This window comes from Streptomyces sp. NPDC048751 (genome assembly GCF_043198595.1).
Classification (GTDB): Bacteria; Actinomycetota; Actinomycetes; order Streptomycetales; family Streptomycetaceae; genus Streptomyces.
Genome location: NZ_JBICUX010000011.1, coordinates 228,605 through 286,275 on the forward strand (window position 1 = coordinate 228,605; position 57,671 = coordinate 286,275).

At 70.2% G+C, this 57,671-nt stretch carries 46 protein-coding genes, 2 tRNA genes and 1 pseudogene (2 of these 49 running past the window's edge); 27 read left to right on the plus strand and 22 right to left on the minus strand.

Features of this window, described 5'->3' with window-relative positions:
* The 3 genes from ACGFNV_RS31990 to ACGFNV_RS32000 form a co-directional block, all read right to left on the minus strand.
* Positions 1–35 carry the 5' end (the start) of a hypothetical protein gene (locus ACGFNV_RS31990; RefSeq protein ID WP_393627215.1) on the minus strand. Its footprint begins 334 nt before the window's first position, so only the first 35 of its 369 coding nucleotides appear in the window; the start codon lies at positions 33–35; its stop codon lies off the left edge, out of view.
* 94 nt (positions 36–129) lie between these two features.
* The gene (locus ACGFNV_RS31995; RefSeq protein ID WP_393627216.1) at positions 130–1,110 is read right to left on the minus strand and encodes a LuxR C-terminal-related transcriptional regulator; all 981 of its coding nucleotides are present in this window, start codon (positions 1,108–1,110) and stop codon (positions 130–132) included.
* A gap of 392 nt (positions 1,111–1,502) precedes the next feature.
* Positions 1,503–4,811 (minus strand): S8 family serine peptidase, encoded by a 3,309-nt coding sequence (locus ACGFNV_RS32000; protein ID WP_393627218.1) that lies wholly within the window; start codon positions 4,809–4,811, stop codon positions 1,503–1,505.
* Between the two features lie 192 nt (positions 4,812–5,003).
* Between ACGFNV_RS32000 and ACGFNV_RS32005 the strand changes: the two genes are divergently transcribed.
* The 4 genes from ACGFNV_RS32005 (at position 5,004) to ACGFNV_RS32020 (ending at position 10,103) form a co-directional block, all read left to right on the plus strand.
* Positions 5,004–5,459, plus strand: a complete 456-nt coding sequence (locus ACGFNV_RS32005; protein WP_393627220.1) for an NUDIX hydrolase — start codon at positions 5,004–5,006, stop codon at positions 5,457–5,459.
* Between the two features lie 267 nt (positions 5,460–5,726).
* On the plus strand, positions 5,727–7,496 hold the full coding sequence (locus tag ACGFNV_RS32010) for a TIGR03767 family metallophosphoesterase (RefSeq protein WP_393627221.1): 1,770 nt from the start codon (positions 5,727–5,729) through the stop codon (positions 7,494–7,496).
* Between the two features lie 103 nt (positions 7,497–7,599).
* Positions 7,600–8,754 carry a serine hydrolase domain-containing protein gene (locus ACGFNV_RS32015; RefSeq protein WP_393627222.1) on the plus strand — a complete coding sequence of 385 codons (1,155 nt, stop codon included), beginning with the start codon at positions 7,600–7,602 and terminating at the stop codon, positions 8,752–8,754.
* A 155-nt stretch (positions 8,755–8,909) separates the two neighbouring features.
* Positions 8,910–10,103 (plus strand): glycosyltransferase, encoded by a 1,194-nt coding sequence (locus tag ACGFNV_RS32020; RefSeq protein WP_393627343.1) that lies wholly within the window; start codon positions 8,910–8,912, stop codon positions 10,101–10,103.
* Positions 10,104–10,109: 6 nt separating this feature from the next.
* Here the strand turns inward: ACGFNV_RS32020 and ACGFNV_RS32025 are convergent, their stop codons facing one another.
* Both ACGFNV_RS32025 and pepN read right to left on the minus strand, forming a co-directional pair.
* A complete protein-coding gene (locus ACGFNV_RS32025) occupies positions 10,110–11,180 on the minus strand; it encodes a hypothetical protein (protein ID WP_393627224.1) in 1,071 nt (356 codons plus the stop codon).
* A 223-nt stretch (positions 11,181–11,403) separates the two neighbouring features.
* On the minus strand, positions 11,404–13,998 hold the full coding sequence (pepN, locus tag ACGFNV_RS32030; protein ID WP_393627225.1) for an aminopeptidase N: 2,595 nt from the start codon (positions 13,996–13,998) through the stop codon (positions 11,404–11,406).
* A 137-nt stretch (positions 13,999–14,135) separates the two neighbouring features.
* Here pepN and ACGFNV_RS32035 point away from each other — a divergent pair, with 137 nt between their 5' ends.
* Entirely contained in the window at positions 14,136–14,798 is a 663-nt protein-coding gene (locus ACGFNV_RS32035) for a DsbA family protein (RefSeq protein WP_393627227.1), read from the plus strand.
* Positions 14,799–14,817: 19 nt separating this feature from the next.
* Here ACGFNV_RS32035 and ACGFNV_RS32040 read toward each other — a convergent pair whose 3' ends face one another.
* From ACGFNV_RS32040 to ACGFNV_RS32080, 9 genes and pseudogenes are all read right to left on the minus strand, one after another.
* Positions 14,818–15,045 (minus strand): hypothetical protein, encoded by a 228-nt coding sequence (locus ACGFNV_RS32040; protein WP_393627353.1) that lies wholly within the window; start codon positions 15,043–15,045, stop codon positions 14,818–14,820.
* A 178-nt stretch (positions 15,046–15,223) separates the two neighbouring features.
* Positions 15,224–15,474, minus strand: a pseudogene (locus tag ACGFNV_RS32045) (Fe-Mn family superoxide dismutase); the annotation flags it as partial.
* A gap of 25 nt (positions 15,475–15,499) precedes the next feature.
* A complete protein-coding gene (locus tag ACGFNV_RS32050) occupies positions 15,500–16,876 on the minus strand; it encodes an amino acid permease (RefSeq protein WP_393627228.1) in 1,377 nt (458 codons plus the stop codon).
* Between the two features lie 121 nt (positions 16,877–16,997).
* The gene (locus ACGFNV_RS32055) at positions 16,998–17,891 is read right to left on the minus strand and encodes a TauD/TfdA dioxygenase family protein (protein ID WP_393627230.1); all 894 of its coding nucleotides are present in this window, start codon (positions 17,889–17,891) and stop codon (positions 16,998–17,000) included.
* Positions 17,892–17,903: 12 nt separating this feature from the next.
* Positions 17,904–19,244 (minus strand): LLM class flavin-dependent oxidoreductase, encoded by a 1,341-nt coding sequence (locus ACGFNV_RS32060; RefSeq protein WP_393627231.1) that lies wholly within the window; start codon positions 19,242–19,244, stop codon positions 17,904–17,906.
* A 132-nt stretch (positions 19,245–19,376) separates the two neighbouring features.
* Positions 19,377–20,090, minus strand: coding sequence for an ABC transporter ATP-binding protein (locus ACGFNV_RS32065; protein WP_393627233.1), 714 nt, complete (start codon positions 20,088–20,090; stop codon positions 19,377–19,379).
* Positions 20,066–20,911, minus strand: coding sequence for an ABC transporter permease (locus ACGFNV_RS32070; RefSeq protein WP_393627235.1), 846 nt, complete (start codon positions 20,909–20,911; stop codon positions 20,066–20,068). The genes ACGFNV_RS32065 and ACGFNV_RS32070 overlap by 25 nt, the downstream gene beginning before the upstream one ends.
* A complete protein-coding gene (locus ACGFNV_RS32075) occupies positions 20,908–21,975 on the minus strand; it encodes an ABC transporter substrate-binding protein (RefSeq protein ID WP_393627237.1) in 1,068 nt (355 codons plus the stop codon). The genes ACGFNV_RS32070 and ACGFNV_RS32075 overlap by 4 nt, the downstream gene beginning before the upstream one ends.
* A 196-nt stretch (positions 21,976–22,171) precedes the next feature.
* Positions 22,172–23,434, minus strand: coding sequence for an ROK family protein (locus ACGFNV_RS32080; protein ID WP_393627238.1), 1,263 nt, complete (start codon positions 23,432–23,434; stop codon positions 22,172–22,174).
* 469 nt (positions 23,435–23,903) lie between these two features.
* Here ACGFNV_RS32080 and ACGFNV_RS32085 point away from each other — a divergent pair, with 469 nt between their 5' ends.
* Complete coding sequence (locus tag ACGFNV_RS32085; RefSeq protein ID WP_393627240.1) at positions 23,904–24,485, plus strand: biotin transporter BioY; 582 nt, start codon at positions 23,904–23,906, stop codon at positions 24,483–24,485.
* Here the strand turns inward: ACGFNV_RS32085 and ACGFNV_RS32090 are convergent.
* Positions 24,472–25,821, minus strand: a complete 1,350-nt coding sequence (locus ACGFNV_RS32090; protein WP_393627242.1) for an FAD-binding oxidoreductase — start codon at positions 25,819–25,821, stop codon at positions 24,472–24,474. The genes ACGFNV_RS32085 and ACGFNV_RS32090 overlap by 14 nt on opposite strands.
* Positions 25,822–25,891: 70 nt before the next feature.
* Positions 25,892–26,614 carry a hypothetical protein gene (locus ACGFNV_RS32095; RefSeq protein ID WP_393627345.1) on the minus strand — a complete coding sequence of 241 codons (723 nt, stop codon included), beginning with the start codon at positions 26,612–26,614 and terminating at the stop codon, positions 25,892–25,894.
* Between the two features lie 252 nt (positions 26,615–26,866).
* On the opposite strand from ACGFNV_RS32095, the gene ACGFNV_RS32100 reads away from it, so the two are divergent.
* On the plus strand, positions 26,867–29,398 hold the full coding sequence (locus tag ACGFNV_RS32100) for a protein kinase (protein WP_393627347.1): 2,532 nt from the start codon (positions 26,867–26,869) through the stop codon (positions 29,396–29,398).
* A 67-nt stretch (positions 29,399–29,465) separates the two neighbouring features.
* Here ACGFNV_RS32100 and ACGFNV_RS32105 read toward each other — a convergent pair whose 3' ends face one another.
* Positions 29,466–30,950 (minus strand): amino acid permease, encoded by a 1,485-nt coding sequence (locus ACGFNV_RS32105; RefSeq protein ID WP_393627244.1) that lies wholly within the window; start codon positions 30,948–30,950, stop codon positions 29,466–29,468.
* Positions 30,951–31,156: 206 nt separating this feature from the next.
* Here ACGFNV_RS32105 and ACGFNV_RS32110 point away from each other — a divergent pair, with 206 nt between their 5' ends.
* Both ACGFNV_RS32110 and ACGFNV_RS32115 read left to right on the plus strand, forming a co-directional pair.
* Positions 31,157–31,642, plus strand: coding sequence for a ribose-5-phosphate isomerase (locus tag ACGFNV_RS32110; RefSeq protein ID WP_393627246.1), 486 nt, complete (start codon positions 31,157–31,159; stop codon positions 31,640–31,642).
* Positions 31,643–31,709: 67 nt separating this feature from the next.
* Entirely contained in the window at positions 31,710–32,513 is an 804-nt protein-coding gene (locus ACGFNV_RS32115; RefSeq protein WP_393627248.1) for an Fpg/Nei family DNA glycosylase, read from the plus strand.
* A gap of 16 nt (positions 32,514–32,529) precedes the next feature.
* On the opposite strand, the gene ACGFNV_RS32120 is transcribed toward ACGFNV_RS32115, so the two are convergent.
* Positions 32,530–33,780: a GNAT family N-acetyltransferase gene (locus tag ACGFNV_RS32120; RefSeq protein ID WP_393627249.1), complete on the minus strand. Its 1,251-nt coding sequence runs from the start codon at positions 33,778–33,780 to the stop codon at positions 32,530–32,532.
* Positions 33,781–33,943: 163 nt separating this feature from the next.
* Here ACGFNV_RS32120 and ACGFNV_RS32125 point away from each other — a divergent pair, with 163 nt between their 5' ends.
* Positions 33,944–35,125, plus strand: a complete 1,182-nt coding sequence (locus ACGFNV_RS32125) for a PP2C family protein-serine/threonine phosphatase (RefSeq protein WP_393627250.1) — start codon at positions 33,944–33,946, stop codon at positions 35,123–35,125.
* Between the two features lie 29 nt (positions 35,126–35,154).
* Positions 35,155–35,637: an HD domain-containing protein gene (locus ACGFNV_RS32130; RefSeq protein WP_393627251.1), complete on the plus strand. Its 483-nt coding sequence runs from the start codon at positions 35,155–35,157 to the stop codon at positions 35,635–35,637.
* Between the two features lie 42 nt (positions 35,638–35,679).
* Here the strand turns inward: ACGFNV_RS32130 and bla are convergent, their stop codons facing one another.
* On the minus strand, positions 35,680–36,621 hold the full coding sequence (gene bla, locus ACGFNV_RS32135; protein WP_393627253.1) for a class A beta-lactamase: 942 nt from the start codon (positions 36,619–36,621) through the stop codon (positions 35,680–35,682).
* Positions 36,622–36,768: 147 nt separating this feature from the next.
* Here bla and ACGFNV_RS32140 point away from each other — a divergent pair, with 147 nt between their 5' ends.
* Both ACGFNV_RS32140 and ACGFNV_RS32145 read left to right on the plus strand, forming a co-directional pair.
* Positions 36,769–37,674 carry a LysR family transcriptional regulator gene (locus tag ACGFNV_RS32140; protein ID WP_393627255.1) on the plus strand — a complete coding sequence of 302 codons (906 nt, stop codon included), beginning with the start codon at positions 36,769–36,771 and terminating at the stop codon, positions 37,672–37,674.
* Positions 37,671–38,621 (plus strand): serine hydrolase, encoded by a 951-nt coding sequence (locus ACGFNV_RS32145; RefSeq protein WP_393627257.1) that lies wholly within the window; start codon positions 37,671–37,673, stop codon positions 38,619–38,621. The genes ACGFNV_RS32140 and ACGFNV_RS32145 overlap by 4 nt, the downstream gene beginning before the upstream one ends.
* Before the next feature lie 95 nt (positions 38,622–38,716).
* Here the strand turns inward: ACGFNV_RS32145 and ACGFNV_RS32150 are convergent, their stop codons facing one another.
* On the minus strand, positions 38,717–39,904 hold the full coding sequence (locus tag ACGFNV_RS32150) for an acyltransferase family protein (protein WP_393627259.1): 1,188 nt from the start codon (positions 39,902–39,904) through the stop codon (positions 38,717–38,719).
* A 589-nt stretch (positions 39,905–40,493) separates the two neighbouring features.
* On the opposite strand from ACGFNV_RS32150, the gene ACGFNV_RS32155 reads away from it, so the two are divergent.
* The gene (locus ACGFNV_RS32155; RefSeq protein WP_026178055.1) at positions 40,494–40,688 is read left to right on the plus strand and encodes a hypothetical protein; all 195 of its coding nucleotides are present in this window, start codon (positions 40,494–40,496) and stop codon (positions 40,686–40,688) included.
* A gap of 94 nt (positions 40,689–40,782) precedes the next feature.
* Here ACGFNV_RS32155 and ACGFNV_RS32160 read toward each other — a convergent pair.
* Positions 40,783–40,853: transfer RNA gene (locus ACGFNV_RS32160), tRNA-Gly, on the minus strand.
* A gap of 164 nt (positions 40,854–41,017) precedes the next feature.
* On the opposite strand from ACGFNV_RS32160, the gene ACGFNV_RS32165 reads away from it, so the two are divergent.
* The 5 genes from ACGFNV_RS32165 to clpX all read left to right on the plus strand — a co-directional run bounded on the left by ACGFNV_RS32165 (position 41,018) and on the right by clpX (position 45,909).
* Positions 41,018–41,094 (plus strand) — tRNA-Pro (locus tag ACGFNV_RS32165).
* A gap of 203 nt (positions 41,095–41,297) precedes the next feature.
* Complete coding sequence (tig, locus tag ACGFNV_RS32170; protein ID WP_393627260.1) at positions 41,298–42,710, plus strand: trigger factor; 1,413 nt, start codon at positions 41,298–41,300, stop codon at positions 42,708–42,710.
* 369 nt (positions 42,711–43,079) lie between these two features.
* Positions 43,080–43,685 (plus strand): ATP-dependent Clp protease proteolytic subunit, encoded by a 606-nt coding sequence (locus ACGFNV_RS32175; RefSeq protein WP_369175152.1) that lies wholly within the window; start codon positions 43,080–43,082, stop codon positions 43,683–43,685.
* A gap of 71 nt (positions 43,686–43,756) precedes the next feature.
* Positions 43,757–44,437, plus strand: a complete 681-nt coding sequence (locus tag ACGFNV_RS32180) for an ATP-dependent Clp protease proteolytic subunit (protein WP_393627262.1) — start codon at positions 43,757–43,759, stop codon at positions 44,435–44,437.
* Positions 44,438–44,619: 182 nt separating this feature from the next.
* Complete coding sequence (clpX, locus tag ACGFNV_RS32185) at positions 44,620–45,909, plus strand: ATP-dependent Clp protease ATP-binding subunit ClpX (protein WP_133926274.1); 1,290 nt, start codon at positions 44,620–44,622, stop codon at positions 45,907–45,909.
* 78 nt (positions 45,910–45,987) lie between these two features.
* On the opposite strand, the gene ACGFNV_RS32190 is transcribed toward clpX, so the two are convergent.
* Positions 45,988–46,995 (minus strand): hypothetical protein, encoded by a 1,008-nt coding sequence (locus ACGFNV_RS32190; RefSeq protein ID WP_393627264.1) that lies wholly within the window; start codon positions 46,993–46,995, stop codon positions 45,988–45,990.
* Between the two features lie 136 nt (positions 46,996–47,131).
* On the opposite strand from ACGFNV_RS32190, the gene ACGFNV_RS32195 reads away from it, so the two are divergent.
* From ACGFNV_RS32195 to mrdA, 8 genes are all read left to right on the plus strand, one after another.
* Positions 47,132–49,756 (plus strand): valine--tRNA ligase, encoded by a 2,625-nt coding sequence (locus ACGFNV_RS32195; protein ID WP_393627266.1) that lies wholly within the window; start codon positions 47,132–47,134, stop codon positions 49,754–49,756.
* A 161-nt stretch (positions 49,757–49,917) separates the two neighbouring features.
* Complete coding sequence (locus ACGFNV_RS32200) at positions 49,918–51,441, plus strand: bifunctional folylpolyglutamate synthase/dihydrofolate synthase (protein WP_393627268.1); 1,524 nt, start codon at positions 49,918–49,920, stop codon at positions 51,439–51,441.
* Between the two features lie 9 nt (positions 51,442–51,450).
* Complete coding sequence (locus tag ACGFNV_RS32205; protein ID WP_393627270.1) at positions 51,451–51,807, plus strand: DUF4233 domain-containing protein; 357 nt, start codon at positions 51,451–51,453, stop codon at positions 51,805–51,807.
* Between the two features lie 51 nt (positions 51,808–51,858).
* The gene (gene ndk, locus ACGFNV_RS32210; RefSeq protein WP_186280864.1) at positions 51,859–52,272 is read left to right on the plus strand and encodes a nucleoside-diphosphate kinase; all 414 of its coding nucleotides are present in this window, start codon (positions 51,859–51,861) and stop codon (positions 52,270–52,272) included.
* Between the two features lie 376 nt (positions 52,273–52,648).
* Positions 52,649–53,668 carry a rod shape-determining protein gene (locus ACGFNV_RS32215; RefSeq protein ID WP_037675591.1) on the plus strand — a complete coding sequence of 340 codons (1,020 nt, stop codon included), beginning with the start codon at positions 52,649–52,651 and terminating at the stop codon, positions 53,666–53,668.
* A 142-nt stretch (positions 53,669–53,810) separates the two neighbouring features.
* Positions 53,811–54,758: a rod shape-determining protein MreC gene (gene mreC, locus ACGFNV_RS32220; protein WP_393627272.1), complete on the plus strand. Its 948-nt coding sequence runs from the start codon at positions 53,811–53,813 to the stop codon at positions 54,756–54,758.
* A gap of 13 nt (positions 54,759–54,771) precedes the next feature.
* Positions 54,772–55,443 carry a rod shape-determining protein MreD gene (mreD, locus tag ACGFNV_RS32225; protein WP_393627274.1) on the plus strand — a complete coding sequence of 224 codons (672 nt, stop codon included), beginning with the start codon at positions 54,772–54,774 and terminating at the stop codon, positions 55,441–55,443.
* A gap of 134 nt (positions 55,444–55,577) precedes the next feature.
* Positions 55,578–57,671, plus strand: the 5' portion of a protein-coding gene (gene mrdA / locus ACGFNV_RS32230; protein ID WP_393627276.1) for a penicillin-binding protein 2. Its footprint extends 162 nt past the window's final position; 2,094 of the gene's 2,256 nt are visible here — the first part of the coding sequence; it begins with the start codon at positions 55,578–55,580; the stop codon falls past the right edge of the window.

Here is a 57,671-nt window from a genome sequence, read left to right on the forward strand (position 1 = left end):
GGTAGGGGCAGGAGGAGGACCTTGACTGCGTACACCCGGTCGACCCTAGGCAAGAGACAGGTCCGTACCTCCCCCGTGGATGTGTCAGCCCCTGGTCATGGCAGGGAGCGGCCAACTCCCGAAAGACCGTCACAGCCACCCGCGCCGCACCGCCTCCGCGCCCGCCTGGAACCGGCTCAGCACCCCCAGCCGCTTCTGCAGGTCGGCCGTGTTGCGGCGGACCGTGCGCAGGGAGACCCCCATCTTGCGGGCGATCCCCTCGTCGGTGAGACCCGCGGCCAGCATCTTGAGCAGGGCCGTCTCCCGGTCGCTCGGCGCGTCCTCGGCGGTGCTCTGCGGGGCCGTGCCGAGCGGCACCGCGTTCTCCCAGACCAGGTCGAACAGTTCCTCCAGCGCCTGCACCATGCTGGGGTACCGGATCAGCAGCGCGCCCTGCCTGCTGTCCTCGGCGTCGATGGGGATCACCGCCGTCGTGTGGTCGCAGAGGATCATCCGCATCGGCAGCGTGGGGACCGTACGGGTCTCACCGCCGACGGAGGCGAGCCAGGTGGCGTAGGAGACGGTCGCGGCGTCGTTGCGGACGCTGTCGAGGTAGACGGTTCGCATCCGCACCCCGCGCGCGAGGTTCTGCTCGTCCAGCGGACGGCCCGCCTCGAGTGCCGCAGCGCTGAGCGCCCCGCCGGGGACGAAGGTGCGCACCTCGCTGGTGGCCTGGTGGGCGAGCTCCATCAGCCGTACGCGTACGGCGTGGACGCCCTCCAGCCGCTCCACCCCGCTGTCGCCCCGGTGGGCGGCGAACGTCGCGTACTCGGAGGTGAGCGCGGCCAGCGCGGCCCGCTCCTGGGACAACCGGGCCCGCTGCTCGTCGAGTTCGGCCTCCTTGCGCAGGAGCATGGGGGAGAGGCTGACGTCGGGGCTGACGGGCACGAACTGGTGGTCGGCGGCCTCGTGCAGCAGGGACAGCTGGGTGAGCCGGTCGAGCGCGGCACGGACCTCGGCGCAGGCGAGACCGGTCTCCCGCGCGATGTCCTCCAGGGTCCAGGAGGGGTGCAGGAGCAGCGCCCGGTAGACGTCGTGGGTCGGTCTGTCGATGCCGATGGTCTCCAGCAAGGTTCCCCCACAGAAACGGTGACTGGTCAGGTCGCGTGGCCTGACGGTATCCGATCCTCCGTTCGACACGTCGGGAAACGGAGGCGTCGGAAGCGGATCGATGGCAGCCCCCGGCCATGGCCGCCGGGTGCCAGCCGACAGGCATCCCCCAGGGCGTCGCACGGCTCTAGTGTCGGGTGCACCGGGAAACGGAAGACGGGTTCCGGCCACTTCCCCCGGGTCCATGGCGAGGGGGAACCGCCATGGGCGGGAGGGGGCGGGGGCGGATGCCCCGAAGGAGCATCCGCCCCCGCACACGGAAGTGGTAGGGACGCCACAGGGGAGCGCCCGTGCCGTGACCGTGCCCGGGGTGGGCCGCGCCTGACCAGCGCGGCCCGCCCCGGGGATCACCGTCAGCCGGTGACCTTCTCGATGACGACGGTGCCGAGACCGGCGGCCGTGCCACGGCCGTTGACCAGCCGGACCTCGCCGAAGAACTGCCGGCCGGCCGCACCGGCCGAGCGGACCAGGACCTCGGCGGAGACCTTCGCGGAGCCACCGCTCGCGATCGAGACGGTCTTGCCGGAGTCGACGTTCACCGAGCCCAGCGCGGACGAGAAGTACACGTCCTTGTAGGCGTACGTCGTCGAGCCCGACGGCACGCTGTAGCCGTCGACGCGGACCGTGTACGTGCCGGCGGCGGGCTTGGTGAGGCTGACCGCCTCCTCCGAGTCGCCGTCCGCGGACTGACCGACCGTCACGCCGTCCTTGAGGACGACCAGGTCGAGGTCGGCGGCCGCGTCGGAGACGTCACCGATGGAGATGTCGAGACGCTCGACGCCCTCCGGCACCTCCACGGTCTTCGTCTGGACCTCACGGTGCGCGATGGTCGGCGTCTCCAGCTTCGCCGAGCCCAGCGAGCCGCCCTGCAGCTTGCCCTCGATGGCCGCGAACGCGTTGGTCACGGTCCAGTCGGCGGCGATCGGCGTGCCGATCTTCGCCTCGGGGACCGTCGTCACGGCCGGGTCGAAGGCGGTGCCGAGCACCGACACGTCCAGCTTGTAGGGGTTGTCGAGGTAGGGCGAGGTGCGCCGCGACTCGACCTCGATCTCCCAGACGCCCGGCTGCGGGTCGACGTACGTCCGCAGGTCGGGACGGCAGGTGTTGGGGTCGGTGGGCACCGAATAGTCCGGGTAGCAGTAGATCGTCGCGGTGTCCTCGACGGCCACGCCGTAGGGGTGGATGGAGATGAACCGGGTCTGGCTCTTCTCCTTCAGCCCGCCGAGCGCCACCTCCAGGGTCTTCGCACCCTCCGGCACCGTCACGAAGTACGACGTGGAGCTGTTGCGCTGCACGGAGGAGGAGGCGGACAGGGCGTACGACGGCTTCGCCAGCGGCTGCGAGACGACGACCGTGGTGAGGATCTGCTTGTCCACGCCCTCGGTGCGCTCGTCGTCGGCCTCCAGGATGGCGCTGTGCACGCCCGCCGACTTGGCCTGCGCCTGGACCTTGACGGTGACCGGCTTGTTCAGCGGCAGCACCACGTCGTCGTCGCCGAGGAGACGGAACGTGCCGTCGTCGTTCTTCCACTCCAGCTCGTGCCGGACCGGACGGTCGGGACCGGACGTACGGGTGATGGTGACGTCGTACGTCTTCTTCTGCTTGACCTTCAGGCCGCCCTCGCGGTCGTAGAGGCCGGTGCCGAAGCCGGGGGTCGCCAGGAACTGGTCGAGCGCGGTGTCGACCGGGGCCTTCACGGTGTAGTCGTGGGCGGTGGCGCCGTCCTTGATGGCGTCCCAGGCCTGCACGATACGCATCAGACCGGCGCCCTGCTCATGCGCCTGCACGCCCTTGATCTGACGCGCTGTGCTGGTCAGCGCGGTGCGCAGGGTGAGCGGCGACAGCTGGATCTTCCGCTGCTTGGCGGCGGACAGCAGCAGCGCGCTCGCGCCCGCGGCCTGCGGGGAGGACATCGAGGTGCCCTGGAGCATGGCGTAGCCGGGCGGCAGCGAGTAGCCGGCCTCGGCGCTGGGGGCGCCGGGCGCCCAGGTCTGGATGGTGTTGATCGCCGAGCCGGGGGCGGTGATGGTCGGGGTGAAGCCGCCGTCCTCACGCGGGCCGCGCGACGAGAACGGGAACATCGCGTACTTCGTCTTCACGACCGAGCCGTAGTTGGCGGCCCAGGTCTCCTTCGAGACGGAGGCGCCGACGGAGAGCACCTTGTCGGCGAGACCGGGGTCACCGATCGTGTTGGTGCCGGGGCCCTCGTTGCCCGCGGAGATCACCAGCTGGACGCCGTAGGTGTCGATGAGCCGCGTGTAGAGCTGGGCGCGGGCGTTGTTGCCGTCGTTGAGCTGCGGCAGACCGCCGATCGACATGTTGACGATGTCGACGCCGCGCTTGGTGACGAGGCCGATCATGCCCTCGGTGAGCGCGATGTTGGTGCAGCCGCCGGTCCAGGTGCAGGCGCGCGAGGAGACCAGCTTGGCGCCGGGCGCCGCGCCGGTCATCCTGCCGCCGAAGAGGCTGTTGGCGGCGGTGATGCCCGCGACGTGCGTGCCGTGCCGGCCCTCGATGACACCGATGTTGACGTAGTCGGACTTGTCGCCGGCCGCGTTGAAGACGACGTCCTTGCGGGTCTCGACCACGAACGGGATGCGCTCGGCGATCGGGGTGGCCGGGTCGTCGGTGCCGAAGTAGCCGATCTGGAAGCCGTCCTTGTACGGCTTCAGCGCCTTCTCGTCGGTGAAGTCGGCGTCGCCGTCGAGGTCCACCCGGACCGTGCCGGCGGCCGCGTCGTACAGCACGCCCCACACGTCGGTGGTGTCGCCGTCGCGGTTGAGGTCACCGGCCATGTCGCCACCGAGGGTGGCGGACTCCGCGAACGTACGGAACTTGAAGTCGCCCGCGGGCGCCTGCCAGGTCTTGCCGCCCGCCGTGAACACCGGTCCGGTCACGGGGGAGTTCATCCGCAGCCAGGTGCCGTCGCCGTCGGCGACCGGGTCGGTGGCCGTCACCCAGTCGACGATCTTGCGCTCGCCGGTGGTGGTCTTCTGCAGCGCCGGGTGCGCGATGTCCACACCCGAGTCCAGGATGCCGATGGTCACGCCACGGCCGTCGTACGTCGGGTGGTCCTGAACGAAGGAGACCGCGCCCGTCTCGAAGGACGGGTTGTACGGGTTCACGGCCGGCGTGTTCTTGTCCGGCGCCGCGTATCCGGCGCCCGCCGCCGAGGAGCCCCGGTCGGCCTTGGAGGCCGTGGCGTCGGGGGCCGGGTCGTCCAGCTTGATCTCCTGCTTGAGGTCGATCGCCTGGACGGAGGAGAGCTTCAGCGCCGCCGCGAGGGTCTTGTCCGCCGTCGCGGTCGGGATGGTGGCGCGGACGTAGCCGAGCTTGTCGTCCTTCTTGCCGACCAGCCCGCCGTCGACCGCGTCCAGCTCCTCGGCGACCTTCTCGGTCTGCCCGGGCGCGGTCGCGACCATCAGCGTGATGTTCTTGTCGCCGTCGGCCTTGGCCTCGGCGAGCAGGCCGGCGTCGTCCGAACCGAGCTTCTCGTCGGCGGACTTGACGCCGGGATCGGCGGTGGTCGGGGTCTCCTCCGCGGAGAAGGCCATGGGTATCGGCCCGGCCGCGGAGAGCGCGGCGACCAGACCCGCGGCCACGGCTATGCGGGCCACGCGTCTCGTGCCCGGTCTCGGAGCGCGCTGGGGGGTGAGGCTCATCGGCATCCCTTGTAGGTAAAGGAACGTGCGTCGAACGACCGCAAAGCTTTACCCAAGGAACAGATGTTTGGGGAGTGTTGACCGAATCGATATGGACGTATGGGGAAAACCCCCGATCGGCTTTGCCGTTTGAGCCCTGAATCGCCGAAATATCCATCGCGCGTGGCCGGGTCTGAGGGCTAACGTCCCGGAGTGCGCAAGAACCTGAGGGTCGCGGCCTACGCCATCTGCGTCCGTGACGACCGCATCCTGCTCGCCCGCTCACCCGCTGCCGACGGCACCCCCGAGTGGGTCCTGCCCGGCGGCGGCATGGAACACGGCGAAGACCCCTACGACACCGTCGTCCGCGAGGTCGAGGAGGAGACCGGCTACCACGTCGAGGTCACCGCCCTCCTCGGCGTCAACTCCCTCCGCCGCACCTTCCCCGGCCGCCTTCTGCGCCGACCCACCGACCACCACGGCGTCCGCCTCCTCTACGAGGCCCGGATCGTCGGCGGCGACCTGCGCAACGAGGTCAACGGATCGACCGACCTCGCGGCCTGGCAGGACCTGGACGCGGTCACCGGGCTGCGGCGCATCCCGTTGGTCGACGCGGGACTGCGGCTGTGGCGGGAACGCCCGGCGGGCGGACGGGTGCAGCCCCCGTAGTCCCTGCCACAGCCCCCCGGTAGACCCGTAGTCCCCCTGTCGTTCCCCGGAAGATGAACACGGAGTGACCGCCTCCGGGCCGTCCGTCGAGCGGTCGGGGACACCCAGGGTGGCCCAAGATCCACGTACGGTGATCGGCGCTGCCCGTTGCCGTCTCGTTCACACACAGGTCATCCCCGGTGCCAAGCATCCAGTACGAGCGGGTCGTTCGCTGTTGCGAGCACCCGCGACCACTGCCGACGCGTTCGCACTCGGGGAGACCGCGCCATGTCGCGCATACGCTCTGTCGCCGGCTCCATGCCGGTGGTCAACCGCCGTACCGTCCTCGCCGCCACCGCGGCCGTGTCCGTCTCCGCGGGCGTCGGCTACGCGCTGCGGCCCACCGAAAGCGAGGCCGCGCCCGTCCACGAGGCCGCCCCCGCGGATGCCGAGGCGCCGGTCGCCTCCTCCCGCCGGGCGCCCGGCGCCCCGCTCGCCCCCTACACCCGGGGCACCACCCTCGCCACCGTCGCCGCCCCCCGCACCGGCTCCGGATACCGCCGCCTCGGCGACGGCCCCGGCTGGAAGCGCGTCGTGCGCTCCGAGCTCGCCGCGCCCAAGTCGGGCCGCGCCGGCCGCCGTACCGCGCTCGCCGCGTTCGTCCAGCTCACCGACCTGCACCTGATCGACAGCCAGCACCCGATGCGCCTGGAGTACCTGCGCTCCTCGGACATCAAGGCCTGGCGCCCGCACGAGGCGCTCACCGTGCAGGGCGCGGTCTCGCTGGTCGAGCGGATCAACGCGCTGCGCGGAGCCCCCGTCACCGGCTCCCCGCTGCACTTCGCGATGGCGACGGGCGACAACACCGACAACAACGCCCACACCGAGCTGGAGTGGTTCCTGAAGGTGATGAGCGGCGGCCGCATCACCCCCAACTCCGGCGACCCGCGCCGCTACGAGGGCGTCCAGAACAGCGGCCTGAAGCAGTACTGGCAGCCCGACACCGCCGTACGCGACGCCGACAAGCAACTCGGCTTCCCGCACCTGGAGGGCTTCCTCGCCGCCGCCACCCGCGAGCTGCGCAGCCCCGGCCTGAACCTGCCCTGGTACTCCACCGTCGGCAACCACGACAGCCTGCCCCTCGGCTGCTACGGCCACGGCGACCCCTACCTCGCCGAGTACGCCATCGGCGGCCGCAAGCTGATGAGCCTGCCCGCCGCCGAGGCCAAGAGGCTCCAGGACACCATCAAGTACGCCAAGGACCCCATGGGCGTCGTCTTCCGCGACCTCCTCAAGGCCCACGCCCGCGACATGCGCCCGGTCACCCCCGACGAGCGCCGCGCCCCCTACACCCCCGCCGACTACCTCAAGGCCCACCTCGACCCGGCCTACGCGGGCGTCGGCCCGGTCGGCCACGGCTACTCCTCGGCCAACGTCGACGCGGGCACGCAGTACTACACCTTCCGCATCGCCGACGACGTCCTCGGGATCAGCCTCGACACCACCGATCCCGGCGGCCACTACAACGGCTCCATCGGCACGGCCCAGCTGAAGTGGCTGGAGCGGACCCTCAGCGAGAACAAGGACTCGTACGCCGTCGTCTTCAGCCACCACACGAGCACGACGATGTCCAACTCCCGCCCGGACCCGTCCCGCCCGAACGACCGGCGCCACACGGGCGGCGAAGTCCTGTCCCTCCTCGGCCGCCACCGCAACGTCCTCGCCTGGGTCAACGGCCACATCCACCAGAACCGCATCACCGCGCACTCCGCCCCCGACGGCGGTTCCTTCTGGGAGATCTCCACCGCCTCCCATGTCGACTTCCCCCAACTCGCCCGCGTCATCGAGCTGGTCGACAACAAGGACGGCACCCTCTCCCTCTTCACCACCCTCATCGAGTCCGCCGCCCCCCACCGCACCGACTTCAGCGACCTCTCCCAGACCGGCCTCGCCGCCCTCTACCGCGAGCTGTCCTTCAACGCGCCGGGCGCCGACCCGAAGACACTCGGTGGAGACGCGGACGACCGCAACACGGAACTGGTGCTCAAGAAGGGCTGAAACCGGCTCAACCGCGTTGTCCGTCCTCAACTCCGGGGTGCCGACCGGGGTCTGTCCTCCCGACCGCGCCCAACACCGGGCGCGGCGTCGACGAGGGGGAGACATGACCGTACGGACGACCCTGGTGGCGGCGACGGCAGTGCTGCTGTCGGCGGCTCTGGCCGCCCCGGCGCTCGCGGCGACGTCCACCGGAGCCGATCGCCCCACCGATCGCCATGCCGCGACCCGTAGAGCCGTCGAGGCGGCGGTGGCGGACGGCGTGCCCGGGGTGACGCTGACGGCGAGGGACGCGCACGGCACGTGGTCGACGACCGCCGGTGTGGGGGACATGACGACGGGCGCGCCGCGGTCGCCCGAGGACCACTACCGGGTGGCCAGTGTCACCAAGACGTTCGTGGCCACGGTGCTGCTGCAGCTGGAGGCGGAGGGAAGACTGTCCCTCGACGACACGGTGGAGGAGTGGCTCCCGGGCGTCGTCCGGGGCAACGGCCACGACGGCCGCCGGATCACCCTCCGCCACCTCCTGAACCACACGAGCGGCATCTACAACTACACCCGGGACCCCGCCTTCCGCCGGACGTACTTGGAAGGCTTCTTGGAGCACCGCTACGACACCGTTCCCCCCGAGCGGCAGATCGCGGTCGCCATGACCCACGCGCCGGACTTCGCGCCGGGCACGGACTGGAACTACTCCAACACCAACTACACCCTCGCCGCCCTGGTCGTCGAGAAGGCCACGGGCCGCTCCTACGGCGACGAGATCCGCCGCCGCGTCGTCGCCCCGCTGGGCCTGAGGTCGACCTCGCTCCCCGGCACCCGCCCCACGCTCCCGGCCCCCAGCAGCCGCGCCTACGGGAAGCTCTCGGAGGACACGACGAGCCCGACCTACGACGTCACGGAGTTCAACCCGTCCCTGACGTACGGCTCGGGCGAGATGATCTCCACCTCCTCCGACCTGAACCGCTTCTTCACGGCCCTCGTCCGCGGCAGGCTCCTCCCGCCGCGGCAACTGAAGGAGATGAAGACCACGGTCAAGATCGAGACCGACGGCGGCCCGAACACCTCCTACGGCCTCGGCCTCATCCGCCGCCGCCTCTCCTGCGGCGTCCAGGTCTGGGGCCACAGCGGCGACATCTTCGGCTCCAGCACCCAGTCCGTCACCACCGCCGACGGCCGCCATTCCCTCACGTTCAACTTCAACGCGGACTGGACGGGGAACAGCGAGGCGGTGATCGAGGCCGAGTTCTGCGGGAGGTAACTCGCGTCACTGAGCGGACTTCGACCCGAGACGCCGTGTTCATTCGCACGAAACATCCGTACCGCCTCATATCGGCTAACCCGCACTTCACGGGGGATGACCAGATATGTGCTTGCAAGGCGGGTGATCGTGTGCACGGTGAGAACGGGCCGCGTGTGCTGTCCGTGTACGAGGGCTTCTTCACCGGGGGAGCCCGGATCGTACACACAGACGTGGTGCTGGGGCTGGCGGAGGGCGGTGGCCGGCACCGGCAGCGGGTGCTCAGTGTGTACGCGGAGGTGCGGCGGGAGGCCACCCGGCAGCGCATGGAGGACGACGCCTGCTACCGGGCGCTGACCGGGGCCGGGGTGGGCGTGACGTCCCTGGGCCGCACCTTCGCCGGGGCCGGCGGTGGTGATCCGGCCGCGTTCAGCGGACCGGAGCTGGCCGAGACCGCCCGGGTCATGGCGGGCGCCGACGTCATCCTCTCCCTCAAGGAGCAGCCCCTCGCCCTCCTCAACCAGGCGGGCCTGCCGCGCCGCCCGGTCGTGGTCTGCCTGCACCGCTCGGACCCGGAGAACCAGGGGGCCGCCCTGGACGATCTGCGGGCCGCCATAGCCGACGGCACGGTGGTGGCGTGCGTGTGCTGCGCCGAGTCGACCCGGGCGGCGTACGAGGCCGCCGGCATCCCCTCCGACCTGCTCCACGTGATCCCGAACGGCGTGGACCTCCTCCGCTTCCGCCCCGACCCGGCGCGGCGGCTCGCGATCCGGTCGGCGCTGGGCATCCCGTCCACGGCCCCGGTGGTCGTCTTCGCCGCCCGCTACGACGCGATGAAGAACGTTCCGCTGTTCCTGCGGGCCGCGCGGGAGTGGCTGCGGCGCGAGCCGGAGGGGCACGTGCTGATGTGCGGGGCGGGCATGACGCCGGGCAACGGGGCGCTCCAGGCGGACGTGGAGTCGGCGTTCGGGACGGAACACCGGCCGACGGACCGGCTGCACCTCCTCGGCATCCGGCGCGACATGGAGGCCGTCCACGCCGGCGCCGACGTCGTGGCCCTCACCTCCTCCTGGGGCGAGGCCGCCCCGCTCTCCCTGATCGAGGGCATGATGTGCGGCGCGGTCCCCGTCGCCACGGACGTCGGCGACAGCGCGGCGATCGTGAACGGGCACGGGGTGCTGACGCCGCCCGACCCGGAGGCGATCGCCCAGGCCTGGACGGAGGCGGTGGCCGACCGCCCCGCCCTCACCCCGTTCCTCACCGCGAGCCGCGAACGCTTCAGCCGCACCCGCATGATCGCCTCCTACGCCACCCTGCTCGACCGCGTCCACGCGGGTGCGGCGAGGTCGACCTTGCCGGAACCCCACTGAGCCGCACTACCGGGGCAGGACCACCACGTACGCGGCGGGATCGCGGTCGCCCGCCGCCATCAGGGCCGTGCGGACGACCGTCGCCTGCTGGTCCATGGAGTCGCGGAGCTTCCTGGGCGTGATGTGGACGACGGTGATGCCCAGCCGCTCCAGGTGCTCGCGCTTGCGGGCGTACTCGGACCACAGGGCGTCGTCCTCCTGGCCATTGCCCCGGCGGGGCGCGCGGGTGTCGAGTTCGACCGCGACGGCCTGCTCCGGCCAGTACGCGTCGAGGCCGCCGAGGTAGGGGCCGCCCGGCAGACGCAGGTCGACGTTCCACACCGGGTCCGGGAGTCCGTACTCCCGGACCATGCGGTACAGGCGGTTCTCCGTGAGCGCGCGCCCCTCCGCCAGCAGCGAGTCCACCGCGTCCACGACGTGCGGTCGGCCCAGCAGCTTCGCCTCGGTCAACTCCCGTACGACGGAGGCGGGTTCGCAGTGCCCGGACCGTACCGCCTCCGTCAGCAGACGGCGTACCGCGCCCGCGTCCGTCAGGTCCGCGACCGCGTCGGCCAGGGCGCGCGGTACGGGTGCGACCGGCAGGCCCGTGACCTGCTGCGGGGCGGGCAGGGCCGACGTGCGGGTGATGCGCGCGCAGCCCGCCGAGCGCAGGCGGCGCAGGCGCGGGACCAGGACGTCGATCTTCTCCAGGGAGAGGAGGGGAGGCGCGGAGGAGAACCCGTGCAGCGTGAGGGCCGCCAGGCCCGTGATCATCGCTTCCCTGTAGTCCCTGTGCTCCGCGCCCTGCGCGCACGGCTGCGCCGGTACCCCGGCCGCCCCCGCCGTCGATGTGTCCCGTGCCGCGTACATCAGCACCGCGTGCAGTCGCTCCTCGCTGGTCGGCATGCCGGAGTGGAGCAGGATCACACCGGGGAGGATCTGCTGCCACGGGCCGCCGGGGCGGCACTGCTCGTCGGTCTCCGCCGACGAGACGCCGTGGGCCTTCAGCTGTGCCGTCGTCATCACCCGGCGGCGGCCGTCGGAGAGGTGGCGCAGGGGGTGGGGGGAGGCCGGGGGGAGCGGCGTGTTGTGGTTCATGACCGGGAGGTTCCCGGACTCCGAGCCGCCTTGAACCGCTGTTACACGCTCGTTGACAAATACGGACAAGGCGTCACTAAAGGACGGGTGTTCGGATGCCGAAAGCCCCTGGTCCCTCGGGGTGTGGACCAGGGGTTACGGCCCCGTTGCCTGCATTCCGTAACGGCGACCGCAGACCGAAATCATGGCCAAAGATCATGCAGTGGCCGAAGGGGTCATACGATCATCGGGCCGGTGCTGCCTCCGCATCGCGCGCCTGCCCCCGCAACGCCCGCGCCAAGTCGTCCCGCGCCTCCAGCACCAGCCGGCGCAGCGCCGGAGCCGCCGCCTCGTGCGCCGCCAGCCACGCGTCCGTCGCGTCCAGCGTCTCCCGGGAGTCCGCCAGGGACGGGAACAGGCCACGCACCACGTCCATCCCGATCTGGATCGACCGCTGCTCCCAGACCCGCTCGATCGCCGCGAAGTACTTCTCCGCGTACGGCGCGAGCAGCTCCCGCTGCGAGGACTGGCCCCAGCCCCCGATCGTCGCCTCGACCAGCGCGTTCGACAGCGCCTCCGACTCCACCACCTGCGCCCACGCCTGCGCCTTCACGGCCGTCGAGGGGCGGGCGGCCAGGCAGCGGACCTGGTGGCGCTTGCCGGAGGCGGTGTCGTCGCGGGCCAGTTCGGCGGCCAGGTCCTTCTCGTCGGCGACGCCGTGCACGGTCAGCTGCTCCAGGAAGGCCCAGCGCAGCTCCTGGTCGACGTCCAGCCCCTCGATCGTCGAGGTGCCCTCCAGCAGGTCCCGCAGCAGGCGCAGGTCGGCCTCGTCCGACGCCACCGTCGCGAAGAACCGCGCCCACGCCAGCTGGTGCTCGCTGCCCGGCGCGGCCTGCCGCAGCTCCCGCAGAGCGCCCTCCGCCAGCGACCGCCCGCCCGTCTCCCGCCAGCCGGGGGCGACGTAGTGGACCAGGGACGAGTTCGCCCACGCGTGCAGCATCTGCAGCACGCCGATGTCGGACTCGCGCCCGGCGAACCGCAGCACCAGCTCCACGAAGTCCCGCGCCGGCAGCAGCGCGTCCCGTGTCATGTTCCACAGCGCCGACCAGCACAGGGCGCGCGCCAGCGGGTCGGTGAGGCCGCCCAGGTGCGCGCGCAGCGTCTCCAGCGAGGTCTCGTCGAAGCGGGTCTTGCAGTACGTCAGGTCGTCGTCGTTGACGAGGACCAGCTCCGGCGCCCGCTCACCCACCAGCTCCGGTACGACCGTACGCGCGCCGTCGACGTCGACCTCGGCACGGGTGTACCGCTCCAGCGTCCCCTCCGGGGTGAGCCCGTACAGGCCGATCGCCACCCGGTGCGGCCGCAGCTCGGGGTGGGACTCCGGGGCCTCCTGGAGCACCGCGAGTTCGTCGATCCGGCCGTCCGCGCTCAGCAGGACCTGCGGGGTCAGCGAGTTCACCCCGGCCGTCTGCAGCCAGGACCGCGCCCAGGTGCCCATGTCCCGGCCGCTGGTCTCCTCCAGGACCGACAGCAGGTCGCCGAGGCGGGTGTTGCCGTACGCGTGCCGCTTGAAGTAGCGGCGGGCGCCCTCCAGGAAGGCGTCCTGGCCGACGTACGCCACCAGCTGCTTGAGCACCGACGCGCCCTTGGCGTAGGTGATGCCGTCGAAGTTCAGCTTGGCGTCCTGAAGGTCACGGATGTCGGCCGTGACGGGATGCGTGGAGGGCAGTTGGTCCGCGCGGTACGCCCAGGCCTTGCGGCGGTTGGCGAAGGTGATCCAGCCGTCCTTGAAGCGGGTGCCGCCGACCAGGGCGAAGGCGCCCATGAAGTCGGCGAAGGACTCCTTCAGCCACAGGTCGTCCCACCACTCCATGGTGACGAGGTCGCCGAACCACATGTGCGCCATCTCGTGCAGGATCACGTTCGCGCGGCTCTCGTACGACGCCCGCGTCACCTTGCCCCGGAAGATGAACTCCTCCCGGAACGTCACCAGGCCCGGGTTCTCCATCGCGCCGAGGTTGTACTCGGGGACGAACGCCTGGTCGTACTTCCCGAAGGGGTACGGGTAGTCGAAGTGGTCGTGGAAGAAGTCCAGGCCCTGCTTGGTCACCAGGAACACGTCGTCGGCGTCGAAGTGCGGCGCCAGTCCCTTGCGGCACAGGGCGCCCAGCGGGATCTCCAGAGTCGTGCCGTCACCCAGGTCACGGGAGTACGAGTCCGTCACGTAGTGGTAGGGCCCCGCCACCACGCAGGTGATGTACGTCGAGATCGGCTTCGTCTCCGCGAACCGCCACACCCCGTCGTGCCGCTCGCCGACGCCGTTGCTCCACACCGTCCACTCCTCGGGCGCCCGCACCTCGAAGCGGAAGGGGGCCTTGAGGTCCGGTTGCTCGAAGTTGGCGAAGACGCGGCGGGAGTCGGCCGGCTCGTACTGCGTGTAGAGGTAGACCTCGCCGTCCTCGGGGTCGACGAAGCGGTGCAGGCCCTCGCCGGTACGGGAGTAGGCGCACTGGGCGTCGACGACCAGCTCGTTGTCGGCCGCCAGGTCCTCCAGGAGGATGCGGGTGCCGTCGAAGACCTCGCCCGGGTCGAGGTCGTTGCCGTTGAGGGAGACGGCGGTGACGCTCGGCGCGACCAGGTCCGCGAAGCTGCTCGCGCCGGGCTCGGAGCAGCGGAAGCGGATCGTGGTGACCGAGCGGAAGGTGCGCGGCGCCCCCTCGTCCACGTTCCCCTCGCCGGCGACGGCGGAGCGCACGTCGAGGGACACGTCGTACCCGTCGACGGACAGCAGGGCGGCCCGCTCCCGGGCCTCGTCGCGGGTCAGGTTCTCACCGGGCACGGGCGGTACTCCCTCGGCTGGTGTTCGGCAGATGAACAGGGCCGATCCTGCCATGCGCCCCTGACCCGGGGCAGCCGGGAATGCGACGCGGGCGGCCGATGTTGCCGGTTCAAACGGCCGTATTCCTAGGGAGAGCCATGTCCGAGTCCGCGACCGCTTCCGGCAAGACCCCCGTCGACTTCTGGTTCGATCCGCTGTGCCCCTGGGCGTGGATGACGTCCCGCTGGGTGCTGGAGGTGGAGAAGGTCCGTGACATCGAGATCCGCTGGCACATCATGAGCCTGGCGGTGCTGAACGAGCCCAAGATCGACGAGCTGCCCGAGGAGTACCGCGAACTCCTGGAGACCAAGGCGTGGAAGCCGGTGCGTGTGGTGACCGCCGCCTGGCAGAAGCACGGCGCCGACGTCCTCGGCCCGCTCTACACCGCGCTCGGCACCCGCTTCCACAACAACGGTGAGGGTCCGACCCTGGAGGCTATCGCGGGCGCGCTCGCCGACGTCGGTCTGCCCGCCGACCTGATCGACTACGCCGAGCAGGAGGACTTCGAGTTCGACGCCGAGCTGCGCGCCTCCCACAAGGAGGGCATCGAGAAGGTCGGCCAGGACGTGGGCACCCCGGTCATCGCCGTTCCCGGCCCCGACGGTGAGCAGATCGCCTTCTTCGGCCCGGTCGTCACCCCCGCCCCGAAGGGCGAGGAGGCCGCCCGCCTCTGGGACGGCACCCTCGCGGTCGCCTCGGTCCCGGGCTTCTACGAGATCAAGCGGACCCGTACCAAGGGCCCGGACTTCAGCAACCTCTAGGCGGAACTCGCCGGCGGGGTCACAACCCCGCCGGCAGGAACGTGCCGACGCGCCAGTTGTCCTTGCGCTGGACGCGGCGGCAGCCGTCGGTTCCGCAGCGGTGGAAGGCCTTGGCCACGAAGTGGCCGCCGTCCAGCATCGGCAGCAGCACCTGCCGGGCTCCCTCGATCTCGGCCTCGCTCCGCAGATCCCGGAAGTCCGTCAGTCTGTCCTGACAGGTGGGACTCGGACACCGCACGTGCGCCATGAACGCCTCCTCGTGAACCGGCAAGGAATCGGTCATACCGTACATCTGGGGCGCCCGCCAGGACCCCGGAGCCGGAAAGCCCCCGCGAGTCACGTCCTCGCGGGGGCTTTCCCTCATTCCGCCTGCCGACGTGAAGGGTGAGAAGACGATCACGAGGCAGGACGTCCACACCGCCCTCAGGGGGCCAGTAGCAGCAGGTCGCGCGGGACTTGGCGACCTCGTAGCGCCTGGCCACGTCCTGCCAGTCGACCACCCGCCACATCGCCTCGACGAAGTCGACCTTCTGGTTCTTGTACTGGAGGTAGAAGGCGTGCTCCCAGGCGTCGAAGACCAGGATCGGAACGACCCGAAGGACTCCGTGATCGCGTCCGCCAGCTCGCCCACGCCGTCGGCCGCGAGGGGCTCGCCGCCGCCCTCGCCGGTCATGTTCTGCATTCTTCGGTCGAGGGGTGGGTCAGTTCCGGGCGCGGGCCCGCTGCCAGGCGTAGCCCACCGCGGCCAGGAACAGGGTCAGACCGCCCGTCGAGAGCAACTGCACGCGGGTGTCCGGCTCCCGGGCCATCAGGACGAAGATCGCCGCCATGCCCGCCAGCGCGACCCACGTCAGCACCGGGAACGCCCACATCCGCACGGCCAGCCGCTCCGGCGCCTCCCGCTCCAGCCTGCCGCGCAGGCGCAGTTGGGAGACGGCGATCAGGATCCAGACGACCAGGATCACCGCGCCGATCATGTTCAGCAGCCAGGGGAAGACGTCGTCGGGGCGCCAGTAGCTGAGCAGCACACAGGCGAAACCGAAGACCGAGGAGGCCAGCACGGCGATCCGCGGGACACCGCCCGACACCCGGCCCAGCACCTTCGGACCCTGGCCCCGCTCCACCAGCGAGTACGCGATGCGTGAGGAGCCGTAGATGTTGGCGTTCATGGCCGACAGGAGCGCGACGAACACCACCACGTTCATCAGCTGTCCCGCGCCGGGGATGCCGAGATGGTCGAGGGCGGCGACGTACGGACCCTTCTCCACGACCTCCTTCGAGTCCCACGGGACCAGCGTCACGATGACCGCCATCGAGCCGACGTAGAACAGCGCGATGCGCCACATCGCCGTACGGACCGCGCTCGCCACGCCCCTGACCGGGTCCTCCGACTCGGCCGCCGCGATGGTGACCGTCTCCAGGCCGCCGTACGCGAAGACCGAGGCGAGCAGGCCGATGACCAGGCCCTCGCCGCCGCCCGGCAGGAAGTCCGTGAGGTTGGACGTGCCGGGGGAGTCCGTGCCCGGCAGGACCCCGGCGATCGCCAGCACGCCGAGGACCAGGAACAGGCTGATCGCGGCGACCTTCAGGGCCGCGAACCAGAACTCGAACTCGCCGAAGTTCTTCACCGCGGTGAGGTTCGCGCCGCAGAACACCAGCATGAACAGCGCCACCCAGGCCCACTCCGGCGTCCCCGGCAGCCACCCCGTGACGATCTTCGCCGCGCCGATGCCCTCCAGGCCGACGGCCGTGCACAGCAGCACCCAGAACGACCAGCCCGCGGTGAAGCCCGCCCACGGCCCGATCGCCCGCTCGGCGTGCGCCGAGAACGAACCCGACGACGGGTACGCGGCCGACATCTCGCCCAGCATCCGCATCACCAGCATCACGAGGAGGCCGGAGAGGGCGTAGGCGACGACGATCGAGGGGCCGGCGGCGGCGATGCCCGCGCCGGAGCCGACGAACAGTCCGGCACCGATCACCCCGCCGAGGGCGATCATCGACAGGTGGCGCTGCTTCAGGCCGTGGGAGAGGGAGGCGTCCCGCGGGAGCGTCTCCGTGGTGCTGTGGTGCGGCATGGGCGCGGCTCGTCCAATGCGTGAGATGGGCAAAAACGCCCACAGTCTGGGCAGCCTCTCCGCCGCCACGGAGAGGCTGCCCAGTATGCGGACACCGGCGATACGCTCGGTGATCTTCCGTTTACGCGGCGACCGGTGTGTAGTGCGAGGCGTCCCCCTCGATCGAGTAGGACTCCTTGCCCTCGATGCCCACCGGCACGTCACCGGCGACGGTCACCCGGTGCAGGCGGCGGGGCCGGCCGTCGTAGTTGTCCACCGCGTAGTGCTGGGTGATGCGGTTGTCGAAGAGGACCAGCTGGTTCTCCGACCAGCGGTGGCGCAGGATGTTCTCCGGCCGGGTCACGTACGCCTGGAGCAGGTCGAGGATCCTGCGGGACTCGGCCGGCGACAGGCCCACGATCCGCTGGGCGAACCCGCCGATGAACAGCCCGCGCTCACCGGTCAGCGGATGGACGCGCACCACCGGGTGGACCGTGCGGTACTTGATCGAGGTGAACTGGGCGCGCTGGGCGGCCTGCCGCTCGTCCAGCTCCTCCTCGGGGACGGCGTAGTCGTAGTCGTTGGTGTGCTCCGCCCACAGGGTGTCCGCCAGCTTCCGCAGCGGCTCCGGCAGGTCGCGGTAGGCGGCCGCCGAGCTGGCGATCAGGGTCTCGCCGCCGTACGCCGGGACCGTCAGGCTGCGCAGGGTGCTGGCCTGCGGCGGGTTGAGCACGAACGTGACGTCGGTGTGCCAGTGGTTGGCGGCGCGCCCGCGTTCGCTGTCGACGGGGAGGACGTTCGGGACGCCGTCGACGGAGGAGACCGTCGGGTGCGCGGTGGTGGTCTCACCGAAGTGGCGGACGAAGGCCTGCTGGCCCTCGTCGTCGAGGTCGACGTCGTCGAAGACCAGGGCCTTGTGGACGTTCAGCGCCTCGCGGATCGCGGTGACGCTCTCCTCGTCGAGGGGCTTGGAGATGTCGACGCCCAGGACCTGGGCGCCGATGTTCGCGGTGACCTTGCGGATCTCGATGGACATGGGGTGGTCCTCTCAGACGGTGGCGAGTGCGGGGCTGACGTGCTGGTTGGCGGGGCGGGGAAGGCCGTAGCGCTCCCGGAGGGTGCTGCGTCGGCCGTACTCCGTGCGCAGCAGGCCGCGGGCGCGCAGGATCGGGACGACGTGGTCGACGAAGAGGTCGAGGCCCGAGGGGAGCACGGCGGGCATGATGTTGAAGCCGTCGGCGGCGCCGAGCGTGAACCACTCCTCGATCGCGTCGGCGACCTGCTCGGGCGTCCCGGCGAAGGTGAGATGCCCGCGCCCGCCGCCGAGCCGGCCGACCAACTGCCGCACGGTGAGCCGCTCGCGCCGGGCGAGCTCCACCACGAGCGTGTAGCGGCTCTTGGCCCCCTCGATGGCACCCTCGGGCGGCAGGTCGGCGGGGAGCGGGGCATCCAACTCAAGCGTCCCCGGCTCCAGTTGGAGAAGCCTCTCCAGACGGTCCACGCCGTGCGTGTACACGATGTGGTCCTCCAGCACCTGCTCGTTCGCCCGCGCCTCGGCCTCCGTGGAGCCGATCACCGGGACGATGCCCGGCAGCACCTTGATGTGGTCGGGGTCGCGGCCGACAGCGGCCGTACGGGACTTCAGGTCGGCGTAGAAGTCCTGCGCGTCCTTCAGCGTCTGCTGGGCGGTGAACACCGCCTCCGCGTACCGGGCCGCGAACGCCTTGCCGTCCTCCGAGGAGCCGGCCTGCACCAGCAGCGGGTAACCCTGCGGTGAGCGGGGCACGTTGAGGGCACCCTCGACACTGAAGTACGTCCCCCGGTGCCGGGGCGGGTGGATCTTCGCGTCGTCGCCCCAGACGCCGGCCGCCTTGTCGCCGACGATCGCGTCGTCCTCCCAGCTGTCCCACAGCTTCAGGGCCACGTCGAGGAACTCGGCGGCCCGAGCGTACCGCTCGGCGTGCGCGGGCTCGGCGTCCAGGCCGAAGTTGCGGGCGGCCTCGGCACCGGCGGTGGTGACGATGTTCCAGCCCGCCCGGCCCCCGCTGATGATGTCCAGGGAGGCGAACTTCCGCGCCAGGTTGTAGGGCGAGTTGTACGAGGTGGAGGCGGTGGCGATCAGCCCGATGTGCTTGGTGGCCGTCGCCAGCGCGGTGAGCAGGGTGAGGGGTTCCAGCGCGCCGGCCGGACGCTGGGCGATGTTGCCCCACAACTGCGGCCCGTCGGCGAGGAAGAGCGAGTCGAAGGTGCCGCGCTCGGCGATTCTCGCCAGCCGCACGTAGTGGTCCAGCTCGACATGGGCGTACGGGTCGCTCTCGGGGAGCCGCCAGGACGCCTCGTGGTGGCCGGTGTTCATGAGGAAGGCGTTGAGGTGGAGTTGCCGGGTCATACAAGGTCCTTTGCGTGCGAGCGCCGGTTCGGGATTCTCAGCCCGTCCGGCGTTTGAGGACGAGGCCCGTTCAGGGCCGAAGCGGGGGTCTGGGGGAGGCAGCCCCCAGGGACGGCCACAACCAGCCGACGGTCACTCGGCGTCTTCGGTCACGCCCAGCGCAGCGAGCAGCTGCGACCGGTACGCGCCGCGCGGATGCGGCCGGTCGATGGTCACGTCGAGACCGATGCGCCCCCGCTCGAGGACGAGAACACGATCCGCGAGCACGATCGCCTCGTCCACGTCGTGGGTGACGAGCAGCACGGACGGCCGGTGCCGCTCCCACAGCTCGCGCAGCAGGGCGTGCATCTTGATGCGGGTCAGTGCGTCCAGCGCACCGAACGGCTCGTCGGCGAGCAGGAGTTCGGGCTCGCGGACCAGGGAGCGGGCCAGCGCGGCGCGCTGCGCCTCACCGCCGGACAGCTCGCTCGGCCAGGCCCGCTCGCGGCCGGCGAGGCCGACCTCGGCGAGGGCGTCCCGGCCCCTGCGGGCCGCCTCCTTGCCGTCGAGCCCGAGCAGGACGTTGTCCAGCACCCGCCGCCAGGGCAGCAGCCGGGAGTCCTGGAAGACCACGGACACCCGCTCGGGCGCCGTCAGCCGGCCGCTTCCGGCGACCTCGTGGTCGAGGCCCGCGATGGCCCGCAGCAGGGTGCTCTTGCCGGAGCCGCTGTGCCCGAGGAGGGCCACGAACTGGCCGGACGGGATGTCGAGGTCGATGCCGTCGAGGACCGTACGCGCGTCGAACGAGCGGGTCAGCTCCCGGAGCTGGACGGCGGGACGGGTCAGCTGCTGAGTGTGCGGCGCCACGACAGCACCCTCCGTTCGACGAGACGGACCGCGCTGTCGGAGATCAGACCGAAGACGCCGTAGATGAGGAGACCGACGAGGATGACGTCCGACTGGCCGTAGTTCTGGGCCTGGAACATCATGTAGCCGAGGCCGCTGGTGGCGTTGATCTGCTCCAGGACGACCAGGCCGAGCCAGGAGCCGGTCACGCCGAGCCGCAGGCCGACGAAGAAGCCGGGCAGGGCGCCGGGGACGACGATCTGCCGGATGAACTGGAACTTCGACAGGCCCTGGACCTCGGCGAGTTCGACGAACCGGTGGTCGATGCCGGACAGCGCGGCGTGCGTGTTGAGGTAGATCGGGATGTAGACGACGATGGCGATGATCGCGATCTTGAAGGTCTCGCCGATGCCCAGCCAGAGGATGAACAGCGGGATCAGACCCAGCGTCGGTATCGCCCGGTTCAGCTGCACCGTCCCGTCGATCAGCGCCTCCCCGACCCGGCTCAGCCCGGACGCGAGCGCCAGTACGACCCCGGCGGCCAGCCCGATCGCGAATCCGTAGCCCGCCCGCTGGAGCGAGGTGAGGATGTCGGTGGTGAGCGTGCCGTCGGTCCACAGGTGGGCGCCGGTCTCCAGCACCGTCCAGGGCGCCGGGATCGCTCCGGGGTCGAGCTGTCCGGCCGCCGAGGCGACGGCCCACAGGGCGAGGACGAGGAGGGGGCCGACGAGCCGGGTGGCGGGCAGGCGCCTGCCGGGGGAGAGCCGGCGCCGCCGCCGCACCGGGGTGCGCTCCTCCACGGTGGTCGCGGGTACGGCTGCGGTCGTGGTCACGGCGGTCACCTCTGGTACTCCTCGGGTACGGCCTTGGCGGCGAGGGACTCGAATCGGTGGTCGAAGAGCGAGGACACGTCGAACCTCTTCACGAAGCCGCCCTCCGCGAGCAGGTCCGCGGTCTCCTGCTCCCACTTGATGGCCTCGTCCCAACGTGGCGGGAACAGCGGCTTGTTGGCGAGGGCCGTGATGCCCTTGGCCTGTTCGAGGCTCAGGTTCTGCGTCTTGACGTAGAACTCCTCGTTCCAGACGTCGGGGTGCTCGTACTGCCACACCTGGCCCTTGGCCCACTGCGGGATGTAGGCGGCGACCGCCGCGGCCTTCGCGGAGTCGTTCAGCACGGACACCGGCGCCCACAGCAGGTTCAGCAGGTCGACGACGTCGGTGTCGATGGTGCGGGCGCCCTTGGACCCGTACTGCTTCAGGTACGCCGGTGACTGGTTGTTGGCGAGCGGGGCGACGTCGACCTGGCCGGACTGCAGGGCGGTGAGGAACTGGTTGCTGGTCAGCGGGACGAGCTTCACGTCGTCGTACTTCAGCCCGGCCTGCTTGAGCGCCCGCAGCAGGACGACGCCCTGCGCCTGGCCCTGGGAGAAGGCGAGTTTCCGTCCCCTGAAGTCAGCGACCGTGCGGATGTCGCTGCCGGGCTTGGTGGCGAAGAGGTAGTTCGGCTTGCGGGTGATGTCGATCGCCACGATCTTCGCGTCGAATCCCTGAAAGTGCGCCTGGATCGGTGGAATTCCTGCGTTGTTGGCGAGGTCGAGGGACTTGGCGCGGAATGCGTTGATGACGTCGGGGCCGGCGCCGATGTTCAGCCAGCTCGACACCGTGAACGGTAGCTCGGGCAATTTCGCCAGCTTGAACTGGAGTTGTTGCACCCCCTGATAGGAGGCGATCTTCAGTTTCGTACCGGCGGGGACCTTGTCGGCCAGTGGCGCGGCCGAGGCTCCCTCGCTGCCGGTGGCGGCGCTGCTCTCCGCGCAGCCGCTCAGCCCTACGGCGGCGGCACCGGCGCCGAGCAGCGAGGTGAGGAAGAGACGCCGGTCGAAACCGGCCGTGGGCGAAGAAGGCATGGGAGGACTCCGTGAGTTCATGGGGAAGAAAGGCATGCAGAATTCCGGGCAGAGGAAGGCCGCAGAGGGGAATTCGTGCAGGGAGAGGTGAGCGCTCGGGGGGCGCGTCAACGCGTCAGCAACAAAGGGTGCGACAGCTCATGAGAAACATGCTCCTGCCCTCGGGGAAGGCCTGTCAATATTCGGAGTTTCTGAATTAACTCGCCTTGGCGGAGGCGGAGGCGGAGGCGGAGGCGGAGGCCGAGGCGGAGAGGGAGGCGGAGGCGGCCGGGGAGGTGCCCAGCGGATCCCGGTAGAGCACGTCCAGAACCACCGAACCGCCCGCCATCGCCAGCACGGAGTCGGGGAAACTCGTCGGCACGACCGCCGCCGCCCGCTCGTCCCCGACCGTCTCCCGCAGCGCGGTCAGGCAGTCCTCGCGATGGATGACCCCGATCTCCGTGACGACGACACGCTCCGGATTGAGCACGTCGAGCAGCAGCTCCGCCGCCCGCCCCACCATCCGGGCCCGCTCCACGAGCAGCCGTACGGCCATCGGGTCGCCGGCCGCCGCCGCGGTCAGCACGTGCATCGGGTTCTCCCCGTCGATGACACCCGCCTCACGGGCCCGCCTGCACAGCGTCCGCTCGCTCAGTTCCACCTGGAGACAGCCGATCCGCCCGCACGCGCACGGCTCCGTGCCGCCGGCGAGCGGGAGATGGGCGATGCTGCCCGCCTGTGAGCGGGGCCCGTGGTGCACCTCGTCGTGCGTGGCGAACGCCGCGTCCACCATGTTGCCGACGAACAGGTGCAGCACACTGCGGCTGCCCCGCACCCGCCCGAACAGCCGCTCGGCGTTGACCAGGGCCCGCGCGTGCCCGTCCACATGGACCGGCAGCCCGGTGCGGGCGCCGACCACCTCACGCACCGCCACGTCCCGCCAACCGAGCAGCGGATGCTCGACGACGGTCCCGGAGTCCCGGGCCACCCAGCCGCCCGCGGCCACACCCACCCCCAGCGCCCGGCTGCCGGGCGCCTCGGCGAGCAGCGCGCCCAGCCCGTCGGCGGCCCGTGCCAGCACCTCGCGCGGGTCGGTGCGCCCGTGCTTCAGCCGCCGCTCGACCAGCACCCGGCCCCGCAGATCCAGCAACGCGACCGTGGAGTACGGCACCGCGATGTGCACCCCGCCCACCACGAACCGCGAGTCGTCCAACTCGACCGGCACATGCGGCCGACCGACCCCATGGGAACGGCGGGGCGCGGCGGACTCCCGGACGAGGCCGAGTTCGGCGAGCCGGGCGCAGTGGTCGGTCACCGAGGCAGGGGACAGCCCGGTCACCCGGGCGATGGTGCTGCGCGCGACCGGCCCGTGCTCCAGGACGGAACGCAGGACGACACTGGCGCTGGTGCGCCGCCGATCGGGGTCGGCGGCACGGGGGACGGGGGACATCAGGGTGGTGGATGCCGCGGTACGGGGCATGGAAATCTTCCTCGGGGCCGGTCCGACACTGCGCCGTCTAGGAGATGAGGCGCGTCGGATCGACTCCGCCCGCCTCACACGTGCTTGAGGTCTCGCGGACGGCGACAGGCGGCCGCGCCGACGCGTCGCAGGTCGACGTGTCGACGCGACGAGAAGTTCCGGGCCTGGGCAACCATGCGCACGAAGGTAGCGAAAGGGCCCACCGCTGCCCAGACCGCGTCCGACGGGCGAGACGGCGACCGAGAGGCCTTTGGTGGAACCCCACAGTCCGGGCCGCCCACTCCCGTGTGACGAGGGCGTCGCCACCTCAGTGACCGGCATCACGCCGTACCGCGTGTAACCAGCACTTTTTGTCCGGAGCCCACCAACTCGCCGTTCCACCCTTTGTCGAGCGCTGACGGTGATCGGCGCGAGGACGCTGGGATAGCGTCACCGTGTCCCCAACTGCCCTCACCCTCGCGGAGTCCCCATGAGCACCGCCGCCGTCACGTCGATTCGCCCCGGACAGGTCCTCGCCGACCTGCTCCCGGCCTCCCGGGTCCGGGACGTCGCCCTGGTGGTCGGTGGCGCCGCGCTCACCGGCCTCGCGGCCCAGATCTCCGTCCCCGTGCCGGGCTCCCCGGTGCCGGTGACCGGTCAGACCTTTGCCGCGCTCCTGGTGGGTACGACGCTCGGCGCGGGCCGCGGTTTCCTGGCGCTCGCCCTGTACGCGCTGGCGGGCGTCGCGGGCGTGCCGTGGTTCGCTAGCGGCACCTCCGGCGCGAGCGCCGTCTCCTTCGGCTACGTCCTGGGCATGATCCTCGCGTCCGCCGCCGTGGGCGCCCTGGCCCGCCGCGGCGCCGACCGCAACATGTGGCGCATGGCGGGCACGATGCTCGTGGGCGAGGCGATCATCTACGCGGTCGGCGTCCCGTACCTGGCCTACGCCGCCGACATCTCCGCTTCCGCGGCCGTCGCGGCCGGCCTCACCCCGTTCCTGATCGGCGACGCCCTGAAGGCCGCCCTGGCGATGGGCCTGCTGCCCACGGCCTGGAAGCTCACCCAGCGCTGATCCCGTAGTTCTCGGAGAAGAGGTTCGCCGGGTCGTACTGCGACTTCACCCCGGCGAGCCTCTTCGCCGTCTCCGCGTCGTACAGCCCCTCACCCCGGTCACCGGCCCCGAACGCGAAGTTGAGGGCCCGCCCGAGCGTGTCCGGCGCGAGCAGCGCGAACGCCGGATCGAGGATCGTCCGGGCCGCGTCCCGGTCCCCTACGGTCAACACCCGCACCAGGAACCGCCCCTCGCGGTACGGCACCGCGTTCGCCGCGTCCCGCGCCAGCGCCCCGCCCAGGTGGTTGACCTGGACGACACACATGGCGTCGGCGTCCGGCCCGGTGCGCGCGAGCAGTTCGGCGGCCCGGTCGACGTGCAACGCGCGCAGCACCGCGCTGTCCCCGTAGTAGGCGTGCGAGACGGCGGGGTCGCTGTGGATGGTGTGGCTGTCGGCGTACGGCATCTCGCGCAGCGAGTCGGACAGCACCGGCCCGATCTCCCGCAGGGGCGCGACCAGCCGCTCGCCGTCGGTGCCGGTGTACGCGACGCGCACGGAGACGACGTAACGCCCCCGCAGGTGCGGCGGCAGCGCCGGGATGTCCGGGTACGGTACGGCGGCGAAGGACGAGGTCAGCTCGTCGGGCACGGTCCGCGTCCACTCCTCGTACGCCCGCAGCGCGGCCGCCGGATCGACCTGCCGTCCGTCGAACGCGAGCGATCCGCCGTAGAGCCGGCGCACCGGTACGAGACCGATCTCCAGCTCGGTGACGATCCCGAGGGTGTGGCCGCCGCCGAGCAGAGCCCAGTACAGCTCGGGGTCGGACTCCCGCGTGACGTGCCGCGGTTCACCGTCGGCGGTGACGACGTCGAGGGAGCGCACATGGTCGGCCGCGTAGCCGAACTCGCGGGCGAGGATGCCGAGTCCGCCGCCCAGCGTGTACGACACGGCGCCGACCGACGGGGCGGAGCCGTTGAGCGGCGCCAGACCGTACGGTTCGGCGGCCGCCACGACCTGCCCCCAGCGCACGCCCGCCCGCACCCGGACGGTACGGGCGTCGGGATCGACGGTCACCCGGTCCATGCGGCGCGTGGTGACGAGGACACCGCCCTCCGAGGCGCCGGGCAGCCCGTGCCCGGTGGCGTGGACGCCGACCGGCAGGTTCCGCCCGGCCGCGTACCGCACGGCGGCGACCACGTCGGCGGGGGAGGCGGCGGCGACCACGAGGGCGGGCCGCCGGCTGAACCCGGTCTGGAACCCTGCGATTTCCTCGTCGTACCCGGGCTCCCCGGGGCGGAGGACGAGGAGGTCGGCGGTGTCGGTGAGGGAGTCGTTGAGGGAGTCGTTGAGGGCCATGAGGACGATGGTGGCCGCATAACCTGACAGGCACCGTCAGGTTATGCGGCGCGTTTCCTGGTCCGCCGGCTCAGCCCTCCTGTCCCCGCGGTCGCCGTCGCGACCACCACACTCCGGCGGCGCCCGCCGCGATCAGGGCGGCGCCGGTCGCGCCGAGCGGCAGGACGTCGCGCCCGGCGCCGGTCTCGGCGAGCCGGTCACCACCGGGCGCCACGGGCTTGTTGTCGGTGCCGAGGAGCAGAGGGGTGGCCGGGGCGTTCGGCGACGGGTTCGTCGTACCGAACGGCACCGGGCCCTGCTGCCAGAACGTCTTCTTTCCGTCGGCCGTCTGCACCGGGACGCAGACCTTTCCGGTCTTGCCCAGATCGAACGTGGCGTCGACGGCGTACGACTTCGACCGACCGGCCGGAAGATTGTCGATGGGGCAGGAGAAACCGCTGTTCGAGCCCTTGGGGAGATTCTTTTCTTCGATGGGTGAGCAACCCTGAACGTTTTTGACCGTCAGGCCGTCGAAACCAACGACCAAAAGCCTGATCTTGCCGCTGTCCTTGGTCCCTTCATTCTTCACCGTGGCGGTAATCGCCGTCTCCTGGGACTTGTTGTCGACCGAGATCCGCTCGGGCAGGAGCGTGGTCAGCTTCACGCCCGCCGGAGCCTCGTCGACGGGCTTTCCCCCCTTGCCACTCGAAGGACCCTTGTCGTCGGCCCCGGCGGTGCCGGAAAGGATCATCACCGCCGAGAAGGATGCCGCGACCAGCGAAACCGTGATGGCCGTCGTGCGACGAGAACTCATGTTCACTTCCCCCTTGCTTCCCCCTGACTGCGCCTGAATTCGCAGTACTTGAAGAGCTACCACAAGATTTCTCGGCACTATGCTGATACGCCTGGAAGTGTGACCATTATGTGTCGATGAGGTCTGTTCGGAGTGTCGTGGAGGGGGTGCAGCGCATTGCCGGGAGACACGGGGAATACGAGGGGCGGCGGAGTTCCGGGGCGACTGGTGACCGGTCGCTACCGGCTGGTCGAAAGTATCGGCCAGGGAGGAATGGGGCGGGTGTGGCGAGCGGTCGACGAAATACTCGACCGTCTCGTCGCCGTCAAGGAAATGCGCATCGACGGCCTGGACGCGGAGGACACCCGCACCCGCCGCGAACGCGCCCTGCGCGAGGCGCGGGCCACGGCACGCATCGACCACCCCAACGTCGTACGGGTCTACGACGTCGTCGACGAGGGCGAACGCCTGTGGATCGTCATGGAACTGGTCCACGGGCGCTCCCTGGAACGGATCATGGCGCAGGACGGCCCCCTGGGCCCGCCGGACACGGCCCGGATCGGCCTTGAACTGGTCGCGGCGCTGCGGCAGGTGCACGCCGGGGGAGTACTGCACCGGGACATCAAGCCGGGCAACGTCCTCGTCGAGAGCGAGGGCCGCCGACGAGTCGTCCTCACGGACTTCGGCATCGCCGCGATCGAGGACACGACCGCGCTCACCATGGTCGGCATGCTGGTCGGCTCCCCCGACTACATGGCCCCCGAACGCGTCTCCGGCCGCCCCCAGGGGCCCCCGTCCGACCTCTGGTCCCTCGGCGCGACCCTCTGCGCGGCCCTGACGGGCCACTCCCCCTTCTCCCGCGACACCACCCTGGCCACCCTGCACGCGGTCCTCTACGAGCAACCCGAACTCCCCGCCTCCGCCGGACCGTTGCGCAGCGTCCTGTCAACCCTCCTGGAGAAGGACCCGGCGTCCCGCCCGGCCCTGGGGGACCTGGAGGAGACGTTGCGGGGCGTGGCGTTTCCCACGCCTACGCCGACGGTGGTGGTGGAGGGGACGGAGGTGCCGGGAGGGGCGGTCGGGGGAGCGGTCGGCGGGGCGGGCCCGGAAGCGTCGGCACCGGGGCTGGGCGTTGGGGGTGCGGTACCGGGAGGGGCTGCTGGGGAGCGGGAGGAGTCGGCCGGGCAGCAGGTCGCTCCTGTTGAGGAACCGGAGCCCCCACGAGGGGCGTTGCCGGGAGCGCCGGCGGCTGAAGGCCCAGCAACGGCGGCTACGGACGCGTCCGACCCTGCGTCAGGGCCCGAGCCGCCCCAGGACCCGCTGCCACCACCGCGTCCCACACCCGCAGAGGCGAAGGCGCCCACGGGCCGCGCCGCCGACACGGAGCCGGAGAGCGGTGCCGCTGACACGGAGCCGGAGAGCCGTGCCGCTGACCGGGGGCCCGCCGCTCACGGCGCCGACAGGGAGCCCGCAGACCAGACCACCGTCCAGGACCATGCCGGCCACCCCCTCGACCGGGAGCCCGCCCGCAATGCCCCTTCCGGGAAGCCCCCCGGCCACGCGTCGGCCCCGGAGCCGACCCCTACCGGCACCTCCGTCCCGTCGACCGCCCTCGCCCCCGGCCCGTCCGCCGGCGTTGCCCCCGACTCGCCCACCGGCGTCACCTCCAGCCCACCCCCCGGCGTCACCCCCAGCCCCTCCAGCGGAATCGCCCCCAGCGTCACCGAAGCCGCCCCCAGCGTCTCCACAGAAGCCGCCTCCAGCACCCCCACGGAAGCTGCCTCCGAGGGGCTTTCGGGCGTGCCGGTCGGTGACTCCGTCGCGGTCGTGCCGGAGGCTGGTTCGGGTACCCCGGGCGGCGGCACTCCCAGGGGCGTGCCCGGGGTTGGGGTGGAGCCGTGGGCCGGTGGCTCACCCGGGCTCCCGGACCCCCGCTCGGTCGGTCCGGCGGACGTGCCGACCGCACCGGCCTCACCTCGTCGCTCGCCCGGTGTTTCTCTCTCGCGGGCCCAGGCGGTGACCGAGGAGCGGCCGGCTCCCGGGCCGCGGCCCACTCTCGAGATCCGCCGCGCTCCGGATCGTCGCCCCGACGTGGGAGGACACGTCGGCGAGCTCCCCGGCCCGGCGCTGCCCGCCACCCCCGCCCGTAAGGCCCGCCGTACCGCCCTGCTCGCCGCCGCAGGCGTCCTCACCGCCGGTGCGGTCGTCGCCGTCGTGCTCGCGTCGGCGCCGGGGAAACCGGACGGGACCAGGGCGGGCCCCACCGCACAGAGCACCGTCACCGCACCGTCCGACGTCTCCTCCGACAGCGACACCAACAGCGCCCCGGACCCCACCCCCACCTCCACCTCCACCGTCGAAGGCACCTCCAGGCCCCCGAGCCTGCCGCCGGGCGCGCACATGGAGGCCGGTGGGTTCGCGTGGGCCACGCCCAAGGGGTGGCGACGGGACGTGAAGACGGGAGCGGAGGTGCACTACACGTCACCCGACGGCACCCAGGAACTCGTAGCCAAGTCCTCCCTCGCCCGTGGCGACCTGATGGAGACCTGGGAGACCTCGGAGGAGAGCGCCCACCAGGGGAAGGCGTACCACAAGGTCCGCCTGGAGGAGACGACGTTCCGGGGCCACCCGGCTGTCCTCTGGGAGTACACCTTCACCCTCCGCGGCACCCCCTGGCACGCCCGGCTGCTCGGCTTCGACGCGGGCGGGAAGTCGTACCAGATCAACACGTGGTACCAGCCGGCCGTCGAGCCCGAGGCCCTCAAGACCTACGACCGGGTCAAGGAAGGCTTCACCCTGCTCTAGACAAGGCAGCCAACGACAAAGGGCCCCACGGTGTCACCCACCGCAGGGCCCCGCCGAACCGCTCGCGTCAGTCCCGCGCCTCGACCGAGGCCGGGGTCGCCGCGCCGGTCTGCGCGACCTCGCCCTTCGATCCGAGCTTCTCCTTCGCGAAGGCGATCGCCAGCACCACCCCCGCGACAAGCAGCGACAACAGCACCGTCTCGCGCCCGTCGTGCTCCGTGTCCGTGAGCATGTAGCCGAGGACGAAGACGATCAGCGCGGCCGTCGCCCAGGTCAGGTACGGGTACAGCCACATCTTCACGACCAGCTTCTCCGGCGCCTCGGCCTGGATGATCTTCCGCATCCGCAGCTGCGAGAAGCAGATGACCAGCCAGACGAACAGGGCGACCGCACCACTGGAGTTCACCAGGAACAGGAAGACCGAGTCCGGGAACTTGTAGTTGAAGAAGACGGCCACGAAGCCGAACACGACCGACGAGACGATCGCGGCCATCGGCACACCACGCGACGTGGTCTTAGCGAACACCTTCGGCGCGTCGCCCCGCTCACCGAGCGAGAAGGCCATCCGGGAGGCCGTGTACAGGCCGGAGTTCAGACAGGACAGCACCGACGTCAGCACGATGAAGTTCATGATCTGACCGGCGTGCGCGATACCGAGGGAGTCCAGCGCGGCGACGTACGAGCCCTGGTCGGCGATCGACTTGTCGTCCCACGGCAGCAGGGTGACCACGACGAAGATCGAGCCGAGGTAGAAGACACCGATACGCCAGATGATGCTGTTGGTCGACTTGGTGACCGCCCGCTGCGGGTCCTCGGACTCACCGGCCGCGAGGGTCGCGATCTCGCTGCCCATGAAGGAGAAGACCACGAGCAGGACGCCGGTCAGGATCGCACCGGGCCCGTTGGGCAGGAAGCCGCCGTGGTCGGTGAGGTTGCCGAGCCCGGCCTTGTCGCTGTCGACGCCCGGCAGCACGCCGAACACGGCCAGCCCGCCGATGATGATGAACGCACCGATCGCCACGACCTTGATCCCGGCGAACCAGAACTCGAACTCGCCGTAGGAGCCGACGGAGACGAGGTTCGTGGCGGTCAGGACCACCATCACGATGAGCGCCCAGCCCCACTGCGGGACGGCGGGCACCCACCCTTCGAGGATCTTGGCTCCGGCGGTCGCCTCGACCGCGAGCACGACGACCCAGAAGAACCAGTACAGCCAGCCGATGGAGAAACCGGCCCAGCGGCCCAGCGCGCGGTCGGCGTGCGCCGAGAAGGAACCCGACGTCGGGTTCGCCGCGGACATCTCGCCGAGCATCCGCATCACCAGCACCACGAGCGTGCCGACGAGGGCGTACGACAGGAGGATGCCGGGACCCGCCGTCGCGATGCCCGAGCTGGAGCCGACGAAGAGGCCGGCGCCGATGACACCGCCGATGGCGATCATCGACAGATGACGGTTCTTGAGTCCTGCCTGGAGTCCGGAACCGGGATCGCCGGGTCCTCCGGGTCCTTCAGGGCCGTTTCCGGCCTTCGTCAGGGTCGGCTGCGAAGTCATGGGACGGTTTTCCTTTGCGCCGGGTGAGCTGTCTCCCGTACGAGCGGTGTACGAGTCGGTCCAGTGAAACGGAGGCCAACGATTTCGTGAACCTTTGAATCCGTATCGTTATTTGAGGTTTTCCTGAGCTTTCTCGTCGCGGCTCGGAAATTCGAGACATGGAACCCTGGGCTGCTGCCCCGAACCACGCATGTCACACTCGGACCATGCGCGTGTATCTCGGTTCCGACCATGCCGGCTTCGAACTCAAGAACCACCTCGTGGAGTGGCTCAAAGAAGCGGGCCATGAGCCCGTCGACTGCGGACCCCACATCTACGACGCCCAGGACGACTACCCGCCCTTCTGCCTCCGCGCCGCGGAGCGGACGGCCGCGGACCAGGGCGCCCTCGGCATCGTCATCGGCGGCTCCGGCAACGGCGAGCAGATCGCCGCGAACAAGGTGAAGGGCGTCCGGGCGGCCCTCGCCTGGAGCGAGGAGACCGCCTCCCTCGGCCGGCAGCACAACAACGCCAACGTCGTCGCGGTCGGCGCGCGCATGCACACCCAGGACGAGGCGACGAAGTTCGTCGAGACCTTCCTCAACACCCCGTTCTCGGGTGACGAGCGTCATATCCGCCGTATCGACATGCTGGCGGAGTACGAGACGAAGGGCGACCTCCCGCCGATCCCGGCGCACCACCCGCAGCAGTAGTCGGACCTTCGAGGCCCGCCCGTCGACACGAAGTGACGGGCGGGTGGGTGGGAAAGGAAGAGGCCAGGTGCCAGAGGGGCACACGATCCACCGACTCGCGCAGGACTACGCCACTCGCTTCACCGGCGCAGCCAGGGTCACCAGTCCGCAGGGCAAGTTCTCCGACGCCGCCGCCCTCCTAGACGGCGGTCGCCTGCACACCGCCGACGCCCACGGCAAGCACCTGTTCCTGGGCTTCGCCGAGTCCTGGATCCACATCCACCTCGGCCTCTTCGGCAAGGTCACCTTCGGCGCCGCCCCCGCGCCCCCGCCCACGGACACCGTCCGCCTCCGCCTCGCCAACGACACCGCGTACGTCGACCTGCGCGGGCCCACCACCTGCGCGCTGATCACGGCCGGCGAGAAGCAGGCGATACACGACCGCCTGGGCCCCGACCCGCTGCGCCCGGACGCCGACCCGCGCGCCGCGTACCGCAGGATCTCCCGCAGCCGTACGACGATCGCCGCCCTGCTGATGGACCAGAAGGTCATCGCCGGAGTCGGCAACGTCTACCGCGCCGAGGTCCTCTTCCGGCACCGCATCGACCCCTACCGGGCCGGCAAGGACATCACCCCGGCCGAGTGGGACGCGATGTGGGCCGACCTCGTCGCCCTCATGCGCGAGGGCGTGCGCCACAACCGCATCGACACCGTCCGCCCGGAACACACCCCGGAGGCGATGGGCCGCCCGCCGCGCGTCGACGACCACGGCGGCGAGGTGTACGTCTACCGCAGGGCCGACCTGCCCTGCCACATCTGTGGCGGTGAGATCCGCACCGCCGACCTCGCCGCCCGCAACCTCTTCTGGTGCCCCGCCTGCCAGGACAACTAGGGCCCGGCCGGGGCCGTCAGAACATGTGCGGCAGCCAAGGGGCCACCCAGGAACCGAAGCCCACCGACGCCTCCGCCAGCGCGCCCGGCCGCACCTCGCGCACCCGTCCGGCCGCCGCCAGCGAGCCCAGGCTCACACCGCCCAGATAGGCCGCCCCCAACTCCCTTACCGACAGGACGAGATCGGCCACATCCGTCGTACGGGAACAGGAGGCGCCCTTGGTGTCGCCGCTCAGCCGCCACCGTCCCGCGTTCCACGGGCAGAAGGCGTCCTCCACCTCGAACACCACGTCCACCGGCGCCTGGTACGTCCGCGCCTCCAGCGCGGCGCCCAGGTCCACCAGCCGTACGTGCAACGCGTCCCGCACCCGCACCCCGCACCGCCGGACGTCGGACACCATCTGCAGCCAGGCGTCGTCCATCGGCCGCCCGCGCGCGACGAGCGTCGACGTCAGGTCGATGTCGAACAGGAACCGCCACAGCGCCGCGTGCGCAGCGGGGTCGAGCGCCTCGGTGGAACTCACCTCGACCTTGCCGTGGGGCCCGTTGGTGTCCCAGGCCGGCTTCACCCGGAATCGGACGTAGCCCACGATCTCGCCGTCCCGCTCCGCGACCACGCACTGGAGTGGCGACGCCCCGCCCCTCTCGCTCTCCGGATCGAGCAGGAACAGCCGCTCCCAGCCGGGCAGCCGCTCCACCATCCCCGGACGCTCGGGCACCTTGCGCGCGTACACCGCCTCGCACGCGTCGAGCACGTCGGCGGGCGCCGCGTACCGCAGGCGTACGTCGTCCGTGCCGGGCGGCACCGACAGCCGTACCCGGCTGGTGTCGACCTCGGTGTTCACATGGTGCGTGGCGACGCCGTACCCGAACCGCCCGTAGATGGCCGGCTCGGACGCCGTCAGCACCGCGAGGGGCCAACCCCACGCGCGGACGTCGTCCAGTTGCCGCCGCATCATCGACGTCAGCACCCCGCGTCTGCGGTGCGTCGCGGCCACGCTCACCATCGTCACGCCCGCCGCGGGCACCGGGACGCCGCCCGGCACCGTCAGCCGGAAGCTGAACGCCCCGGCCGATCCCACGCACGCGTCGCCGTCCCACGCCCCGAGTGAGCGGTCGAACTCGGTGAGCGCGCGCCACAGCTCGCGCTCCTCCGACGACTCCGCGACTCCACCGAAGGCGAGGAGCAGGCTGTCGTACCACTGGTCCCAGTCGTCCCGCCGCAGCACCCGCAGGTCGACGGCGGGATCGGTCACGTCAGTCCCCATGCACCATGCCTACCAGCACTTTGTCGGGACGAGCGAGGCAATTTCCGCGGTGGCCCCGCGTGAGCGCCGTCCGTGAAGTTCACTGTGAAGTCGAACCTCGGACGGGGGACAAGTGGGACCTCCCGTGCCAAGCAGCTGGTCCGATGGATAGGGTCCCGAACTAATGGCAGAAGGACGAGAGCGGCGCGCGGAGGCCGACACGTTCACGGCCCGGTTGAAGCACCAGCTGCACCGGGCCCGAACCGGCGTGCGCAGAAGCGCGGTCGACTACTTCCGCGGGGACGGCTCGGACTGGATAGCGCTGGCCGGTCTGCTCATCACCATCCCCCTCATCGCGGCCACCACACTCGCCAACTCGGTGTGGTGCTCACCGGCCGCGCTGGTCCTGCCCATCGTCGCCGGCGGCCTGCTGCTGCGCCCGGCCAGCCTGCTCGGCCTGTACGCGGCGGCGGCGACCGCGCTGATCGTGGAGTCGGTGCAGCTGGGCCCGTACACCCAGGGGCCCTCGCGCGTGACTCCGGGCGTGGTGCTGGTCGTGGCCGCCTGCGGGTTCTTCGGTCTGCTGATCGCGCAGTTCCGCAGCCGGGTCGGTGTGCCCTGGCGGCGGGGCGGCACCATGCTCTTCGACCTGCGCGAACGCATCCGCGTACAGAGCAAGTTGCCGAAGCTGCCGCAGGGTTGGCACCGCGAGATGGCGCTGCGGCCGGCGGGCGGTCAGTCGTTCTCCGGTGACTTCGTTGTCGCGGCCTGCACGAACGGCGGGCGCACGCTGGAGGTCGTCCTCACGGACGTGTCCGGCAAGGGCATGGACGCGGGGTCGCGCGCGCTGCTGCTGTCCGGCGCGTTCGGCGGCCTGCTGGGCTCGTTGCCGCCCCACGCCTTCCTCCCGGCCGCGAACGGCTACCTGCTGCGCCAGGACTGGGACGAGGGCTTCGCGACCTCCATCCACCTGGTTCTGGACCTCGACTCCGGTGACTACGAGCTCTACTCCGCCGGTCATCCGCCGGGCCTTCAGCTCAGTGCGGGCAGCGGCCGCTGGGAGGAGAAGGCCGCGGAGGGACCGCTGCTCGGTGTGTACGACGGTGCCCAGTTCGACCCGGTGAAGGGCTCGCTGCGCCCCGGCGACGTGTTGATGCTGTTCACAGACGGCCTGGTGGAGACCTCCGACCGGGACATCGTCGAAGGCATCGACCGCCTCACCGGCGAAGCCGACCGCTATGTCGCCGGCGGTTTCCACGGCGCCGCCTGGCACCTCATCGAGGCGGTGGCGAAGGACGTCAACGATGACCGGGCCCTGCTGCTGATCTGCCGCGACGGGCCGACGGCCCATATGACGTCGCGCTGAGACGGCCTCGGCCGGGAGACACTGGCCGTGTGACCGACTCGCCCCGAACCACCCTCACCCTCGCCGAAGTCGAGGCCGTCGCCCGCACCGCTCACGACGGCCAGACCGACAAGGCGGGCCGCCCCTACGCCGAACACCTCCACGCCGTGGCCGAAGGTGTCCGCGTACGCGGTGGCGACGACGAGCAGATCGCCGCGGCCTGGCTGCACGACTCCGTCGAGGACGACGCCCTGACCGAGCGGTGGTTGGAGGAAGCGGCCCTCACCCGCCGTACCAAGGACATCGTCCTCGCCCTCACCAAGCGCGCCGGCGAATCCCCCGAGGCCTACGCGACCCGCGTCCTCGGCACCCCGGGCGCCCTGCTCGTGAAGGAAGCCGACCTGGCCCACAACGCGGATCCGACGCGTCTGGCGATCCTGGACGAACCGACCCGCAACCGCCTGACCGAGAAGTACGCACACATGCGCGCACTCCTCGGCCTCACGGCACCGGACACCCCGCCGGTTCCCTAGGCGGTGTCCTGGCGCCTGCAGGCGCCACTTTCGCGACAGGCGCTAGCGGCGGCCGAGGCCGTCGACCGCCACGGTGGCGGCCCTGGCGATCAGGGCGTCGCGGCGTTCGGCGCCCTGCTTGTCCCGGGTGGACATGACCGCCATGACGATGGGGTTGCCACCGTCCTCCGGCCACACCACGGCGATGTTGTTGCGTCCCCCGTATCCGGCGGTGCCGCTCTTGTCGGCCACGGTCCAGTCGTCCGGGAGCCCGGCACGGATGAGCGTGTCGCCGGTCACGTTCGTCTCCATCCACTGCCGCAGGAGCCGGCGTTCGTCCCGCTCCAGGGCGTCGCCGAGCAGGAATGCCCGCAGGTCGGCGGCCATCGCGCGCGGCGTGCTCGTGTCGCGGATGTCGCCCGGCGTTCCCTCGCTCATCTCGGGCTCGTACCGGTCCATCTCGGTGACGTGGTCGCCGAGTCCCTCCAGCACCTTCTCCAGGCCGTCCGGCCCGCCGAGCTCCTTCAGGAGCAGGTTGACGGCCGTGTTGTCGCTGTACCAGAGGGTGGCGGCGCACAGCCCTTTCAGGCTCATCCCCTTCCCGACGAAGTTCTCCGTGACGGGAGAGTCGGCGACCACGTCGTCACGCCCATAGGCGACCACCTTGCCCATCCCCTCCGTCCCGTACTTCCGGAGCACGGCGCCCGCCGCCAGCGCCTTGAACGTGGACGCGTACGCGAACCGGTCGTCCGCCCGGTGGGCGACCGTCCGGCCGGTGCCGGTGTCCAGGGCGTAGACGCCCAGCCGCGCGTCGAACTCGCGCTCCAGTTCCTGGAACTCGGCAGTGGTGGACCTCGTGGCCGCCGCCTGTGCCGCGGACCGCCCGGAGCCGGCCGACGGGCCGGACGCGGACGCCGCTTCCTGACCGACGGCGGGCAGCGCGACGAGCGTGAGTAAGCCGGCCGCCCAGGCGGCACCCCGGCGCATGCGAATCGAGTACGTCATGGAATGAATCTCCAAGTCGTCGAAAGACCCGTGGAACGCTCCAGCCCGGGGAAGTCCCCCTGGGCGCAGACCACTTTGCGGTCCGATCACCGCCCGGGACCAAGACGTGAACGCTCGCTCCCATGCTGTTTTGGCATAGTGGGAGCCGTGGATCTTGTAGCGGCGTGCCGCGCGTTCGTTCACGTGAGCGAGCACGGCAGTTTCACGGTGGGCGCGGCGGCGGCCCGGACGGCCCAGTCCGTTGTGAGCCGCCGTGTCGCCGCGCTGGAACAACGCCTGGGCGAGCGGCTGTTGGAACGGTCCTCACGCGCGGTGGTGCTGACCCCGTTCGGCCGGGACATGCTTCCGCTGGCCAGACAGCTCGTCCAGCTCGCCGACCGGCTGGAGCACGAGGCGGAGGCCGCACGGCGCAGACCGCTGCGCCTCGCCGTCCCCGCCATCTGCACCACCCGCGCGCTCGCCCGTCTCATCGCCCAGGCGCACGAGCAGAAAGTCCGCCTCGACCCACGCCCCGCCGGGCCCGCGGAGCGAGCCGACCTCGTCACGTCCCGGCAGGTGCGGGCGGCGCTGCTCGCGGTGGCTCCCACCGGTGCCGCCTGGACCGTACGGCTGGGTCTGGCGGTCGCGGACGACCCGGGCGGCGGGCCGATCTACCTGGACACCCTGCGCCCCGGCCGGGTGGATCGCGATCGGCGCGCCCGGCGTGTGTGGCTCCAACCGGAGGATGACGTGCCGCACATCAGGGACCCCCTCGCCCGCCTGCGCGACGCCGTCGGGCTGCGCCCCGCGCAGCTGGGAGTGGCCCACTCCGTGGCCGTCGCCGCGGCGGACGTGCTGAGCCGGGGCGACGCCCTGCTCTGCTCGGCCGGGCAGGCCCGGGAACTCGGCCTCCACTGGCGCCCCGTCGGCGAGCTCGACGCCGGCTTCGCCCGGGGCTTCTCCCTCGTCGTCGCCGACGAGACGGACCCCGAGGCGGCCCGCGTACGTCAGGCGTGCGCCCCCGACATCGCACGGTGCCTCGGCGCCACGGAACCCGCGGAGGTGGCGTCATGACGACCCGTACCGATCGGCTGCTCAGGGAACTGCGCCGCACGCTGCGCGACGGCGGGCTGCACGGTTCGTTCCTGGTACGCGACCTGGAGACGGGCGAAGAGCTCGGAATCGACCCCGACATCGAGTTCCCCGTCGCGTCCCTCGTGAAGGTCCCGCTCGCCCTGGTGACACTGGACCGCATCCGGCGCGGGGAGATCGACGGCGCCACGGTGATCGAGGTGCCACCCGGGCGGAGCACCCACCCCGGGCCGACCGGCCTGAGCCGGTTCCGCCATGCCGCTCGTATCGCCGTGGACGATCTGCTCCACCTGAGCATAAGCATCAGCGACAGCAGCGCCGCCGACGCCCTCTTCGACATCACCCCGCCCTCACAGGTTGCCGCGGGCCTGGAGCGGTGGGGGCTTCGGGGCATCGCCGTACGCCACACCATGCAGGAGCTGATGGAGACCCCGGAGGAGCGGCTGGACCCGGCGGACGTGCATCTCGCACATGCCCTGGCGATCGACGCCGGCACCCCTGGACGCGGTCACCGGATACCGCAGCTCGACGTCTCGCGCGCCAACGCCGGCACGGCACGCGCCTTCGTCGACCTCCTCCAGGCGGTCTGGCGGTCGCGGCCCGGCACCGAGGGCGCCGAGGCCCCGACGATCCACCCCGACGTCGCGGCACGGGTGCGCGGCCTGATGGCCGACAACCTCATGCGCCAGCGCCTCACACCGGACTTCGCCTCCGACGCCTCCTCCTGGTCCTCGAAGACGGGCACGCTGCTCAATCTGCGCCACGAGGTCGGCGTCGTCGAACACGCCGACGGCCAGAGCTACGCCATAGCCGTCCTCACCGAGTCCCAGGTGGCCGCCGGCAGACAGCCCGGCGCCGACGCCCTCATGGGCCAGGTCGCCCGACAACTGCGCGACGAACTGCGATCACGCTGGGCCCCGTACGGGTGACGGCCGCCGAGGGGCGCAGCGAACCCTCTGACGCAGGCCCGGCCGAGGGGCGCCCCACGGCTCGGGCCCACGTTGCCTGCCGCGGTACCGATCAGCTAGGCGTTGACCTTCTCGCGGTGCTCGGTGACCGCTCCGGCCTTCTCACGCTCGCGCGCGACCTCCGCGGCGTCCCGCTTGAAGGCCCAGTCCATCTTCGGTTCCATGGCGAACCGGAACACCCGCTGGACCGGCTTCGTGCACAGCAGCGTGACGACCACGCCGGCCAGCACGGTCACGAACACCTCACCGAGCGGCCGGTGCAGCCAGTCCTGGTCGAACCAGCCGGTGTAGTCGCCGCCCTTCACCAGGAACCCGTGCAACAGGTAGCCGTACAGGGTGCCCGCGCCCAGCGCCGTGAACCACATCCGGCGCCCCGGCACCCACGCGAAGAAGCACGCGGTCAGCACCAGTGAGCAGCCGAACATCGCGAGGACCATGACCGGTCCGACCCACCAGGGCGAGTTCAACTCCTGCGCGGAGTCACGGTGGTAGAACCACGCCGCGTTCATCCGCGGTACCGCCCACCAGGCGAAGGCCAGCGCGACCGCGAACACCGGCACGGCCGCGATGCGCACGGAACGGCGGCGCACCAGCCGGAAGTGCTCGGGCTTCATGGTCAGACCCAGCACGAAGAACGGCAGGAACTGCAGGACACGCTGGAGGTCGAGGTCGTCACCGATGTTCGGCGTGGCCGACGCCAGCATGGCGATGCCGAGCGCGAGCGGGAGCGGCCAACGGACCGTCTTCCACAGGGGCGTGGTCAGCCGCCACACGAACAGGGCGCACAGGAACCAGGTCAGGTACCACGGGTCGAGAAGGCTGATGTCCTGGTCCGGCGCGTCGTCGACGACGCGCTTGAAGAGCGGGTAGGCCGTCTCGAAGACGATGTACGGCACGGCGACACCGGTGACCAGCCGCTTCAGCCGGCTCGGGCTGGCGTCGAAACTCCGCGAGAAGAAGCCGGAGATGACGATGAACGCCGGCATGTGGAAGGCGTACACGAACATGTACGTGGCCTGCAGGACCCGGCTGTCGCCCTTCAGGGGCTCCCAGGCGTGGCCGATTGCCACCAGCACGATCGCCAGGTACTTGGCGTTGTCGAAGAACGAGTCGCGCTGTTTGTTCCGCTTGTTCTGCTTCTGCTCGTTTTGGGGCGAGCGCGGAGTGGGCACTCCTGATGCCGAGGAGTGCTGCGGGGGGAGCGGCGCTCTGTTGCGGCCGTTGGGCTGGAGCGAGTTCGTCACAGGTCCTCCCACCCCGACTCCGGGGAGGAGATCCGAGACCTCGTTGCATGTGTGGGGGGCGAGGCGGCGTGGAACATCTGAGGCACCCTAGCGTTGTCCGTGGCTTTCCGTAAAACGCCCTGAGCAATTCATGGTTATCGGTCTCGGGTACCCCGGACTAACAAACTCGACCCTGTTGTCGGCGTGATGGTCCACACACGGTCCACCGCCGATCCAGGCCCCCACAGGCGCCCTTGATGTCGCGATTCATCCCGACTAATTGGGGCATAAGTCCAGCGGGCGATGTGTCTCCGATGTGGCCATGTCCGCAATTCGAATTACCTGCGGACGCGATGTGTGGACATGGAAAGGATCCCTGTTAATTGCCTGTGCGGGTGCACGGTCGAATTAATGTGCGGCACACCGCAGTTGAGTCCCCGAACGACCCCCCGTCACCGGCCGGCGCGGCCCGATCCGTCGCGGGTGTGACCAACGATGCGTCACGGGCCGCATATGCGAGCCGGGTTGGTGGCACGATGGTTCTGGCGGGGGTGCACTGGCTGGGCATCCCCGGGCCGGGAGAGCGGACCGACCTAGGGTGTGATCAGTTGTGGCCATTTCTCTGTCAGTGGTGCTGCTGTTGGCGATCATCCTGGTAGTGCTGATCAGAGGTGGGTCGATCAAGGCGGGCCCCGCCATCGTCGCCATCCTCTTCGGCTTCTTCCTCGCCTCGACGGGCATGGCCCCGTCAATCAACCGCTTCCTCAACTCGATAGCGGAAACGATCAACTCGATCAGCTTCTGACACCCACCGGCGGTCGCCCCGGGCGCAGCGCACACGGAAACGACTCGGGGCCGGGTCGGAGGACTGACCTCCGACCCGGCCCCGAGTCGTACAGAGCGGGCGACGGGAATCGAACCCGCGTAGCTAGTTTGGAAGACTAGGGCTCTACCATTGAGCTACGCCCGCACACAGCGCGCCACGGCTCGGTGACCGCGGCACTGCAGGCATCGTAGCGGGTCGACCCCGCTCGTCGCACACCGCATTCCGGCACGCGCCGGAGTGCGCCCCGGCGCTCGCCAAATGCGGCGGCTTCGCTGCCTGCGGGCATGTACCCTACGTGTCGCACCAGACGGGGTGTGGCGCAGCTTGGTAGCGCGTCCGCTTTGGGAGCGGAAGGCCGTGGGTTCAAATCCCGCCACCCCGACCATCGACCGGCCATACCGGTCACCCATGCGATCACGTCGCTTGATCGCCTTTGGGGCCTTCCGAGGCTGCGGTTACTATGCAAGCTGCGCGCCCGTGTGTCTCGTCCACTGGAAGTAGTCCACTGGAAGTCCTCCGGGCGGCGAAATCCGCCGGACCGGTCTGGGCCGGCAGAAACCAAGAAGTCAGCCACAAGGAGACCGAACCGTGAAGAGCGCCGTGGAGACCCTGAACCCGACTCGGGTTCGGCTCACTGTCGAGGTGCCCTTCGAGGAGCTCAAGGACAGCCTCGACGCGGCGTACAAGAAGATCAACCAGCAGGTCACGGTGAAGGGCTTCCGCAAGGGCAAGATCCCCGCCCGGGTGATCGACCAGCGGTTCGGCCGTGGCGCCGTGCTGGAGGAGGCCGTCAACGACGCGCTGCCGAAGTTCTACACGGAGGCGGTCAACGAGGCCGAGATCGACGTCCTGGGCCAGCCCGAGGTCGACATCACCGAGCTGAAGGACGGCGAGACGCTGAACTTCACCGCCGAGGTCGACATCCGCCCGTCCCTCGAGATCCCGGACTTCTCCGGCATCGAGGTCGAGGTCGACGCCGTCGAGGTCACCGACGAGGACCTCGAGAAGTCGGTCGAGCAGCTCCGCGAGCGCTTCGCCTCGACCTCCCCGGTCGAGCGTGCCGCCGAGGACGGCGACACCGTCACGGTCGACCTGCAGGCCAAGGTCGACGGCGAGGTCCTCGAGGACGGCGTCGCCGAGGGTGTTTCCTACACCATCGGCTCCGGTGAGCTGCTCGACGGCATCGACGACGCCGTGAAGGGCCTGGAGGCCGGTGGCGAGGCCACCTTCACCTCCGAGCTCAAGGGCGGCTCGGCGGCCGGCAAGGAGGCCGAGGTCACCGTCAAGGTCACCCAGGTCGCCGCCCGGGAGCTCCCCGAGCTCGACGACGAGTTCGCGCAGCTCGCGTCCGAGTTCGACACCCTCGAGGAGCTGAAGGCCGACAGCCGCAAGCGCCTGGAGAACATGAAGCAGTACGACCAGGCCACGCAGGCCCAGGAGCGCGTCCTGGAGAAGCTGCTCGAGCTGGTCGAGGTCCCGGTCCCCGAGAAGCTGCTCGAGGACGAGATCAACACCCGCAAGCACAACCTGGAGCACCACCAGCTCGGCCAGATGGGCCTCGACCTGGCGAAGTACCTGGAGATCCAGGGCAAGACCGTCGAGGAGTTCGAGACCGAGACCCGTGAGGCCGCGGTCAAGGGCATCAAGACCCAGTTCGTCCTCGACGAGCTGGTCAAGCGGGAGAAGCTCAACGTCAACCAGGAGGAGCTCACCGAGCACCTCATGCGCCGTGCCGCCTCCTCCGGCATGTCCCCCGACCAGTTCGCCCAGGCCGTCGTCGAGGGCGGCCAGGTGCCCCTCCTCGTCGGCGAGGTCGCCCGCGGCAAGGCCCTGGCCCTGGTCGTCGAGTCCGCCACCGTGAAGGACACCAACGGCGAGATCATCGACCTGGACGACGAGGAGGAGGAGACCTCCACGGAGGAAGCCTCCGCCGAGGCCCAGGCCCAGGCCGAGGCCGAGGCCAAGCCCGAGGGTGAGGGCGACGAGAAGGCCGACGCCTGATTCGTAGCGCCGCTGCTGATGCACGTGTGACGGGCCCCGGGGACTTTCTGCCCCCGGGGCCCGTCGCCTACCCAGGGGCGCGGGGCTGTATCGATGTGCGGCTCCGCCGCGTGGGCGCGACCAGCCGCAGCGGGCCCGCAGCCCGACGACTGCCCTCAGTCCCCAGGACGAACCGCACCGCTCCCCGGCGGAGCCCTCCGCTACGCCCCCGGCGAACACCCCCCTCTCCGGGATTCCCCGAAGGGACCCGCGCGTTAGGGTCCATGAATACGAGGGCAGTGGAGTCCCCGAACGGCTCCAGCCCCGCAGGGAAACGTGAGACGGCCCGGCGCCGTCGTAAGACGAGCAGGTGGATACGTGACGAATCTGATGCCCTCCGCCGCCGGCGAGCCTTCCATCGGTGGTGGCCTCGGCGACCAGGTCTACAACCGGCTGCTCAACGAGCGGATCATCTTCCTCGGCCAGCCGGTCGACGACGACATTGCCAACAAGATCACCGCACAGCTGCTCCTCCTTGCCGCGGACCCCGACAAGGACATTTACCTTTACATCAACAGCCCGGGCGGTTCGATCACGGCCGGTATGGCGATCTACGACACCATGCAGTTCATCAAGAACGACGTGGTGACGATCGCCATGGGCCTCGCGGCCTCCATGGGCCAGTTCCTGCTCAGCGCGGGCACCCCCGGCAAGCGCTTCGCGCTGCCGAACGCCGAGATCCTGATCCACCAGCCGTCCGCCGGCCTCGCCGGCTCGGCCTCGGACATCAAGATCCACGCCGAGCGGCTGCTGCACACCAAGAAGCGCATGGCCGAGCTCACATCGCAGCACACCGGTCAGACGATCGAGCAGATCACCCGTGACTCGGACCGTGACCGCTGGTTCGACGCCCTTGAGGCCAAGGAGTACGGCCTCATCGACGATGTGATTCCCACGGCCGCAGGCATGCCGGGCGGCGGCGGCACCGGGGCCTGAGCCCCAGCCGAGGGCGGAAACGCCCCCAGGACAGCCCCCAGCCGACCGCCTCAGCCCCTAGGAGACAGACAGTGAACGACTTCCCCGGCAGCAGCCTGTACGACCGTACGAGCGCCGAATACACGGGTCCCGTGGCCGAGTCCCGTTATGTGATCCCGCGCTTCGTCGAGCGCACCTCGCAGGGCATCCGCGAGTACGACCCGTACGCGAAGCTCTTCGAGGAGCGAGTGATCTTCCTCGGCGTGCAGATCGACGACGCCTCGGCCAACGACGTCATGGCGCAGCTGCTGTGCCTGGAGTCGATGGACCCCGACCGGGACATCTCGGTCTACATCAACAGCCCCGGTGGCTCCTTCACCGCGCTCACCGCGATCTACGACACGATGCAGTTCGTCAAGCCCGACATCCAGACGGTCTGCATGGGCCAGGCGGCCTCCGCCGCCGCCGTCCTGCTCGCCGCCGGTACGCCGGGCAAGCGGATGGCGCTGCCCAACGCGCGCGTGCTGATCCACCAGCCCTACAGTGAGACGGGCCGGGGTCAGGTCTCCGACCTGGAGATCGCCGCGAACGAGATCCTGCGGATGCGCTCGCAGCTGGAGGAGATGCTGGCCAAGCACTCCACCACGCCGATCGAGAAGATCCGCGAGGACATCGAGCGCGACAAGATCCTCACGGCCGAGGACGCCCTGTCGTACGGCCTGATCGACCAGATCATCTCCACCCGGAAGATGAACAACGCCGCTGTCCGCTGACGCGGACGTACGCAGCGTCTGCCGCCCTTGGCGCGGCTCGACACGTGCCCGACAAGGTGCACGTCAAAGTGAACCGTGCCAAGGGGGGCCCGAACGGGGGGCCAGGCAAGGTACCGTCGGACATAAGGCAGCACCAGGAGCCGCTGGACCTAGGCGTCTCCCAGGCGAAGGGGAAGCACACCGTGGCACGCATCGGTGACGGCGGCGATCTGCTCAAGTGCTCGTTCTGCGGCAAGAGCCAGAAGCAGGTCAAGAAGCTCATCGCAGGGCCCGGTGTGTACATCTGCGACGAGTGCATCGACCTCTGCAACGAGATCATCGAGGAAGAGCTCGCGGAGACGAGCGAGGTCCGTTGGGAGGAACTCCCGAAGCCCCGCGAGATCTACGAGTTCCTCGAGGGGTACGTGGTCGGCCAGGAGGCGGCGAAGAAGGCCCTCTCCGTCGCGGTGTACAACCACTACAAGCGGGTCCAGGCCGGCGAGAACGGCGGCGGGCAAAGCCGCGAGGACGCCATCGAGTTGGCGAAGTCCAACATCCTCCTGCTGGGCCCCACGGGCTCCGGCAAGACCCTCCTCGCACAGACTCTCGCGCGCATGCTGAACGTCCCGTTCGCCATCGCCGACGCGACGGCGCTCACGGAGGCCGGGTACGTCGGCGAGGACGTCGAGAACATCCTGCTCAAGCTGATCCAGGCGGCCGACTACGACGTCAAGAAGGCCGAGACCGGGATCATCTACATCGACGAGATCGACAAGGTCGCGCGCAAGAGTGAGAACCCGTCGATCACGCGTGACGTCAGCGGCGAGGGCGTACAGCAGGCCCTGCTGAAGATCCTGGAGGGCACGACCGCCTCGGTGCCGCCCCAGGGCGGCCGCAAGCACCCGCACCAGGAGTTCATCCAGATCGACACGACGAACGTCCTGTTCATCGTGGGCGGTGCCTTCGCGGGGCTGGAGAAGATCATCGAGTCCCGGGCCGGTGCCAAGGGCATCGGCTTCGGCGCGACGATCCGCTCCAAGCGCGAGCTGGAGGCCAAGGACCAGTTCGAGGACGTCATGCCCGAGGACCTGGTCAAGTTCGGCATGATCCCCGAGTTCATCGGCCGCCTCCCCGTCATCACCTCGGTCCACAACCTGGACCGCGAGGCCCTCCTCCAGATCCTCGTCGAGCCCCGCAACGCGCTGGTGAAGCAGTACCAGCGCCTCTTCGAACTCGACGGCGTGGAGCTGGACTTCGAGCGCGAGGCCCTGGAGGCCATCGCCGACCAGGCCATCCTCCGCCAGACCGGCGCGCGCGGCCTGCGCGCCATCATGGAAGAGGTCCTGATGTCGGTGATGTACGAGGTCCCGTCCCGCAAGGACGTGGCCCGCGTCGTCATCACCGCCGATGTCGTCCACTCCAACGTGAACCCGACCCTGATCCCCCGAGACGCCCGCAACGGCCGGGGTCCGGGCGAGCAGAAGACGGCGTAACCACCGCACGTACACCAGCGAAGGGGCCCCGGTCGACCGACCGGGGCCCCTTCGCCGTGCAGTTGTGCGGTGGAGGCGTCAGGCCTTCACGCGGACCACGTCGCGCATCTTCGTGGTGATGTCGACCGCGGACTCCTTGGTGATGCTCTTGGTGTTGTCACCGGGGGAGACCATGGCGATCGTGCTGTAGTCGGACCACACGCAGAACCAGTCGGTCGACGGCTTCTGGGTGAGGTTGTTGGTGCCCTGGGCCGCCTGGCACTTCATGACCGCGCCGTCGATGTCGGCCTCTTCGGGCTGGCCCACCAGCTTGGTCTGGGACTCGCTGCCGGAAGAAGAGCTCGACGAGCTGGAGTTGCTCGCCTCGATCTGCTTCTGGATGGCGGCGAAGTACTTGTCCAGGGCCGCCTTGGGGTCCGCGATCTCGCCGTAACCGCCCACCATGGTCACACCCCTGGCCTGGAGCAGCTCGCTCTTGCCGGGCAGGTCCTTGGGGTCGGGGTTCTGCGGGTCGTAGTTGCCGAAGTCGGCCGTGGAGTACTGCCCGATGACGGCCTTGCCGTTCTTGACGCCGCTGGTCTCCAGGTACTTCACGGTGTCCGCGTCGGTGCTCTCGCCGCCCTTGCCGACCCGCTTGTACTCGAGCACCGTCGCCGGCGTCTCCAGCTTGTGCGCGCCGTCGTCCGACAGGCCGCCCGCGCCGCCGCCCCCGCCGATCACGAAGTACGCGCCCACGCCGATCGCGGCCACGACGGCGACGGCGCTGATGATCAGACCGGTCTTCTTCTTCCCGCCACCCGGCGCCGGCGGCTGGGGCACGCCGTACTGGGGCTGGCCGTAGGGCGGTGTGGGTCCTTGGCCGTACGGGGGCTGCTGACCGTACTGCGGCTGCTGGCCGTACGGGTTCGGCTGCTGTGGAGGGGCGCCCTGCGGGTAGCCGTAGCCCGGCTGGGCGGGAGGGGGCTGCTGGGGGTAGCCGTAGCCGGGCTGGGGGGCCTGCGGCGGCTGGCCGTAGGGACCCGGCTGGCCGTAAGGTCCGGGCTGCTGGGGCTGCCCGCCGTACGGGCCCGGCTGGTTGTGACTCATTTCTGGGTTCCCCTCCAGATGCTTATGTGTTTCAGACATCCTGGCGCAGACACAGCGTGCGCATGCCATCGGGGGTGGGCCCGTTACAGAACAAACGCGTTTCGGGACTCCGCCGTGACACCCCTAAACTGAGCCCGTGACCGAGAACGCTCAGCAGCAGCCACCAGCGCCCGACACCGAACTGCCGACCCAGTACGCGCCGGCCGACGTAGAGGGGCCGCTGTACGAGCGCTGGGTAGAGCGTGGTTACTTCGAGGCGGACGAGAAGAGCGACAAGCCTCCGTACACCATCGTCATCCCGCCGCCGAACGTCACGGGCAGCCTGCACCTCGGGCACGCCTTCGAGCACACGCTGATCGACGCCCTCACCCGCCGCAAGCGGATGCAGGGTTACGAGACGCTGTGGCAGCCCGGCATGGACCACGCCGGCATCGCGACCCAGAACGTCGTCGAGCGCGAGCTCGGCAAGGAGGGCAAGTCCCGCCACGACCTGGGCCGTGAGGCGTTCGTCGAGCGGGTCTGGCAGTGGAAGGGCGAGTCCGGCGGGCAGATCTCCGGCCAGATGCGCCGCCTCGGCGACGGTGTCGCCTGGTCGCGTGAGCGCTTCACCATGGACGAGGGCCTCTCCCAGGCCGTCCAGACCATCTTCAAGCGGCTCTACGACGACGAGCTGATCTACCGCGCCGAGCGCATCATCAACTGGTGCCCGCGCTGTCTGACGGCCATCTCGGACATCGAGGTGGAGTACCAGGACGACGACGGCGAGCTCGTCTCCATCAAGTACGGCGAGGGCGACGAGACGCTCGTCGTCGCCACCACCCGCGCCGAGACCATGCTCGGTGACACGGCCGTCGCCGTTCACCCCGAGGACGAGCGGTACAAGCACCTGGTCGGCAAGCTCATCAAGCTGCCGCTGACCGACCGCTCCATCCCGGTCGTCGCCGACGAGCACGTCGACCCCGAGTTCGGCACCGGCGCCGTCAAGGTCACCCCGGCGCACGACCCGAACGACTTCGAGATCGGCCAGCGCCACAACCTGCCGTCCCTCACCGTGATGGACGAGCACGCCGTCATCACCGCCCACGGCCCCTTCCAGGGCCAGGACCGGCTGGAGGCCCGCTCGGCCATCGTCGCCGCGCTGCGCGCCGAGGGCCGGATCGTCGCGGAGAAGCGGCCGTACGTCCACAGCGTCGGCCACTGCTCGCGCTGCAAGACCACCATCGAGCCGCGCCTGTCCATGCAGTGGTGGGTCAAGGTCGGCCCGCTCGCGAAGGCGGCCGGTGACGCCGTCCGCGACGGGCGCGTCAAGATCCACCCGCAGGAGATGGAGAAGCGGTACTTCGACTGGGTCGACAACCTCCACGACTGGTGCATCTCGCGGCAGTTGTGGTGGGGCCACCGCATCCCGGTCTGGTACGGCCCGAACGGTGAGGTCGTCTGCGTCGGCCCCGACGAGGAACCGCCGAGCGGTGAGGGCTGGCGTCAGGACACCGACGTCCTCGACACCTGGTTCTCCTCCGGCCTGTGGCCGTTCTCCACGCTCGGCTGGCCCGAACAGACCGAGTCGCTGGCGAAGTTCTACCCGAACTCCGTCCTGGTCACCGGGTACGACATCCTCTTCTTCTGGGTCGCCCGGATGATGATGTTCGGCCTGTACGCGATGGACGGCACCCCGCCGTTCCACACCATCGCCCTGCACGGCATGGTCCGCGACCAGTTCGGCAAGAAGATGTCGAAGTCCTTCGGCAACGCGGTCAACCCGCTGGACTGGATGGACAAGTACGGCTCCGACGCGCTCCGGTTCACCCTCGCGCGCGGCGCCAACCCGGGCGTCGACGTCCCGATCGGCGAGGACTGGGTCCAGGGTTCCCGCAACTTCGCCAACAAGATCTGGAACGCGACCCGCTTCGCGATGATGAACGGCGCGACGATCGAGGGCCCGCTGCCGGACGTGTCCGCGATGTCGGCGACGGACCGCTGGATCCTCTCCCGTCTCAACTCCGTCGTCGCCGAGGTCGACGCGTTCTACGAGGACTACCAGTTCGCCAAGCTCTCCGACGCGCTGTTCCACTTCGCGTGGGACGAGGTCTTCGACTGGTACGTCGAACTGTCGAAGACCACCTTCCAGGCGGGCGGCGAGGCGGCCGAGGTCTCCAAGCGGGTCCTGGGCGAGGTCCTCGACGTCACCCTCAAACTGCTGCATCCGGTCGTCCCGTTCGTCACGGAGACGCTCTGGACCACGCTGACCGGCGGCGAGTCCGTCGTCATCGCCGAGTGGCCGAAGGACAGTGGCTTCCGGGACGCCGACGCCGAGCGTGAGATCGAGACGCTCCAGTCCGTCATCACCGAGGTCCGCCGCTTCCGTGCCGACCAGGGCCTCCAGCCCGGCCAGCGGGTTCCGGCCCGTCTGGAGCTGGGCGGCACGGCGCTCGCCCCGCACGAGGCGGCGATCCGGCAGCTGCTGCGGCTCCAGCCGGAGGGCGAGGCCTTCTCGGCCACGGCCACCCTCCCGGTCGCCGGCGCAACGGTCGCCCTCGACCTCTCCGGCACGATCGACGTCGCCGCGGAGCGCAAGCGCCTAGCGAAGGACCTCGCGGCGGCCGAGAAGGAGAAGGCCCAGGCGACGGCCAAGCTGGGCAACGAGGCGTTCCTGGCGAAGGCGCCGGAGAACGTGGTGGACAAGATCCGTGGGCGGCTCGCCAAGGCGGACGAGGACATCACGCGGATCCTGGCGCAGCTGGAGCGGCTGCCTCAGGCGTAGGCACGCGTACGTTGGTGAAGGCCCCGGAGCTGTGCGGTTCCGGGGCCTTCGCGTGCCGTCAGGTCGGTCGCGGGGCCCGGCGCTTGCGGGGTGCCGCCTGCGCCCACCCGTGCCGCCCCAGCGGCACGACTGCCCGCAGGCTGGGTACGTAGACTGGCCCCGTGAGCGAGCTCCCCCCGAACGGCAACCACGACGACCAGCCCGACCCCCTCGACTCCTTCGAGGAGATCATCGCGGCCGAGACCGACCGCGATCCCGATCTCGCGGTGATCGAGGCCGGCAGCCGCACCCTGCGCACTCAGGGCGGCCCGCCGCAGTCCGACGTGCCCGCGCGCCCCGCCGACCCCGAGATCGACAAGGCCCTGCGCGAGGTCGAGGCGGACCTGGCCACGCGGTGGGGCGAGACCAAGCTGGAGCCGTCCGTCAGCCGGATCGCCGCGCTGATGGACGTGCTGGGGGATCCGCAGCGGTCGTACCCCTCGATCCACATCACGGGGACGAACGGCAAGACCTCCACCGCCCGCATGATCGAGGCCCTGCTCGGCGCCTTCGAGCTGCGCACCGGGCGGTACACCTCGCCGCACGTCCAGTCGATCACCGAGCGGATCAGCCTGGACGGGGCGCCGATCTCCGCCGAGCGCTTCATCGAGACGTACGAGGACATCAAGCCGTACGTGGAGATGGTCGACGGCCAGCAGGAGTACCGGCTGTCCTTCTTCGAGGTGCTGACCGGGATGGCGTACGCGGCCTTCGCGGACGCGCCGGTGGACGTGGCCGTCGTCGAGGTGGGCATGGGCGGCAGCTGGGACGCGACGAACGTGATCGACGCGAACGTCGCCGTCGTGACCCCGATCGACCTCGACCACACCGACCGGCTGGGGGAGACGCCCGCCGAGATCGCCACCGAGAAGGCCGGCATCGTCAAGCAGGACGCGACCGTGATCCTGGCCCAGCAGCCGGTCGACGCGGCGCAGGTGATGCTGAAGAAGGCCGTGGAGGTCGACGCGACCGTGGCCCGCGAGGGCCTGGAGTTCGGGGTCGTGGCGCGGCAGGTGGCCGTCGGCGGGCAGCTGCTGACCCTGCGGGGCCTGGGCGGCGAGTACACCGAGGTGTACCTGCCGTTGCACGGCCCGTACCAGGCGCACAACGCGGCCGTCGCGCTCGCCGCCGTGGAGGCGTTCTTCGGGGTGGGCTCCCAGCGGCCCGAGCCGCTCGACATCGACACGGTCCGCAAGGCGTTCGCGGCGGTGTCGTCGCCGGGGCGGCTGGAGGTCGTACGGCGGTCCCCGACCGTGGTGCTCGACGCGGCGCACAATCCGGCGGGCGCGGCCGCCACGGCGGAGGCGGTCCGGGAGGCGTTCGACTTCAGCCGGCTGATCGGGGTCGTGGGCGCGAGCGGCGACAAGAACGTGCGGGGGCTGCTGGAGGCCTTCGAGCCGCTCTTCGCGGAGGTCGTCGTCACGCAGAACTCCAGTCATCGCGCGATGGACGCGGACGAGCTGGCCGCGATCGCCGTGGAGGTGTTCGGCGAGGAGCGGGTGCAGGTGGAGCCGCGGCTGCCGGACGCGCTGGAGGCGGCGATCACGCTGGCCGAGGAGGAGGGCGAGTTCGCCGGCGGCGGCGTGCTCGTCACCGGATCCGTCATCACCGTCGGCGAGGCCCGACTGCTGCTCGGGAAGGGCTGAGTCCTCACCATGCGTACGCTCTGTTCCTCGACCCTCATCGGCGAGTTCTTCGTCATCGGCTTCGCCGGGCTGGTCGCGATGAAGGACGAAGACCTGTCCACGTCCACGGTGTGGACGGTGTGCGGGATCGCGATGTTCCTCAGCCTGGTGCTGTGCGGCCTGGTGACCCGGCCGGGTGGTGTCGTCCTCGGCTGGGCCCTGCAGATCGCGCTGATCGCGTCCGGATTCGTCGTGCCGGCGATGTTCTTCCTCGGGGTGGTGTTCGCGGCGCTGTGGTGGGCGTCGGTGCACTTCGGGCGGAAGGTCGACGAGGCGAAGGCGAGATTCGCGGCCCAGGCGGGATCCTCCGGGGCTGACGCTGCGTAACAACCGGGTAATCTCATCTCCCGCACAAGCTTTGACTCCGAAGGAGCCCTCGTGACCCAGCGCACCCTCGTCCTGCTCAAGCCCGACGCCGTCCGTCGCGGCCTGACCGGCGAGATCATCAGCCGTATCGAGCGCAAGGCCGGCTGGCAGATCACCGCGCTGGAGCTGCGCACCCTGGACCAGGAGACCCTGGAGCAGCACTACGGCGAGCACAAGGGCAAGCCCTTCTACGAGCCGCTGGTGGAGTTCATGTCCTCCGGCCCGGTCGTCGCCCTGATCGTCGAGGGCGAGCGGGTCATCGAGGGCGTCCGCGCCCTGGCCGGCCCCACCGACCCGATCGCCGCCGCGCCCGGCTCCATCCGCGGCGACTTCGGCGTCATCGTCCGCGAGAACCTCATCCACGCCTCCGACTCCGAGGAGTCCGCCGAGCGCGAGGTCAAGATCTTCTTCCCCGGCCGCGCGTAGCCCTCCGGGGATTCGACGGACTCGGGCGGGCCTCCGCTGCTCGGCCTGGCGGCCCCCACGCCCGAGTGCGTGGCGGAGTTTTCGAGGATTTTTCTGAGAGTTCGTCAGCTCGTGGTGTTGCCTGACCTGGGACGGCCGTACGTTTTCGGCCGTCCCTCGGCATATGCCGTGGCGATCGGGGGAACGTGTGCCCCCTATGGACCGTCTCCACAAGCGAGGCGGCTCCGCATCTGCTGACAATGGCGAAGACCCTCGCGCAGTGTTCGTGCAGGCGCGTTTACGATGGAAGCCTTCACGTCACAGCACCCACCTTCGCCGACCTGAAAAGCCCTCAAAAGCTCGTGGGAAGGCCAGACGAATCCTGATGGGGAACTCAATGTCGTTCATCGGCCGTGACATGGCTGTCGACCTCGGGACCGCCAACACGCTGGTGTACGTCAGGGGTCGCGGGATCGTACTCAACGAGCCGTCCGTCGTCGCGATCAACACCAACACCGGTGGCATCCTCGCGGTCGGCGCCGAAGCCAAGAAGATGATCGGACGGACCCCTGGCAACATCGTCGCCGTGCGTCCGCTGAAGGACGGTGTCATCGCCGACTTCGAGATCACCGAGCGGATGCTCCGCTACTTCATCCTGAAGATCCACAAGCGGAGGTATCTCGCCCGGCCCCGGGTCGTCGTCTGCGTGCCGTCCGGCATCACCGGCGTCGAGCGCCGTGCCGTCATCGAGGCGTCGACCCAGGCCGGCGCCCGCCAGGTGCACATCATCGAGGAGCCCATGGCCGCGGCCATCGGCTCCGGCCTGCCGGTCCACGAGGCCACGGGCAACATGGTGGTGGACATCGGCGGCGGCACCACGGAGGTCGCGGTCATCTCCCTCGGCGGTATCGTCACCGCCCAGTCCATCCGCGTCGCGGGCGACGAACTGGACAGCTCGATCATCCAGCACATCAAGAAGGAGTACAGCCTTCTCCTTGGTGAGCGGACGGCCGAGCAGATCAAGATCACCATCGGCTCGGCGTACGACCTCGACTCCGACGAGCACACCGAAATCCGCGGCCGGGACCTCGTGTCCGGGCTGCCCAAGACCGTCGTCATCTCGGCCGCCGAAGTGCGCAAGGCGATCGAGGAACCCGTCAACGCCATCGTGGACGCGGTCAAGACGACCCTCGACAAGTGTCCGCCGGAGCTGTCCGGCGACATCATGGACCGCGGAATCGTTCTGACGGGTGGTGGAGCGCTGCTGCGCGGGCTCGACGAGCGGCTGCGCCGCGAGACCGGCATGCCCATCCACATCGCCGAGGACCCGCTGGACAGCGTGGCGCTCGGCTCGGGCAAGTGCGTCGAGGAGTTCGAGGCGCTCCAGCAGGTCCTGGACGCCGCGCCGCGCCGATGACGTAGCGCTTCGATTCCGCCGTACGAGACGATCTCCTCTCGTGCGGCGGATCGTTGATATCGAGGCATAAGCTCACCCATAAACAACCTGTACGTTCCAAACACCCCGCACATTCCTAGAGGGAAGGGCACGGCCGCCGCACGTGAGGGACACACGAGAGAGCCGGCTGCTCCTGGTGCTGCTGATCGCCATCGCGTTCGCACTGATCACGGTGGACATCCGCGGCGGGGAGGACTCCCCGGTCGACGGTGCCCGGCAGGCCGCGGCCGCGGTCTTCGGTCCGATCGAGAACGGGGTGTCGTCGGCGGTCGATCCCGTCGGCAACGCGGTCTCCGCCGTACGCGACTCCGGTGAGCGCCACGACCGGCTCGCCGCCCTGGAGGAGGAGAACGCGGCCCTCAAGGCGAAACTCGGCAGCGACGACCGCAACCGCAGCCGCCTCAAGCAGCTCGACAAGATGCTGAGGACCGCCGGCGCCGGCCAGTACGGCATCAAGGGCGCCGAGGTCATCGCGATAGGAGCGGCCCAGGGCTTCTCCTGGACCATCACCATCGACGTCGGCGCCAACGACGGCATCAAGCGCGACATGACCGTCCTCAACGGGGACGGACTGGTGGGCCGCGTGACCACCGTCGGCCCCAACACCGCCACCGTCCTCCTCGCCAGCGACCCCGACTTCACCGTCGGCACCCGCATGGAGTCCACCGACGAGCTCGGCTTCGCCTCCGGGCAGGGCGACCAGCCGCTGCGGGTCGAACTCCTCAACGGCAAGGCCGAGGTGAAGAAGGGCGACCGGCTCGTCACCTTCGGCTCCCAGGCCGACAAGCCGTTCGTGCCCGGCGTCCCCGTCGGTGTCGTCTCCCGCGTCGACCCCTCCGGCGGCGGTCTGACCCGCACGCTCTACGTCACGCCCTACGTCGGCTTCACCAAACTCGACATCGTCGGGGTCGTCGTCGAGGCCCCGAAGAAGGATCCACGCGACACCGTGCTCCCGGCCAAGCCCAAGCCGACCCCCACGCCGACGGTCACCGTCACGGTCACCCCGTCCGCGAGCGCGTCCGTCGACGGCCAGCCCGAGCAAGAGCAGTAGGAGCTGATTTCCCGTGCGTGTCAACCGGATCCTGCTGTCCACCTCGCTCGTCGTCGTGGCCCTGGTGGTCCAGGTGAGCGTCCTCGCCCGCCTCCACCTGCCCGGCGCCGTCCCCGACATACTGCTGCTCACCGTCCTGGGCCTGGCCATGGTGTACGGCCATGTGGGCGGCGCGCTCATCGGCTTCGGCGCGGGCCTGCTCGCCGACCTAGCCCCGCCCGCCGACCACGCCGCCGGGCGCTACGCCCTCGTGCTGTGCGTCATCGGCTACCTTGCCGGGCTCATCAAACCGGAGACCGGTCAGATCAAGTCGGCCACCGGCCCCATGGTCGTGGTGGTCGGCGCCGCCCTCGGCTCCACCCTGCTCTACGCGGGCGTCGGCGCCCTCGTCGGTGACACCGCCGCCCGCCATGTCGGCCTCAGCAGCCTGCTGTTCACGGCCGCTCTCTACGACCTGCTGCTCGCGCCGTTCGTCGTCCCCGGCATCATGGCGCTGGCCCGGCGCGCCGAGAACGACCCGCTCGCCGAGACCAACTCCGCCGCCAAGGCCACCGACATCTCCTCCGGGTGGCTCTCCGGCGGCACCGGCCTGAAGATCGGCGGGCAACGCACCGGGCTGCGTATGAAGGCCGCCCGGTCGCGGGTCGCCCGCGCCGGTCGCATCAAGGGGGTCAAGCGGCTGTGAGCCCGCAAGAGTTCACCCGAACGGGGAAGTTCCGGCGGAACGGGGCCTCACAGGCCGGTCGTTCATCATGCGTACGGGCCCACACGTCCGCGCCTGCACAGACGTTCGCGCACTGAGAGGGGGAGGCAGCCGCAGTGACCAACATTCCCGAGACCGGGCGGACCCCACGCGTCCAGATCCGGCTCGTCGTGATCCAGATCCTCGTCCTCTCCCTCCTCGGCACCCTCGGCGGGCGCCTGTGGTACCTCCAGATCCGCGAGGGCGCGGCGTACGCCAAGGAGGCCTCCGGCAACCACGTCCAGCAGGTCGTCGAACCCGCCGTGCGCGGCTCGATCCTGGACGCGCGCGGAGTGCCCCTCGCCGACAACGAGACCCGGCTGGTCGTCTCCGCCTCCCGCACCGAACTGCTGAAGATGAAGGACGACGGCAAAGCCGTCCTCACCAAGCTCGCGGGTGTCCTCGGGATGACTCCCGAAGACGTCATGATGAAGGTCCGGCTGTGCGACGCCAAGACGCCACAGCCCTGCTGGAACGGCTCGCCGTACCAGCCGATCCCCATCACCGACGAGGCCACGGCCAAACAGGCCCTGCAGATCCGCGAGCGCGCCGAGGACTTCCCCGGCATCACCGCCGAACCCGAGGCCGTCCGGCGGTACGCCGCGCCCGCCAAGGCCAACACCGCCCAGGTCCTCGGCTACCTCTCGCCGGTCACCGACGAGGAGATCACCAAGGCGCAGGACACCGACTCGCCGTACCTGCGCTCCGACCAGGTCGGCCGCTCCGGCCTCGAGCGCCAGTACGACAAGCAGCTGCGTGGCAAGGCCGGCGTGACGCGCTACGAGGTCGACAACCTCGGCCGCGTCATCGGCAAGGCCGAGGCCACCCCGGCCGAGTCCGGCTCCAGCCTCGTCACCAGCATCGACGCACGCGTCCAGCGGGTCGCGGAGTACGAGCTGCACAACGCGATGAAGATCGCCCGGACCCAGTTCGACAAGATCACCGGCGAGAACTACAAGGCGGACTCCGGCGCGGTCGTCGTGATGGAGGCCAAGACCGGCCGGGTCGTCGCCATGTCGTCCGCCCCGACCTACGACCCGAACGTCTGGGTCGGCGGCATCTCCGCCAAGGACTACAAGCAGCTCACCGGCAAGAACTCCGACTACCCGCTGCTCAACAGGGCCATCCAGGGGCAGTCCGCGCCCGGTTCGACGTTCAAGGTGGTCTCCACGGCCGCCGCGGTCGAGGCCGGTTACGAGTGGGACGGCGGCTACCCCTGCACCAGCTCCTACTCGGTCGGCGGCCAGGTCTTCAAGAACTTCGAGGGCGAGAACTTCGGCCCCATCTCCCTCGGCCGGGCGCTCGAGGTCTCCTGTGACACCGTCTTCTACGGCCTCGCCGACCGGGAGTGGAAGAGGGACGGCGGGATCAACCCCAAGAAGGGCGAACCCAAGGACTACTTCTACAAGGCCGCCCACCAGTTCGGCCTCGGCAAGGAGACCGGCATCGACCTGCCCAACGAGGTCACCGGCCGCGTCCCCGACCGGGCGTGGAAGGAGGCCTACTGGAAGGCCAACAAGGACTCCTGGTGCAAGACCGGTAAGAAGGACGGCAGTTACGTCGAGAAGATCGCCTACGAGAACTGCCTCGAAGGCAACAAGATGCGCGAGGGCGACTCGATCAACTACTCCATCGGCCAGGGCGACACCCTCGTCACGCCGATCCAGGAGGCCGCGATCTACGGAGCCCTCGCCAACGGCGGCACCATGTACCAGCCGACCATAGGCAAGGCGATCGTCAGCGCCGACGGCAAGACCGTCCGGGAGATCAAGCCGAAGGCCAAGGGCAAGCTGCCGATCGACCAGGCGACCCTGAAGGGCATGGACGCGGCCCTCGAGGGCGTGGTCACCCGCGGTACCGCCGCGTGGAAGTTCGGCGGCTGGCCGCAGGACAAGATCCCGCTGCACGCCAAGACCGGTACCGCCGAGGTCTACGGCAAGCAGACGACGTCCTGGCTCGCCACGTACAGCAAGGACTACACGGTCGTCATGACGATCGCCCAGGCCGGTACGGGTTCGGGTGCCTCCGGTGAAGCGGTGCGCCACATCTACAACGCGCTGTACGGCGTCTCCGCCGACGGCAAGATCGACAAGAAGAACGCCCTGCTGCCCACCCCGCAGAAGAGCCTGCCGAAGATCAAGGCGGACGGTTCGATCACCGCCCCGAAGGTC

Excerpts from the sequence above, each read along its gene's own strand:
- ACGFNV_RS32080 (WP_393627238.1), bottom strand. The coding sequence starts at position 23,434 with ATGCCCCGTACCGCGGCATCCACCACCCTGATGTCCCCCGTCCCCCGT.
- ACGFNV_RS32125 (WP_393627250.1), top strand. The coding sequence starts at position 33,944 with ATGGCAGAAGGACGAGAGCGGCGCGCGGAGGCCGACACGTTCACGGCC.
- ACGFNV_RS32095 (WP_393627345.1), bottom strand. The coding sequence starts at position 26,614 with ATGAGTTCTCGTCGCACGACGGCCATCACGGTTTCGCTGGTCGCGGCA.
- ACGFNV_RS32175 (WP_369175152.1), top strand. The coding sequence starts at position 43,080 with ATGCCCTCCGCCGCCGGCGAGCCTTCCATCGGTGGTGGCCTCGGCGAC.
- ACGFNV_RS32215 (WP_037675591.1), top strand. The coding sequence starts at position 52,649 with ATGTCGTTCATCGGCCGTGACATGGCTGTCGACCTCGGGACCGCCAAC.
- ACGFNV_RS32205 (WP_393627270.1), top strand. The coding sequence starts at position 51,451 with ATGCGTACGCTCTGTTCCTCGACCCTCATCGGCGAGTTCTTCGTCATC.
- ACGFNV_RS32085 (WP_393627240.1), top strand. The coding sequence starts at position 23,904 with ATGAGCACCGCCGCCGTCACGTCGATTCGCCCCGGACAGGTCCTCGCC.
- ACGFNV_RS32120 (WP_393627249.1), bottom strand. The coding sequence starts at position 33,780 with ATGGGGACTGACGTGACCGATCCCGCCGTCGACCTGCGGGTGCTGCGG.
- bla (WP_393627253.1), bottom strand. The coding sequence starts at position 36,621 with ATGACGTACTCGATTCGCATGCGCCGGGGTGCCGCCTGGGCGGCCGGC.
- ACGFNV_RS32190 (WP_393627264.1), bottom strand. The coding sequence starts at position 46,995 with ATGAGTCACAACCAGCCGGGCCCGTACGGCGGGCAGCCCCAGCAGCCC.
- ACGFNV_RS32110 (WP_393627246.1), top strand. The coding sequence starts at position 31,157 with ATGCGCGTGTATCTCGGTTCCGACCATGCCGGCTTCGAACTCAAGAAC.
- ACGFNV_RS32050 (WP_393627228.1), bottom strand. The coding sequence starts at position 16,876 with ATGCCGCACCACAGCACCACGGAGACGCTCCCGCGGGACGCCTCCCTC.
- ACGFNV_RS32055 (WP_393627230.1), bottom strand. The coding sequence starts at position 17,891 with ATGTCCATCGAGATCCGCAAGGTCACCGCGAACATCGGCGCCCAGGTC.
- ACGFNV_RS32105 (WP_393627244.1), bottom strand. The coding sequence starts at position 30,950 with ATGACTTCGCAGCCGACCCTGACGAAGGCCGGAAACGGCCCTGAAGGA.
- ACGFNV_RS32025 (WP_393627224.1), bottom strand. The coding sequence starts at position 11,180 with ATGAACCACAACACGCCGCTCCCCCCGGCCTCCCCCCACCCCCTGCGC.
- ACGFNV_RS32145 (WP_393627257.1), top strand. The coding sequence starts at position 37,671 with ATGACGACCCGTACCGATCGGCTGCTCAGGGAACTGCGCCGCACGCTG.
- ACGFNV_RS32075 (WP_393627237.1), bottom strand. The coding sequence starts at position 21,975 with ATGCCTTCTTCGCCCACGGCCGGTTTCGACCGGCGTCTCTTCCTCACC.
- ACGFNV_RS32015 (WP_393627222.1), top strand. The coding sequence starts at position 7,600 with ATGACCGTACGGACGACCCTGGTGGCGGCGACGGCAGTGCTGCTGTCG.
- ACGFNV_RS32010 (WP_393627221.1), top strand. The coding sequence starts at position 5,727 with ATGTCGCGCATACGCTCTGTCGCCGGCTCCATGCCGGTGGTCAACCGC.
- ACGFNV_RS32100 (WP_393627347.1), top strand. The coding sequence starts at position 26,867 with ATGGGGCGGGTGTGGCGAGCGGTCGACGAAATACTCGACCGTCTCGTC.
- ACGFNV_RS32040 (WP_393627353.1), bottom strand. The coding sequence starts at position 15,045 with ATGGCGCACGTGCGGTGTCCGAGTCCCACCTGTCAGGACAGACTGACG.
- ACGFNV_RS32090 (WP_393627242.1), bottom strand. The coding sequence starts at position 25,821 with ATGGCCCTCAACGACTCCCTCAACGACTCCCTCACCGACACCGCCGAC.
- ACGFNV_RS32000 (WP_393627218.1), bottom strand. The coding sequence starts at position 4,811 with ATGAGCCTCACCCCCCAGCGCGCTCCGAGACCGGGCACGAGACGCGTG.
- ACGFNV_RS32060 (WP_393627231.1), bottom strand. The coding sequence starts at position 19,244 with ATGACCCGGCAACTCCACCTCAACGCCTTCCTCATGAACACCGGCCAC.
- ACGFNV_RS32035 (WP_393627227.1), top strand. The coding sequence starts at position 14,136 with ATGTCCGAGTCCGCGACCGCTTCCGGCAAGACCCCCGTCGACTTCTGG.